Here is a 57,671-nt window from a genome sequence, read left to right on the forward strand (position 1 = left end):
TCGCAAGGCGGAGGAGCGTCCTCATACTGGGCGTATTCGGGCGTTCCGACAACGCAGCGAGGTGCCGTAGCCGGCGTCGTGCGCCCGCCAGGGATTACGGGACAGCCCTTGGGGCCTCTCTTCGAGGCATGCCCGGGCGGTGTCCGGCCCGATCCGACGGACACCCCTGGCGCGAGCCCGTCGACTAACCGGTGGCGAGCAGCACCGTTCCCACCAGAGCCAGTCCGGCCCCCGCCGCCTGCACTCCGCGCAGCCGCTCGCCCAGCACCCCGCGCGCGGCCAGGGCCGTGACCACGGGATAGAGCGAGGCGAGTACGGCGGCCACGGTGACAGGGCCGTGCTGCGCGGCGATCGAGTAGGTGCCGTTGGCCGCGACATCGGCGAGGCCGACGAACGCCAGGGCGGGCAGCGAGGCCCGGATCACGGCCGCCCCGCCCACCTCGGGCAGCGCACGTCCTCCGCGGCGCACCGACACGAACAGAGCCGTACCGCCGACCGCGATATTGGTGAGGCGCTGCACGAAGAGCGCCAGGAACAGCCCGGTGACCGTCGTGGAAGCCTCCGCGATCAGCGACATCACCGTCCCGAAGCCGAACGCCGCCACCAGGGTCAGTACCACCGCCCGACGCTGGACCGGCGCCCCGCGCAGCTCCGGCCCGCCCGCCAGCACGATGCCCACGACTGCCACGGCGACGCCCGCGAACTGCAGCAGACCGGGACGCTCACCGACGATCAGGCCGACACTCACCGGCACGGCGACGCCCAGCGATCCGAGGGGGGAGACGACCCCCATCGGACCGAGCGCCAGCGCCTTGTAGAAGCTCAGCATCGCGACCGGCCCGACGGCGCCCGCCGCGACGGCGAACCAGAGCTGCGGGCCTGACTCGCTCCAGCCCCCGGTCGCGACCACGACGACGCCCAGCACGAGGGCTGCCACCGTCTGCGAGACGACGACCACGGTGAGCGCGGGCACTCGTCGCGTGAGCAGTCCGCCGCCGAAGTCGGCCAGCCCCCACAGCAGGCTGGTGGCCAGGGCGAACAGTGCTGTCATGACATGCCTCGCAGTACAGTGCGATGAACGATTGGGTGCACCACACCGTAGTGCAGTATTTTCGACTCTGTCATCCAGAATATTGGACGGAATGTGTCTGACCTCGACCAGCTCACGCAGTCGCTCGCGCGTAACCTCAAGCGCTGGCGCAGCGAACGCGGCTTCACCCTGGATGCCCTCGCCGCCCGCGCGGGCGTCAGCCGAGGCATGATCATCCAGATCGAACAGGCGCGCACCAACCCGAGCGTCGGCACCACCGTCAAGCTGGCCGACGCGTTGGGCGTCAGCATCACCACCCTGCTCGACTACGAGCAGGGCTCCCATGTGCGGTTGGTGCCCGAGAGTCAGGCGGTGCGCATGTGGTCCACCGAGGCGGGCAGCTCCACGACTCTCCTCGTCGGCACGGAGGCCAGGGGTCCCCTCGAACTCTGGTCCTGGCGCCTGATGCCCGGCGAGGGCAGCGCCTCCGACCCGCATCCCGAAGGCACCGTCGAACTCCTGCACGTCACCGCGGGTGTGCTCACCCTGGTCGTCGACGGCGAGGAGCACTCCGTACCCGCAGGGACATCCGCCACCTTCGAGGCGCATCACCCGCATGTCTACCGCAACGACGGCGCCGAGCCCGCCGAGGTCACCATGGCGGTCTCCATTCCTCCGGTGCGCTGAGTTCACCGGCTGAGACGGCCAACCGGATCCCGCGCAGGCCTTGTTACGTTGCTCCCATGCGCGCACCCATCGGCTCCTTCGAGAACGCAGGCCCCGCCGTCGACCGACTCGGCCTCCTCACCCCGCCGGTCGCCAAGGCGGTGAGCGAGGGGTGGGGCGACGTCCCCGCCGACCGGATCCTGCACGTCGACACGGACCCGGCGATCGCGGACACGGCCGCCTTCGTCGAACACCACGGCGCCGAGCTGCTCGACAGCTCGGCCAACTGCGTCGTGGTGGCGGGCAAGCGCGGCGGCGATGTCACCCTGGCTGCCTGCGTCGTCCTCTCGCGCACCCGCGTCGACGTGAACGGGGCGGTCCGCAAGCACCTCGGCGCCCGCAAGGCCTCCTTCGCCTCCATGGACACGGCAGTCGGCGAGACCGGCATGGAGTACGGGGGGATCACCCCGATCGGGCTCCCGGGCGAATGGCCCCTGCTGCTCGATCCCGCGGTGGTCGATCAGGAATGGGTCCTGATCGGCAGCGGCAGCCGCCGCGGCAAGCTGATCGTCCCGGGCGAGGCCCTGGCGTCGCTGCCGAACGCGGTGCTTGTCGAGGGGCTCGGCGTGCTGGTGGGCTGAGCCCGAAGGCCTTCGGTGAATTGGTTCAACGTTTTGGCTCAACCGGCTGACCCGGCCCGCTCTCTGCGGGAGGCTTGGTCGAGTCGTGTGTCATGTCCGGGTCCGGGTCCTTGTGGGCTGAACGGTGGCCGACCGCTAGCTCGAAAGGGTGCGATGCGTTCTCGGTCGAAACTCCGGGGTCCAGTGGGGAGTTTGAGTGCCGGAGACATGCCTACACGCACATCAATACGCCATTTGCCTGATTTTAATCATATTTACCCCGCCAATGGGGAATGGAGAACTGCACCCATCGGTGACATGCGTGTCGCCGATGGGCCTCCATCGACATGAGAGGTTTAGATGAACACTACACTCGTCTCGGCGGCCGTCAGGCCGGGACTCACCCCGCGGCTTCCGGCCGCGCCTCGGGTGCCGCTCGCCAAGCGGGCGGCCGTCCAGAGCGGCGGGGCCCTGCCCGCATCGCTCAGTCGGCTGCTGTCGACCGATGCCGGGGCGAGCCCGCTGGTGATCGCAGCCTTTCAGTCGTCGGTCTGAGTAGCCGGGACAGAATTTCGCCATGGACCGGCCGTCGCCCTCGCTGAGCCAATTCGTACTGAAGATGCACAGTCGCTGTGATCTCGCGTGCGACCACTGCTATGTGTACGAACATGCGGACACGAGTTGGCGCGGCCGGCCCAAGGTGGTGTCCGAGGACACTCTGGTCAGGGTGGCGGACCGCATTGCCGAGCACGCCCGGGCCCACCGACTGCCGGCCGTCCACGTGGTGCTGCACGGCGGGGAGCCGCTGCTGGCCGGCCCGGACCGACTCCGCCGCGCGGCCGACGAGCTCTCCCGCGCACTGGACGGCGTCAGCGCACTCGATCTGCGCATCCATACCAACGGTGTGCTGCTCGACGAGAACTTCTTGGAGCTGTTCGCCGAGCTCGGCATCAAGGTCGGCGTGTCGCTGGACGGTGACAAGGCTTCCAACGACCGTCACCGCCGCTACGCCGACGGTCGCAGCAGCCACCCCCAGGTGCTGCGAGCCGTCGAACTGCTCAATCGGCCCGCCCACCGGTGGCTTTTCGCCGGTCTGCTCTGCACCATCGATGTGCGCAACGACCCGATCGCCGTCTACGACGCACTGGTCGCCCTCGACCCGCCACGCATCGACTTCCTTCTGCCGCACGCGACGTGGGACGTGCCGCCGCTCCGCCCCGGGGACTCGGCAACGCCCTACGCGGACTGGCTGTTCACCGTCTACCGGCGCTGGGACGCAGCGGGCCGGCCGGTCCCTGTACGGATCTTCGACTCCGTTCTGCGCACCCTGCGCGGCGAGAGCAGCCTCACCGAATCCCTCGGCCTGGCACCGGCTGATCTTGTCGTCATCGAGACCGACGGCACGTTCGAACAGGCGGACAGCCTGAAGACGGCCTACGATGCCGCGCCCGCCACAGGTATGGATGTCGTCGCCAACACGCTCGACGACGTGCTCCGTCATCCCGGCATGCTCGCCAGGCAACAAGGCCTTGAGCAGCTGAGCAAGGAGTGCCGCGCCTGCCCGGTCGTCAACTCCTGTGGTGGCGGCCTCTATGCCCACCGCTATCGGACCGGCAGCGGCTTCGACAACCCGTCCGTGTTCTGCCCCGATCTGATGGAACTGATCATGAGCATTCGCGACCGGGAGACCTCGGCGCCCACTCCGTCGGCGGGGCATGCCGAGCCCCTCGATGCCGTCCAACTGGACGAACTGGCCTCTGGTTTCGGTAGCGCGGAGACGGTGAGTCGGCTGGCCGCCGCCCAGCTGGAGCTCAACTGGGACCTGCTGGCCGCGGTGAGCGAGCGCGCCCCGCGGACCGACCGGACAGCGACGGCAGCATGGCAGCTGATGGTCGACCTGGACGTCAGGGCGCCCGAGGCGCTGGACGCGGCGGTGGCTCACCCGTACACGCGGCCCTGGGCCCTGCGCATTCTGGAGGGCCGAGCTCCGCAGACCATCGCGTCCGGCCTCGCGGAGATCGCAGCTGTCGGTGCGATGCGGGCGCGCCAGGGCGACACGATCGCGGTGCCCGTGCGGGGCGGGCTGCTTCGGCTGCCGAGCCTCGGTTCGGTGATTCTTCCCGACGAGGCATCCGTCGCCGAGGTGACGGCGGACCCGGAGGGCTTCACGGTCCGGGCGGTCGGCTGCGAGATGCGCGTCGGCTGGGACGAAGGTCTGAACGGCCTCACCCCGCAATGGCATCCCGTCCGGATCGTGGAACGGCCCGGCTGGGCCGTCGCTCTGGAGGACACGGACCCCTTGCGCGACAGCCACCAGTGGCCGGTCACCGATCGGCTCTCCGCGGGCGAGGCGAAGGTGTGGGCGGAGGACCTGGCTGAGGCCTGGTCACTGATCCAGAGCGAACTGCCCGGTTACGCACCGGGCGTGGCAGCAGGACTCCGGGTCCTCACCCCTCTGCACGCGCCGGACGGCAGCGATGTCAGTGCCGCCTCCAGGGAGGCGTTCGGGGCGGTTGCGGCGGCGCGGCCCGAGACGCCCGATCTGCTGGCCCTGCTGATCGTCCACGAGTTCCAGCACGTCAAGCTGGGAGCGATCCTGGACAGCTTCGACCTGTATGAGCCCGTTGGCGACCGTCGGTTGTTCTACGCCCCCTGGCGCGACGATCCTCGACCGCTGGACGGTCTGCTCCAGGGGGCGTACGCGCATATCGCGGTGACGGACTTCTGGCGCGTAAGGAGACTGGCCACGCAGGGGCAGGCGGCGCGCACGGCCGAGGCCCGGTTCGCCCGGTGGCGGGAGCAGACCGCCGGCGCCGTCCAGGTGCTTGCCGGGTCCGGCCTCCTGACACCGCTCGGCGACCGCTTCGTCGCAGGGATGGCCCGCACGGTCGAGAAATGGTCGGCGGAGGACGTCTCTCCCGCCGCGTCGGCTGAGGCGAGACGCTCCGCCGCACGACACCGCGCCGACTGGGAGGCGCGCAATCCGGCACGTGCCACGCACCGCTGACCGCACTTGGCTTCAAAAATGACGGATATGGCGGTAATTGATTGATCGACAGCGAAATTTGCGTGGCAGGATCAACAATTAGGCGCGTTAGTGCTGTTCCGTCGATGATTCCCTCCTTCCTAGACTGAGGCTCCACACGTGGACCGGGGGAGACGTTGGATCTTGAGGCAGCGGGGGTGCGGGGAGCTGAGCCAAGACCGTACTTCTTTCTCAGTTACGCCCATACGCCCAGGAACGATCCAAAGGACAAGGACCCGAATCTCTGGGTCGAGCGGTTCTACCGGGACCTGTGCGCCCATGTTCTGCAACTGACGTCGCTGCCCGCCGGAGTGCCTGCCGGCTTTCTGGATCAACACATGCAGCCGGGCGAAGGATGGCAGGAGCGGCTCGCCGAATCCCTTGCGTACTGCAGGGTCTTCGTGCCGCTCTACTCGCCACGCTATTTTCTGAGTGAACAGTGCGGACGTGAGTGGTACGCATTCTCCAGCCGCGCGATCCATAACCAGGCGGCGCGGAACAATGGCAGCCAGATGTCCGGAATCGTGCCGGCGCTCTGGGTCCCCGTACCGCCGCGTCAGCTCCCGCAACCTGCCGAGCGGCTCCAGTTCAACCATGCGACCTTCGGCGACGACTACGCCGACGAGGGGTTCTACGGACTGATCAAGCTGCGCTATCTGCGCGACCAGTACGAACGCGCCGTCTATCTCCTGGCCAAACGCATAGTCAAGGTGGCGGAACAGACCCGGATGCCCGAGGGCGATCCCCACCAGGACTACGCCTCCGTGCCCAGTGCATTCGGGCCACCGGGGCCGGCGCGACAGATGGAGATCTCGGTCCTTGCCTGCTCCCGTTCCGATCTGCCGGCGGGCCGCGCCCCCGACTGCTACGGACCGGCCCAGCGCGACTGGAACCCTTACCATCCCAAGTCGTCCAGGCCGCTGGTCGACCACGCAGTCGACCTCGTCCGCAATCTCGACTACCAGGTAAGGGTGGGGGATTTCGAGTCCGAGGCGGAACGGCTGCTGGGGAGCGACCGCCCGACGGCTCCCGGGCTGCTCCTCCTGGACCGCTGGGCCCTCGACGTGCCCCACCGCAGGGAGTTGGTGCGGCGGTTGGGCGAGGTGGGACGCCCATGGATCAGCGTCATGGTTCCTTGGAACCGTGACGATCCCGACTCAGGCCGTCGCGAGTCCGAACTGCGCGCCGTGACCGAAGGGATGCTCGAACAGCATTCCGAACAGGAGAGCGGTCACCGGTCGCATGGCGGAGGCGTTCCCACGCTTGAGGCGTTCAGCCAGGAACTGCCCGGCGCGGTGAAGGCCGCCGAACGGCACTACGCGGCCCACGCGGAGACCTTCCCTCCGCCGGGTGAGGGCGGCGGGATCCCCAGACTCCTGCTGGACGGTGTCGGTTACGGCTCGACGAGCGATTCCGTTCCGCCTGTCCACGGCAAGGTCCACGGCAAGGTCCACGACAAGGGCGGCGCCGACGACGGCGAAGCCTCCGAGGGGGAGGATCCAGCGAATGACCGAGAACCGTGACGGGACCGTCGTCACCTTCTACTCGTACAAGGGCGGTACCGGCCGCACCATGGCACTTGCCAATACCGCCTGGATCCTCGCGGCGAACGGCCATCGTGTCCTGGCCGTGGACTGGGATCTCGAAGCACCAGGGCTGCACCGGTTCTTCCACCCCTTTCTCGATCTTTCCGATCTGGCCGCCACGCCCGGGCTGATCAATCTGATCACCGAATACCAGGAAGAGGCCCGCAGGCCCGCTCCGCGTGACCCGGGCTGGCACCGTGAATACGCTCGGGTCAGACCGCATGCGACCTCACTCAACTGGGCATTCCAGCACGGCGGAAGTCTCGACTTCCTTTCCGCGGGCCGTCGCAACCGGGACTATTCGTCGACCGTCGGCAGGATGGACTGGGACGATTTCTACGAGCGTTACGGCGGCGGCCAGTTCTTCGATGCCATGCGCGCCGACATGCAGAAGCACTACGACTTCACCTTGATCGACAGTCGGACCGGACTCAGTGATATCGCCGACATCTGCACCGTTCAGATGCCTCAGGTGCTCGTGGTCTGTTTCACCCTGAGTGACCAGAGCATCGAGGGCGCGTCCGCCGTGGCCCGCGACATCGAGGAACGATTCCACGACAAGCACATCCGCATCCTTCCCGTGCCGATGCGGATCGACGACGGGGAGAAGGAGAAGGCCGACGCCGGGCGGGCACTTGCGAAGGACAGTTTTCCCGGCTTCCCCAGCGGACTCGGCAAAGAGGAACTCGCCAACTACTGGGGAACGGTGGAGATCCCCTATCGGCCCTTCTACGCGTACGAGGAGATCCTGGCCACCTTCGGGGACGCCCCCAACATCACCAGTTCCATGCTCACCGCCTGCGAGCGGCTCACCTCGGTGCTCACGGAGGGGCGGGTGAACACATTGCCGCCCATCGACGAGGCGGAACGGCTGGCCTATGTGTCGGCCTACACCCGCCGCAGGCCGGTGCCGCCGTCGAACATCGTCCTCACCTATGCGGCGGAGGACCAGATGTGGGCGGACTGGCTGGAGGCCGTCCTGCTCCGTGCCGGTTTCAATGTCATGCCCGTCGATGTCCGTACCCCCCATGCGGCGTGGACCGAAGCGGAGTGGGCGTCGCCCGGCGCCTACCGGATCGTCCCGGTCGTCTCGCAGGCGTACCAGAGTTCGAGCCTTGCCCGGAGCCTGTGGGAGTCGGTCCTGGGCTTCGCCCCCTCGGACAGCCGACGCCAGCTCGTCCCGGTCCGGATCAGTGACGTACGGCTGACGCTTCCGCTCAACAGCCGGGGCATCGTCGATGTGGCCCGGCTGGACGAACGCGAAGCGGCCACCGCGGTGCTCACCGCCCTGGACCGGGCCGAATCCGCCGACGGGCCCCCGGTCGCGCCCGGCGGGCCCCGGTTTCCCGGAGCCGTCCCCGGGGTGTGGAACGTGCGGCCCCGGCACGCCTGGTTCACCGGGCGCGGCTCCGTCCTGGAACGGCTGCGCGACCGATTACGCGGCAACGGCCGCTCGAACCAGCATCTGCCCCAGGTCCTGTACGGGCTCGGCGGCGTCGGCAAGACGCAGGTGGCGCGGGAGTACGCGCACCGGTTCCGGGCCGACTACGACCTGGTGTGGTGGGTCGAGGCCGAGCAGCCCGACCGGGTGGTGTCGTCATTGGCGGAACTGGCCGAGCGGATGGACCTGCGGGCCGGTGAAGTGGTCGCCGAAGCGGCCAGGGCGGCGCTGGATGCTCTGCGCAGTGGAGCGCCGTACGCCCGCTGGCTGCTGGTCTTCGACAATGTCGAGGACCTCGACCAGGCGCTTGCACTCTTTCCGGACGAGACCGGTCCGCTCTCCTCGGGTCTCTACGGTCATATTCTCGCCACCTGCCGCAACAAGCCGATATCCAGCCGGGTGGATGCGCTGGAGGTCGAGGTCTTCACTCGCGCCGAGTCCGTGGAACACCTCTGCCGAAGGGTCCGAAAGCTGCCCCCGCGCGACGCGGACCGGGTGGCCGAAGCAGTCGGCGACCTGCCCCTGGCGGTGGAGGTTGCGGCAGCCTGGCTCGCCGAGACAGCGACCCCGGTCGACGCCTACGTCGAACAGCTCAAGGAGCAGAGCACCAAAGTGCTCTCGCTCGGCAGGCCCGAGGACTACGCGCAGAAGATCGGCGCGACCTGGAACATCTCGATCGCCCGGCTGCGCAAGGAGTCCAGAGCGGCGGCCCGCCTGCTGGAACTGTGCTCGTTCTTCTCCGCCGAGCCGATCTCGATGACGCTCATCGGCAGCGACTCGATGTTCCGGTCCTTGCTGCCGTACGACCCCGATCTCCGTGAGCGGTACATGCTCGGCAGGGTCATCCAGGCACTCAACCGCTTCGCCCTGGCCAAGGTCGACCCGGCGGACAGCAGCATCCAGATCCACCGCCTCGTCCAGGCCGCCGTCCGGGCCGGGCTGAGCGCCGAGGAGCGCACCACGGCGGTGCACGAGGTGCACCGCATCCTGGCGGAGGCCCGCCCCGCCCAGGGGGCGGACCAGGACAACCCGGTCAACGATCCGCAGAGCTGGCCGGCCTTCGAGCTGATCTGGCCGCACCTCGGCCCGTCGGGGATCGCCGACTGCGACGAGGCGGAGGCCCGGCAGCTCATGGTCGACCGGATCCGTTACCTCCTCAAGCGAGGGGATCTGGAGAGCGCCCGGGTGCTGGGCACCCAACTCAACGCTGCCTGGACCCAGGAGCTGGGCGAGGACGACCTGCAGACCCTGAATCTCCGCTTCGAACTGGCCAATGCCCTCCGTGCCCAGGGCCGCTACCAGGAAGCGAGGACGATGGACGAGGACACCCTCGCCCGGCAGACCCGGCTGCTGCGCGAGGACCACCCCAGCCTGCTGATCACCACCGGCAGTCTGGCCGCCGACCTCCGGGCACTCGGCCGGTTCGACGAGGCGCTGGCCCGGGACCGGAAGATCCATCACGTCATGGGCGAGACGTTCGGGGACATTCACCCGCGCACCCTCGTCGCCGCCCACAACCTGGCCATCGACTACCGCCTGACCGGCGACAGCGAAGCGGCGCGCAGGCTCGACGAACTCACGGTGGAGCGCCGCAGTACGCTGCTCGGGGTGGACCATCCGTACACCCTGACCACCAAGGGACACCTGGGCCGGGACCTGCGGGAGACCGGGGAGTACGCGTCCTCGGTACAGATCCTGCGCGAGGTCAAAGCCGCATTCGAGCGGGTCCTCAACGCGGATGTGCCGGAGGCGCTGCGTACCGCGAAGAGCCTTGCCGTCTCGCTCCGCAAGGCCGGCCAGCCGCACGAGGCGAAGCGGCTGACGGAGGAGACGTACAACCGCTACCGCGAGCGGTACGGAACGAAGGTTCCGGACGCTCTGGCCTGCGGGCTGAACCTCGCGGCCGACTTCTCCGCCCTCGGTGACAAGCAGGCGGCGCTCGATCTCGCCAACCAGGCGCTCGACGGTTACCGCAACACGCTCGGGGACGAGCACCCGTTCACCCTGGCCTGCCGCAATAACGTCGCCATCTACCTGCGCGGCATGGGCGCGGCCGGGGAGGCGGCGGAATGGGGCGAGGAGGTCCGGGCCGCTCTGGAGGAGAGCCTGGGCGCGCAGCATCCGTTCACCCTCTGCGCCGCGATCAACCTGGCCAACGCCTATGGCGACCTGAACCGGCCCGAAGCGGCCGAGAGGTGGGAACGGGCGGCCCTCGAAGGGCTGTTGGACCGTTACGGACCGAACCACCCGGACGTGCTGGCCTGCCGCTCCAACCTGGCGAATACCCTGCGCGCGCTGGACAGGGAGAGCGAGGCCGAGCAGCTGCGCGCCGAAGTTGTGTCCCTGGCCGTCGAACACCTGGGCGTGGACCATCCCATCGCGGTGGCAGCGCGCACCTGGCGGCGCATCAACCGGGATCTGGAGCCGCAGCCCGTGTGAGCGCGGAACAGGGGGCGGGAGCCGCGAGGACGGCCGGTCCGTGCGGTACGGACCGGATCGTCCCGGGAGCCGGCGCGGCGGGGGTTGTGAGCTGCTGTCGGTTGGCTGAGCGGGAGTGAGTGGTGGTGTGCGGGAGTGAGTTCGGTCGGTGGGTTTGTGGGGGTGGGAACGGGGGTTCTGGGGTCGAATGGGTGACCTTGGCGGCTGTTGCTCGTTGGGCTGGACAGTGGGCGGCTGACCTTTGAGGGAGGGGGTGGTGTGGTGGGTGGTGTGCGGGAGTTGGCCGGGTCCTTCGTGGTGCCCGGTCCTTGCGGGGTGGCGGTCCGGGACCGTCTGGGGCACCTCACTCCCCGGGACGAGGAGGTGCTGCGTGCGGTCGGTGAGCATCAGGGCCGTCTGGCTTCGCGTGATCTCAAGGCGCGCTGTGCGGACGGTCTGGAGCACAGCGCTCAGACGTGGGCGGCGCGTAAGCGGGACCTGACGCCGCTGTCGTCGTCGCGGATCGCGGGTGCGATCACCAAGGCCACGCACGATCAGTGGGCGCTGGCCCGGCGTTGCCAGGCCGCGCACATCCAGACGCTGGAGGCCGGGATCAGGACGCTGCGGCAGCGTCTGTCCCTCCCGATCGGGGAGAAGGGCACCAAGCAGGCGGCGGGTGGCTACCGCTCCCGGAGTGAGTGGTTCCACAAGTCCCGCCGCCTGGCTGCCCTGGAGGCGCGGCATGCGGCCGTTGTCGCCGACCGGCAGGCCGGACGGGTGCGGGTGGTGCGGGGTGGCAAACGTCTCCTGAACACCCGCCACCACCTCGCCGAGGCCGGGCTCGCCGAAGACCAGTGGCGGCAACGGTGGGAGGCGGAGCGCTGGTTCATCGCGGCGGACGGTGAGTCGGGGAAGCGGTTCGGGAACGAGACGATCCGCGTCACCCCGGACGGCGAAGTGTCCATCAGACTCCCTGTCCCGCTCGCGCACCTGGCCAACGCCGGGCACGGCCGGTACACCCTCACCACCCGGATCGCGTTTGCGCACCGGGGCCAGGAGTGGGCCGACCGCATCACCGCCAACCGGGCCGTGGCCTACCGCATCCACCTCGATACGGGGCGTGGCCGTTGGTATCTCACCGCGTCCTGGCAGCGCCCCGTCGTGAAGACCATGACGCTGTCCGCCGCCCGCGCCCGGGGCATGATCGGTGTCGACACCAACGCCGACCACTTCGCCGCCTACCGGCTCGACCGGCACGGCAACCCCATCGGCGACCCGCACCGCTTCTCCTACGACCTGTCCGGCACCGCCGGTCACCGCGACGCACAGATCCGCCACGCCCTGACCCGCCTGATCCACTGGGCGGTGCGTGCCGGGGTCGCCGCGATCGGCATCGAAGACCTCGACTTCACCACCGAGAAGACCCGCGAAAAACACGGCCGCCGCAAACGGTTCCGGCAACTCATCTCCGGCATCCCGACCGGGAAACTCAAGGCCCGGCTGGTATCGATGGCCGCCGAACACGGCCTGAGCATCGTCGCGGTCGACCCCGCCTACACCTCCCAGTGGGGTGCCCAGCACTGGCAGAAGCCACTGGCCACCCCCCGCCGCACCATGTCCCGTCACGATGCCGCCGGTATCGCGATCGGACGACGCGCCCTCGGACACCCGATCCGGCGTCGGACGGCACCACCCCCGCACGACCGGAGCGATCGTGCGGGGCATCGGACCGCCCAGGCCGGACCAGGTGACCGGGGGCGTGAGGGAACCCGCCCACCCGCAACGGACCGGCCCCCCGGAGGACCGTCACCGAACGGGACGCGAACGCGGGAACCCAGCGCATCCAACACCGTTCGGGATGCGCCCAGTACGCAACAGAGGGTCCAGGACTCACTCACGCACACTGGCTAGGAACGGTCACCTGGTGGCCCAGCTGAGCACGCGCGTCAGCACCCGCAACGCGCCGAAGTGCGCCGCACCGCGCTCCACCACCATCTCCGCACCCGGGATGTGCTCCGCCAGCCACCGGGTGTGCTGCACCGGGGCGAAGACATCGTCCTCGCCGTGCCAGAGAAGTACGGGTGAAGTGATGTCCTCAGGACGGAACTCCCAGTCCTTGCTGAACGACATGACATCGTCGACCCAGCCGTCGGCGGAATCGCGCAGACCCTCGGCGAAGTTACGGACCAGCATGGCCCTGATCCCGGTGTCCGACACGATGCCGCGGTCCGAATCGGGCAGCCCGCGGTGCATATCGGCGACCGAACCCATCGGGTCCGCCCGGATCGACGCGGAACGGCGCTCCAGGGCGGCCGTCAGCTGGTGGTGGCCCGCTGCGGCGTTGATGTATTCGCGCACGTTGGATTCGGTCATTCCGTCGAACCAGTCGAGGCCCTGGGCGTCACGCGGCGCCAGGCCCACCAGCGCGGCGGTGCGCGCCGCGCGCTCCGGCAGCAGCGCGGCACACGCGAGCGCGTGCGGTGCCCCACCGGACCGGCCGACCACCGCGAACCGGCCGAGGCCGAGGGCGTCCGCGATTGCGGTGACGTCCGCGGCGACATGAGCCACCGACCGCCGAGGTAATCGGTGCGAGGCACCGTACCCGGGACGGTCGTACGTGATGAGATGGATGCCCAGCCGGTACAGGACGGAGCTGCGCGGGGCCGGACCGAGTCTGCTGCCCGGCGTGCCGTGGAGCAGGAAGACCGGCCTGCCATGCGGATTGCCGTAGTGCTCCACGGCCAAAGCGCGACCGTCCTCCGTGTGGATCAGCTGCTCCATCCGGTGCCTCCCCCTAAGGCCGATACGCGGCAAGTATGAGCGCAGGCTGACGTGTTGGTATAGACGCGCACAGGCCTTCTGCCCAGTGGCGGCTGTGCCGACGCGCCGCTACACCCGCCCCTTCCGCAGCGACGGAAGCCGGCGGGCCGCGAAGTCGACCGCGTCGGTGAGGTCGAAGAGGTGGCCGGTCGCCGAGCCCACCGGGCCGCTGCGTACCGCCGCACCGTTGTCCGTGCGGGCGAACTCCGCCCCGAGAGCGGCGAAGTCGCTGTCGTCCAGCGCCACGTCCTCGTACTCCCACCAGTGGCGTCTGCCCCGGGTGGTCACCACGCAGCGGTAGGTGCGGCGCGGCGGGGTGGGGACGCGGTACTCGCCGAGGTGGAACGCGGTGCAGGAGTCGAAGCCGGTGCCCAGCAGCAGGACGTGAGCCCGCACGTCGTAGAGGCGGGCCAGCGGCGAGTCCTCGCCGAGGTGGCAGTCGGGGCGGTGGTGTGCGAGCAGCTTGCCGGCAAGGGTGCCGAGGGCGGCGAACGAGGTCTGCGGATGGCTGCTGCGTGCCGCCCCCGGGGTCAGCCGTACGGCCTCCGCGAGCCGGCCCATCGACGGTGCGGCCGTGGTGGCGGGGTCGAACGGTGGCATGCTCGCGCGGACCGCATCCCGGGCGTGGTCGGTGAGGCCGCGGACCCGGTTGCGGTACTGGGGGGAGGTGTCGGAGTTCTCCGGTGTGAACGACGGGACGATCAAGGTGCCGTCCTCGCCGAGCGCGTCCCGCAGCGCACCGATCACCGCACCGGCCCCGCCGCTGACCGCCCCCACCGCCCGCATCGACGCATGCACCAGGAGGACACCGCTCCGCTCCACGCCGAGCCGGGACAGCTGACCGGCCAGCCGGCTTCGGCGGTGGGCGACGTTCACGGCACTTGGCGCACTGGTGACACTCACGAGTAGGGATTCTCCCAGCGGGGCGACATGTGTGATACCCCGCACATTCGGCCGAGGAGCGGCACTCGCTTATCGGTCCAGAAGGGGTATTTCGATCGCCGGGCAGTGGTCCATCACCATGTCGAGTCCGGCTGCCCGTGTGCGTTCGTACGCTGCGTCGTCGATCACGCCGAGCTGGAACCAGACCGCCTTCGCGCCGATCGCGACGGCCTCGTCCGCGACGGCTCCCGCCAGTCCGCTGTTGACGAAGACGTCCACGACATCGACCGGGAACGGGATGTCGGCCAGCGACGCGTAACCCTCCTCGCCGTGCACCCGTTCCGCCTTCGGGTGCACCGGGACCACCCGCTTGCCGAAGCGCTGGAGGACCGCGGCGACGCGATAGGCCGCTCGCGACTCGTTGTCGGACAGTCCCACCACGGCCCAGGTGTCGCCCGAGTCCCGGAGAATCCTGCGGATCGTCTCGGTCTCGGTCCCTGCTGCGTCTGCGTACATGATGCGGACAACCGACTGCGGCCGCGGGCCATTCCCGCGGCTGCGCATAGGGTGGACGGATGCAGGAGCAGTACCGGACAGTCGCCCGAGCGGGCGTGCACGAGACCGAGATCAACCGATCGCGCTTCATCTGCGCGCTCGCCCCCGCCGCCACCGAGCAGGAGGCGCAGGACTTCGTCGCACGAGTCCGCAGGGAACACCCGACCGCCACCCACAACTGCTTCGCGTACGTGATCGGCGCCGACGCCTCCGTACAGAAGGCCAGCGACGACGGGGAGCCCGGTGGCACCGCGGGCGTCCCCATGCTGCAGATGCTGATGCGCCGGGAGATGCGTTACGTCGCCGCCGTCGTCACCCGCTACTACGGCGGGGTGAAGCTCGGCGCCGGCGGCCTGATCCGGGCCTACGGAGGAGTGGTCGGCGAGGCGCTCGACGAACTGGGCACGATCACCCGGCAGCGGTTCCGGCTCGCCACGGTCACCGTCGACCACCAGCGGGCGGGCAGGCTCCAGAACGACCTGCGTGCCACCGGACGGGCCGTCAGGGAGGTCCGGTACCAGGAAGCGGTGATCATCGAGATCGGGCTGCCGGATGCGGATGTCGAGGACTTCCGGCGCTGGCTGGCCGATACGACGGCGGGTGAGGCGCTGCTGGAGCTGGGCGGCGAGGCGTACGGGGACACCTGAACGCGCTCGGCGGGGTGGCACGGCTCGGTATCGGAACGCTGATCGATCTTCTTCGCCGAACACGTCGGAGGCGATGCGTGGCGATGGGAGACTGTGAGTTGTGAGGAAGCAGGTTCGTGAGGGATCAGGGGCGCAGCGGCGTTAGCGTGGTCGGTGCCGACCGTGGGCTCCCGCGCCGGTCAGGTGCGGCTCCCGGGCACGACAGGCGCGGACGCTGGGTGCGAAGGAAGAGAAACATGCAGGTCGGAGCCAGGTCTTGAGGATTCTGCACACATCGGACTGGCACCTGGGGCGGTCGTTCCACCGGGTCTCGCTGCTGGAGGCACAGGCCGCCTACCTCGATCATCTGGTGGCGACCGTCGGTGAGTGCGAGGTCGACGCCGTCGTCGTCGCGGGTGATGTCTACGACAGAGCCGTGCCCCCGCTCTCCGCCGTCGAGCTCTTCGACCGGGCCCTGCACCGGCTCGCCGCCGCGGGCGTACCCACGGTGATGATCTCCGGGAACCACGACTCGGCCCGCAGGCTTGGCGTCGGCGCAGGACTGATCGGACGGGCCGGTATCCATCTGCGTACCGACCCGGCGGAGTGCGCCACCCCCGTTGTCCTGCACGACGAGCACGGCGATGTGGCGTTCTACGGGCTGCCCTACCTGGAACCGGCCCTCGTCAAGGACGTGTTGAAGGCTGAGCGGGCCGGACACGAAGCGGTGCTGACCGCCGCCATGGACCGGGTCCGCGCCGACCTCGCCACCCGGCCGGAATCCACCCGCTCCGTGGTCCTCGCCCACGCCTTCGTCGCGGGCGGCGAACCCAGCGACAGCGAGCGCGACATCACCATCGGCGGTGTGGCCGCCGTACCTGCCGGCGTCTTCGACGGCGTCGACTACACGGCGCTCGGCCATTTGCACGGTTCCCAGGCCGTCACCGACCGGGTGCGCTACTCCGGCTCACCCCTCGCGTACTCCTTCTCCGAGGTCGCCCACCGCAAGACCATGTGGCTGATCGACCTCGGGGCCACCGGAACGATCGACGCCGAGCGGATCGACTGCCCGGTGCCCCGACCGCTCGCCCGCCTCCGCGGCCGCCTGGATACCCTGCTCGAAGATCCCGCGCTGGCCCGGCACGAGGAGGCATGGGTGGAGGCGACCCTCACCGACCCGGTCCGTCCGGACGAGCCGATGGCCCGCCTCCTGGACAGGTTTCCGCACACCCTGAGCCTCGTATTCGAACCCGAGCGGGCCCCCGAGGACCCGCTCGCCTCGTACGCACAGCGCCTCAGAGGGCGCGACGACCAGCAGATCGCGGAGGACTTCGTGGCGCATGTCCGGGGCGGGAACGGGGCGGACGAGCAGGAGCGCACGGTGCTCCGCGGCGCCTTCGATCACGTACGGGTGGACGACGGCGTGCGCGAGGTGAACCGTTGAGACTCCACCGGCTCACCCTCACCGCCTTCGGCCCGTTCGGCGCCTCCCAGGAGGTCGACTTCGACGCGCTCTCCGCCGCAGGACTTTTCCTGCTGCACGGGCCCACCGGAGCGGGGAAGACCTCCGTCCTCGACGCCGTCTGCTACGGGCTGTACGGCGCGGTGCCCGGAGCCCGCCAGAGTCCCGGCACCTCACTGCGCAGCGATCACGCCCCGGCCGGCCTCCCCACCGAGGTCCGGCTGGAGCTGACCGTCGGCGGACGGCACCTGGAGATCACCCGGCGCCCGGCCCAGCCCCGCCCCAAGAAGAAGGGTGAGGGCTTCACCACCGAGAAGGCGCAGAGCTGGCTGCGCGAGTACGACCCCGAGCACGGCTGGCGGGCGCTCAGCCGCTCGCACCAGGAGATCGGCGAGGAGATCACCCAGCTCGTCGGGATGAGCCGGGACCAGTTCTGCCAGGTGGTGTTGCTGCCGCAGGGAGACTTCGCGCGCTTCCTGCGCGCCGATGCCGAAGCTCGCGGCAAACTGCTCGGCAGACTCTTCGACACCCGCCGCTTCGCGGCCGTCGAGGAACGGCTCACCGAACTGCGCCGTACCACCGAGACGCAGGTCAAGGCCGGGGACGAGCAGATCCTCGGGATCGCCCAGCGGATCGCCCAGGCCGCCGGACCTGCTGCCGGTGAACTGCCCCTGCCGGACGCCCGGCCCGGCGATCCGGGACTCGCGGACGGTGTACTGGGGTGGGCTGCGGTGGCCCGCAGCAACGCCCGGGAACGGCTCGACATCGCCGAGTCCGTACTCTCCGCCGCCGAGGGCAGGCAGGCCTTCGCCCGCCGCGAGCTCGACACCGCACGCGAACTCGCCAGACTCCAGCAGCGGTACGAGGAGACGCGGCGTCGCGCCCGTGAGCTCGAAGCCCGCCGCCCCGAGCGGGACCGACAGCGCGAGCGGCTCGAACGAGCGCGCAAGGCTCAACTCGTCGCCCCCGCATTGGAGTTGCGCGATGACGCCGAACGCGCCTACCGGACTGCCCGGGTGGCCCATGAGGGCGCCCGCGCCCAGCTGCCCGACACCCTTGTCGACGCGGGTGCCGAGCAGTTGGCAACCCTGGAACGCAGGCTCCGGCAGGAGCTCGGCGGACTCGATGCCGCGCGTCGTGCCGAGCGGCGCAGCGCGGAGATCGGCACCGAGCGAGCCGAACTGGAACGCCAGGCCCGCGCCGACGACGAACTGATCCAGGAAGCGGAAGGCTGGCTGACGGGCTGGGAGTCCACCCGCCACGAGCTGCACGAACGCATCGAGACGGCACAGGAGTTTGCGACCCGGGCCGAACACCTTGCGGGGCGGCTGGAGCCGTCCCGCCGCCGCCTGGACGCGGCCCGTCGCCGCGACGCGCTCGCGGCCGAGGCGACGGATGCGGCCGACCGGCTGGCGGCGGCCCGCGAACGCGCCCTGGGCGCACACGAAAGGTGGCTTGAGCTGCGCGAGCAGCGGCTGCGCGACATCGCCGCCGAGCTCGCGGCGGAACTCGTCGACGGCGAGGCCTGCAAGGTCTGCGGGTCGGGCGACCACCCTCAGCCCGCACGGGCAGCGGACGGGCATGTCGACCGGGCGGCCGAGGAAGCGGCTCTCGCCGTGTACCGGCGGGCCGAGCAGGCGCGTACGGAGGCGGATCGGGAGCTCGGAGTCGTACGGGAGAAGCACGCGATGGCGCGTGCCGCGGCGCTGCCCGTGGTGGGGGCCGCTGCCGATGATGCCTCTGACCGCGGAGCCGCCGGGACTGCCGATGACGGGCCCCATGCTGCTGAACCCGCCGTTGCCGAACTCGAGGCGCTGGTAGCCGAGTTGGCTGCCGAGCACGCCCATGCGCACCGTACTGCTGCCGGAATGCATGCCGCACGCGAGGCCCTCGCGGTCGCCGAACGGGAGCAGGCCGAGAGGCTCGAAGCGCGGCAGCGGGCCGAGCGCCGCTCCGCCGCCCGGATCTCGCGGCGGGAAGGGCTCGATCGGGAACAGGCTGGACTGGAAGCCGAGTTGACGGCGGCTCGCGGCGAATCCGGCAGTGTCGCCGAGCACGCCGCCCTGTTGGAGCGCCGGGTGGTTCTGCTCGCCGACGCCGCCGAGGCGGTGCGCGCCGAGGAGCTCGCGGCGCGGCGCAGCAAGGAGGCCGACGGCCGGCTCGCGGACGTCGCCTTCCGGGCCGGGTTCGACACGCCCGAGGCTGCCGCTGCGACCCTGCTCACGGACGCCGAGCACCGCGATATCCAGCACCGCATCGATGGCTGGCAGGCCGAGGCCGCAGCCGTCGCCGAACGGCTCGCCGAGCCCGAGACCCGCGCCGCCGCCGAGCACCCGGAGGCCGACCCCGACGCCGCACAGGCCGCGTACGACGCGGCCGAGGGGCGGCTGCGGAACGCCGCCGCAACGCTCGCCGCCGCCCGGGAGCGCTGCGCCGAACTCGGTCGGCTGTCCCGCCGCGCGGCGCAGGACGTGCGCGCACTGGGACCGGTGCGCGACGAGTACGACCGGGTGGCCCGACTGGCCGGGCTCACCGCAGGCACCTCCGCGGACAACGAACGCAAGATGCGGCTGGAGTCGTACGTTCTTGCCGCCCGGCTCGAACAGGTCGCCGCCGCCGCCACCGCACGGCTGCAGCGGATGTCATCGGGCCGCTACACGCTCGTCCACTCCGACGCCCGCACCGGAGGCCGCCGGTCCGGCCTCGGGCTGCATGTCGTCGACTCCTGGACCGGCCGTGAGCGCGACACGGCGACGCTTTCGGGCGGCGAGACGTTCTTCGCCTCCCTGGCTCTGGCGCTCGGTCTCGCCGACGTCGTCACCGACGAGGCGGGAGGGGTCCGGCTGGACACACTCTTCATCGACGAGGGGTTCGGCAGCCTCGACGACCAGACCCTGGACGAGGTCCTCGACGTACTGGACTCGCTGCGCGAGCGGGACCGCAGCGTCGGCATCGTCAGCCACGTCGGCGATCTGCGCCGCCGGATCCCGGCCCAGCTCGAAGTGGTCAAGGAGCGGCACGGATCGGCGGTGTTCCACCGCACGGCCGGCGGGGTCAGCGGCTGATCGGCCGTCGGGGGAGGGGCGAGGAGTAGACGACGCTGGTGGTGACGGAACCGAGCGTGCCGATCTTCCCCGTGACCTCCTCCAGGTGGCTCATCGAGCGAGCGGTCACCTTGAGGACGAAGCAGTCGTCGCCGGTGACATGGTGGGCTTCCACGATCTCGGGCGTCGCGTCGAGAAGATCGTGGAACGGCTTGTAGTTGCCGTTCGGATAGCGCAGCCGTACGAGGGCGAGAATCGGCAGTCCGAGCGCGTCCGGGTCCACCACGGCGGCGTACCCACTGATGATTCCCACCTCCTCGAGGCGGCGCACCCGCTCCGTCACCGCGCTCGGGGACATCGCGACGGCGCGGGCCAGCTCGGCGAAGGTCGCCCGTCCCTCGCGCTGCAGGACATCGAGGAGGCGCCAGTCAGTGGCGTCCGGGGAATAGTCGGTCATATCCGAGAGATAACAGGGAAATCCCCGGCAGATCAAGAGTTGTGCCGGGGATCTCGTCTTCCGGCAAAGCGTCACCGGTCGTAGATTTTTGGTCATGACTTCACAGCTCACTGCCTCCGCCGCCAACGCCGTCCTCCGCGTTCCGCCGGCCGCACCGGCCGCGGCCGCCGCGTACTTCGGCGCCTCGCTCGCCTTTCACGCCGACGTCTCCGATGTCGCCGCCGCCCTCGCGGCCGACGGTGACCCCGGCTTCGTCGTCCTCGACTCCCGGTCCACCGCCTCCTGGGACCAGGGACACGTCCCCGGTGCGATTCACCTGCCCACCGCGCTCATCGCCGAGCAGGCCCGGGATCTCCTGGACCCGGCTGTCCCCGTGGTCACGTACTGCTGGGGCCCCGGCTGCAACGGCGCCACCCGAGCCGCGCTGGCACTCGCCGAACTCGGCTACCGGGTCAAGGAGATGCTCGGCGGCTTCGAGTACTGGGTGCGTGAGGGCTTCGAGTTCGAGACCTGGGAGGGACGCGCGCGGCGCGCCGCGGACGCGCTCACCGCGCCGGTCGACTCCGACGACTGCGGCTGCTGAAGGGCGAACGCGGCGGGACCGTCATGGCCGCGTGGCGCGTCGGAAACCCGTCCGGCAAGCCGGGCGGACACCGCAGGAGGGCCGACCACCGGGCAGGACATCGACGTCGAGCGCGGCTTCAGGCGCTGCGACGGGGACCCTCCCCGATCAGGGCGGTGAACAGAGGTGCGGCGTCGGCCCCCGCGGGCAGGCCGCTGACCTGGCCGTCGCCGACCTCCACCACCCGCCACACCCCGTCGTCGCGCAGCGCGAGATCGGTCGTGACCCAGTGGCAGCCGAGCTGTTTCACCGCGGGGCGTACGGGGTCGAGCGCCGGCGACAACAACCGGTCCGGGGTGTCCGGGTGGGCGGTGACCAGCACCGGCTCGCCGTCCACCCACCACACCCGAGCCTCACCGCCCGGTACGAACCGCTCGTACGTGCGCAGCACCAGACCCCCGGCGAGCGAGTCCCCCTGCAGCTCGCAGAACCGTCCGGCGACCGAGGCGAGGTGTGCCCGGTCCGTCAACTCCGGCACATAGCAGGCCTCATGCCACTCGTGCTTGCGGGACTTCACGAAGTCCTTGACGATCCCGGGCCCCGCACCGAGTGGTTCCGCCAACGCCGCCAAGGCCGCCGACGCCGCGAGCGCCACCGGCGCCTCGTTGCCGGAGGCGCTGCCGTTCACCGCCACGGGACGCCACACGCTGCGCGGTGTCAGCCCTGCGAACACCTCGTACCAGCCCGGCAGCTCATGCGCGCGGCGGTACGCGGAGGTATCCGTCACCAGCGAGCAACCACGGGCCCTGAGCGCCCGCTCCAGCTCCCCGTACCGGCTCGCCGGAATCATCCAGCCCCGGTACCAGTACGGTCCGGAGCCGCGCTCCACCCGGGCGAGCGCAGCCTCGACGTCCCCGGCGAGCAGCGCGTCATGGTCGAGCAGCGTGACCCGGCCGCCGCACTCCCGTACCGCTTCGGCTTCCCCGGCGAACTGTGCGTCGGGACGCGTGGAACGCAGCGGGTCGGAGCAGAACAGGAATCTCGTCATGATCGTTGCGCCGCTCTCTTCCGGTGGCGGGGAAGCGGCCGGGCCCACCGTACCGAAACGGGCCCGGCCGCCTTCATGTCGCAAACCGTCCGGATCAGAGCTTCGACAGCTCGTCGACCAGATCGTCCAGACCCAGCGGCCCCTGCGACAGCGCGGCCATGTGCCAGGCCTTCGCGTCGAACGCGTCGCCGTGTGCCTTGCGGGCGTTCTCCCGGCCCAGCAGCCAGGCACGCTCGCCCAGCTTGTAACCGATGGCCTGCCCCGGCATGGACAGGTAGCGGGTCAGCTCGCTCTCCACGAAGTCCGCCGGCCGGCCGCTGTGGTTGCCGAAGAACTCCTGTGCCAGCTCGGGTGTCCACCGCTCACCGGGGTGGAAGGGGGAGTCCGCCGGGATCTCCATCTCCGCGTGCATGCCGATGTCCACGATCACCCGGCAGGCACGCATCATCTGCGCGTCCAGGTAGCCGAGACGGCGCTCCGCGTCGGGCAGGAAGCCCAGCTCGTCCATGAGGCGCTCCGCGTACAGCGCCCAGCCCTCGGCATTGGCGCTGACGATGCCGATCGATGCCTGGTAGCGGGAGAGACTGTCGGCTACATGGGCCCACTGGGCGATCTGCAGGTGGTGGCCCGGGACACCCTCGTGGTACCAGGTGGAGACCAGGTCGTACACCGGGAAGCGGGTCTCGCCCATGGTGGGCAGCCAGGTGCGGCCGGGGCGCGAGAAGTCCTCGGACGGACCCGTGTAGTACGGGGCCGCGGCGCCGCCGGGCGGTGCGATCCGGGACTCCACCTTCCGTACCCGCTCGGCGAGTTCGAAGTGCGTGCCGTCGAGGGCTTCGATCGCCTCGTCCATCAGGCCCTGCAGCCAGGCCTGGACCTCGTCGACACCGTCGATGTGCTTGCCGTGCACATCGAGATGGGCCAGCGCCTCCCAGGGACCGGCCCCGGGCAGCACCTTCTCGGCCTCGGCCTTCATCTCGCCCAGCAGCCGGTGATACTCGGACCAGCCGTACGCGTATGCCTCGTCGAGATCCAGATCGGTACCGTTGAAGTAACGCGACCAGCGGGCGTACCGCTCGCGGCCCACCGTGTCGGGCGCACCCTCGACCGCGGGGGCGTACACATCGCGCATCCAGTCGCGCAGCGCCTGCGTGGCCTCCGTGGCCTGCCGCGCGGCGTCGTCCAGATCCGCGCGCAGCGCGTCCGGGCCTGCGGCGACGAAGCCCTGGTAGAACCCGGTTCCGTCCTGCCCGACCCACTCGGTCAGCTGGCCGATGAAGGTGGCGGTGGCGCGCGGACCGCCGTACAGCTTCCGCTCCAGGCCGAGCGCGAGCGAGGCGCGGTACCCCTCCAGGGCTCCGGGAACCGCGAGCAGCCGCTCCACGATCGCCGCCCAGTCCTCATCGGTCTCGGTCGGCGTCACCGTCAGCACCTCACGGACGCTGTGCGCCGGCGAGTGCAGGTTGGAGACGGCTCGCAGGCCCTCCTCGGCCTCATGGACAGCGATCTCCGCGGTGAGCCGCTCCCGCAGCAGGCGGCCACAGCGGCGCTCTGCGTCGCTGTCAGCGCCCGGGAGCTGCTCGGCGGCGTCGAGCTTCACCAGGGTGGCGCGGGCGAGCTCGGCAAGGGCTTCCTGCCCGGCGGGGGAAAAGTCGGGAAGACGGCGGGAGCTTTCCGCTACACCGAGGTAGGTGCCTGAGATCGGGTCGAGTTCGATGAATGCGTCGACGTAGGCGTCGGCGACCTGGCGGGGCAGCGCGCTGTTCGAAGTGTCTGACATGCGGACATCTTCGTACGGTCAGGGGGCCCGCGTCACTATCAATAGGCCTCAGGGACCTGACACAGTTCATTCCGGTTCGACGTGGTGGACGCGGATCACCGACCGCGGCGGCCGGAACCGGTCATTCGGATTCTTCGGTCCTTCCGGGCGCCGTGGCGGCCGGCGGCAACAGCGGCCCGCACTCCCATTGCTGGAATATCAGCCGCGTCTCCACCCGGGCCACTTCGCGCCGCGAGGTGAACTCGTCGAGCACCAGCCGCTGCAGATCCGCGGTGTCGGCAACAGCCACGTGGACCAGGTAGTCGTCGGGGCCGGTCAGATGGAAGAGCGCGCGGGACTCCGGCAACGCCCTGATCCGCTCGACGAACGGGCCGATGAGCTCCCTGCGGTGCGGGCGGACCTGCACCGAGAGCAGCGCCTCCAGACCACGGCCGATCCTGGCCGGGTCGAGACGCAGCCGGTGGCCGAGAATCACGCCTGAGCGGCGCAGCCGGGCCACCCGGTCCAGGCAGGTCGACGGTGCGACCCCGACCTCGGCGGCGAGCTCGCGGTACGTGGTCCGGGCATCGTTCTGCAGCAGCCGCAGAATGTGCAGGTCCACCGGGTCCAGAACGACGGAATCAGCCATTCGCCGAACGTAGCACGGTGTTTCGACGGCGCGGCCCGGCACCTGTTCAGAGTGGCGTCATGGACACCGAAGCCTCGATGCGGCCCTCGACGACACCCCGGTCCAGGGCGCTGGCCACCGAAGCCGTGCACGCCGGACGCGACGACCTCGCTGCACTCGGCCTGCACGCCCCGCCGATCGATCTGTCCACCACCTACCCCTCGTACGACTCCAGGGGAGAGGCGGAACGGATCGACACCTTCGCCGCCACCGGCGCCAGGCTCGACGGGCCGCCCGTCTACGCCCGGCTCGACAACCCGACCACGGCCCGGTTCGAAACGGCTCTGGCCCGGCTCGAAGGGACCGAGAGCGCTGTGTCGTTCGCCAGCGGCATGGCGGCGCTCACCGCGGTTCTGCTGGCCCGCGCGAGCATGGGACTGCGCCATGTGATCGCTGTCCGACCGCTGTACGGCTGCAGCGACCATCTTCTCGGTGCCGGCCTGCTGGGCACCGAAGTCACCTGGACCGATCCGGCGGGCATCGCGGAGGCGATCCGTCCGGACACCGGTCTGGTCGTGGTCGAGACACCGGCCAACCCGACGCTCGCCGAGGTCGACATCCGGGCGCTCGCGCACTCCTGCGGGTCGGTTCCGCTGCTCGTCGACAACACCTTTGCCACTCCGGTCCTCCAGCGGCCCGTCGAGCACGGCGCGCGGATCGTTCTGCACAGCGCCACCAAGTACCTGGGCGGGCACGGCGATGTGATGGGCGGCGTCGTCGCCTGCGACGAGGAGTTCGCGGCCCGGCTGCGACAGGTGCGCTTCGCCACCGGCGGGGTACTGCATCCGATGGCCGGATATCTGCTGCTGCGGGGTCTGTCCACCCTGCCGGTACGGGTACGTGCCGCTTCCGCGAGCGCCGCCGAACTGTCCCGCAGGCTGGCCGCCGACCCGCGCATCGCCAGGGTCCACTACCCGGCGGTGGGCGGGGCGATGGTCTCCTTCGAGGTGTACGGGGATCCGCACCGGGTGATCTCCGCCGTACGGCTCATCACTCCTGCGGTGAGTCTCGGCAGTGTGGACACCCTGATCCAGCATCCGGCCTCCATCAGCCACCGCATTGTGGATGAGGGAGACCGGCAGGCTGCCGGTGTCGGGGACCGGCTGCTGCGTATGTCGGTCGGCCTGGAGGACGTCGAGGACCTGTGGGCCGATCTCTGTCAGGCGCTCAGCGACCCGCCTGCTCGTACGGCGGCAGGGAGCGTACCGGAGTCGCGTCCAGCCGGGCGGTGATGACGAGCGTGCCCTCCTCGATCTGGTAGTCGAGGGGAAGTTCGAGGGACCGCATGGCGGCGACCATGCCGGTGTTGGAGGCCTGGGTGACGGCGTAGACGCTCTCGCAGCCGGCCTCGACGGCGAGCGTCACCAGGCGGCCGAGGAGCTCCGAGCCGATGCCCCGGCGCTGCCAGTCGTCCTCGACGAGGAGGGCCACCTCGGTCTCGTCACCGTCCCAGAGGAGGTGTCCCAGGGCTACCAGGCGGCCGGAGGCCGCCTGGACGGCCAGGGTGCGGCCGAACCTGGGGCTCAGCAGGTGGTCCAGGTAGCGGTCGGCGTCGCGGACCGGACCGTGGTAGCGCAGCCGCAGCGTCTGCTCGGAGCAGCGGTCGTGCATGGCGCGGGCGGCTGCCAGGTCGCTTTGGTCCGCGCGGCGGACGGTGATCTCGTTGCCCTCGGGGAGCGTGAGCACGTGCTCGCTGCGCGGGACGCGGGGGCCGAGCCGGGCGTCGAACTCCACCAGTGCGCGGGCCCGGGCGAACTCGGTCGGGGTGAACGGCAGATAGGGCCGCTCGATGGTGATCGCACCGCCGGACGGGTCGCGCAGTCGCATCACCGTCTCCTCGAGCATTCCTTCGACCGGTGCGCCATCACCGGTCGCGCGACCGGTGACCGAGACGGCAGGCAGCGAGTGGATGGTGCAGCGCCCGAGCAACTGGCGGAGCGCCAGCGGGAGTTCAGCGGCGTCCAGGGCGGTGCGGGTGGCGAGTCCCAGGATCCGCGTCGGCGCGTCCACCAGGTCGTGCGCGTCGGCCCGCTCGATCCAGGTGGAGATGCCGCCCGCTGCGGAGATCGCCCGGCTCAGCTGCCGGACCTGGAACGAGACGGGGGCGCGCAGCAGGAACTCGTCGACCGTGCCCTGCGCCAGCGGATGCGTCTGCAGAGTGAGGATGTCGATCCGGTGCCGGGCGAGCGCGATGCAGAGCGCGGCGAGACTGCCGGGGGCGTCCCGGACCGTGGTGCGCATCCGCCACAGCACCGTGTCCTCGTCGGACGGGGCCGGACCGGCGGCGGGCGTGGTCACGAGTGCGGCGGCAGGGGTGGCCGCCGCGTTGTCGGTGACCGTGTGGTGGGACAGGCCCACGCTGCGGTCGCCGGCGGTCGGCGGCGGCGCGTGACTGTGCCGCCGTGCCCACCAGGTGTGGAACGCGGCCGTCGCCACGAGGGCCAGGGCCGAGGCGATCAGCAGATACGGTCCGTCGGGCTGGTGCCCGATCATGTTGGCGATCGCGTCGGCCACCGCGACGGCGGTGAAGAGGGCGGCCAGCTCGATCAGGTCCCGCCGCCAGTGGTGCGGGCGGCGGGCGCTCTTCGCGGATGTCACATCAGTCATGGGCTCACTGTGACGGAGCGGTGTTGCCTGATCACGAACGCCTTGTGACTGATGGGTTAAGTGTGGATCTAGTCCCCTATAGCCCGTTTGTGCTGATCGCTGTCGTGGATGATTGCGGCCGCTGTGGGTTTGCGGCGGGCCTGGGCGCTCCGAGGGCGGGACGGGTCACGGTGGGGCGTGACCCGTCGCTGCGGGTTACGACCGGGTGCACGATGGCGAGTGGATCGCCGGGAGCACGCTCGCTGTCGTGCAACGGGTCGTTACGGCACGATGTCGTCGGCCGTCGTCCCTGCCCCCTTTTCCCAGGCCGCCTGCAGCCGTGCCGCGTGACGTACCAACTGCGACGTCCCGCCGCGCGCGGCCAGAGCCGTCAGCCCGGGTATCGGTTCGGCCGCCACCGCACCGCAGCGTTCCGCACATTCGGCGGCCACGGACAGCAGATCGCTCAGCCCGCGCGGGGCCTGGTCGTACGCCAGCAGCGGGGGCAGCGCGGCGGTCAGCACGGTGAGCACCGTCCGGTATGCGCCGGTGGCGGCAGCCGTACGGGCGGACTCCGCCACGCGGTTGGGTTTCACCAGCTCGCGGTCGACGAGAATCGCCAATTCCCGGCCGAGCAGCGCCGTGTCCAGCCTGTCCTCGGCCGCGAGCACCAGCAGGGCGTCGACCGCCGACAACCTGTCCTCCGGATGGCGGGCGCCCAGCCCGTACGCGATGGCCAGATGGATGGCCGCGGCGGCCGGGCCGCCGAGCCCGGCGAGCCGGGGCAGCGGCCAGGCCGCACCCCGTAGCTCCTCGGTCGCGCAGGTGGCGACGGCGGGCAGCATCCAGGCGGCCATCGTCTCGCCGTCCTCGGGCAGGGTGGCGAGCCAGGAGCCGGGCTCCTCGCCCCAGTGGTAGCACCGGTGCCCGTCCGGGAAGTGCGGGCGGCCCAGCCAGTGGAAGGAACGCGGGAACTCCTGCTGGATGACCCGACTTTCCTCGGTGGCCAACAGGACGCGTCGCGTCCTGTCAGTCGATCCCCGCAACCAGCTGCGCGACGGCGGCTGTTCGTTCTCCAGATGCTGCTGCCGCACAGGCGCGACCGGTTCGTCCGCGTGGAGCCAGGCAGCCAGTCGGTCACCCTGCGCGGTGCCGAGCAGGGTGGCCGCCTCCGCAGCCTCCGCCGCCTCGCGCCGACCGCTGCGCCGCACGCGCAGCAGCGCCTGGGCGAAATCGGCTTCCCCGGGTTCGACCCCGAGCTGCTGATACGTACGCAGCCGCTCGACCAGCACCGCCGGGTCCAACGAGCCGGTGTGCCATGTCGGAGTGGCCAGCAGGAACGGCGACCTGCCGATCAGTACCGAGTGGGCGGCCTCCCACAGCCGCGCCCGGAGGATTCCGTCGAGCGCGGCATGGACACAGGTGCCGGTCCCGGTCCAGCCGGCACGCCCGTCGTGAACGGCTCGCACCGAGACCCGTTCGAGCAGTACGGCCACGACGAGTTCGATGCCCGTGTCCGAGCTGAGCGTCCGCTCGACGTGGGACGATGTGTCGTCGAGCCACCACCGGTCCGCCAGAGCGTCGCGCAGCGCATCCGCCAGCGCCGGACGGTCGGTGTGGGCATGGCGGACCAGTCCGTCCAGCGCCCGCTCGAAGGCGACCGTCTCGCGTGATCCGGATCGCACCAGTGCCACCACCTCCTCGACGAGCTCGGCGGTCGTCTCCGGCGCAGGTTCGAGCCGACGCGGAGCAGGAACCGGCGGCAGTATCTCCTCGTACGGCTCGGCCGGTGGCCGGGCGTCCAGCAGATCCCCGAACACCTCCGCCGCCGCTGCCCGGTGCACCGGCCCCAACAGCTCCGCGGACATGGCGAGTTCCTCGCGCATGGGGTCGCCGACAGGGGGTGCGTACCGAGCCACCAGCTTCAGCGCCCGCTCCTGGATGCCGATGTCCTCGTGACCGAATGCCTCGGCGACGACCGGCAGCAGTTCCTCGGCCGCCGACGGGTCGCGGCGCAGCGCCTTGCCGAGCAGCACGAGCTGGGCCCGGACCAGCTTTTTCTCGGTCCGGAACAGCACCGAACCCGAGACGTCCGCCAGCTCGCGCACGGACAGGCCACCGCGCTGGTCCAGCCGGGCCAGCACATCCTGCGCATGGCCCGCGACGGTCGAGATGCCGTCCGCGGCCATCCCGATCCAGTCGGCGACCCGCTCGGCCTCCTCCTGCTCCGTCAGCGCGAGCCGACGCAGCACGGTCAGGAAGAACCGCAGATCGCCGGGCTTTCCGCCACGGAGCAACCGGGTCACGCAGCAGTTGACGAGCACGGACCGCTCCAGCAGCCCCTCATCCGCCGAAGTGGCCAGTACTGAGGGCCAGTTGTCCGCGGATTCGGGTTCCCGATCGCCGTACCAGATGACCTGCGGGGGCAGCTCCGTCGTCTCGAAGAGCCGTGGCACCATCACCGCGAGATGCGGCTCCGCACGCAGGACATCGATCAGCGGCGGCGCGCCCTTCCGCCGCCACTGCAGGGTGGAGACCGTCTCCGCCCAGCCGACGACGAACCCCTCCGTGGTGGGCACGGTGCACTGTGCCCTCTTCACCAGTTCGGAGACGAACTCGTAGTCGATCCGGGTGGCGGTGGGCCGCGCGGCCAGCCGGTGGGCGAGGTCGCCGAGCCAGGCAGGATCACGGTCCGCGAGCACGTCGAGGACCAGCGGGTACGGGGAGCGGGTCCAGTCGCGCAGCTCCCGGCCACCGATCCAGGTGGCGCAGCCGGCGGCTCCGGAGTGACAGCCCGCTCCGGCGATCAGCAGGGCCTTCTGGATCCTGTCCCGTTCGCGCCATTCCCAGCTCCGCGACTCCTTGCGCATCGTCTTCAACTCCGCCAGCGCAGACCGGCGTTCCGCCCGGTCCAGCGGCAGGAGAAGTGCGGGCACGTCTTCCTTGCGTCCCTCACGTACCGCGGTGAGCAGCTCCTTCATCGCACACCCCCGGCGACCGGTGCGCCCCGACGGACCATCCGGACGGCGAGAGCGTGCTTGCAGGGGCCCCGCCGCCCCCGGTAGTCCGCCCACCACTGGCAGGTACAGCTCAGCACTCCGTCCTTCTCCCTCACCTGGTAGCGGCGGTCCCCCGAGGCGACGGCAGCCAGCTCCCCGTCCAGCGCTACCGCGCCCGAGCCGGCCAGCTGACGGGCGGCGACCAGACGCGGATTGTGCCGCTCGGCCCGGTCGGCGTCGTACGGCAGCTCGCGGTGGAAGTACGCCGCGTCCGCGAGGTCGTACCCCACCCGGCCCGCCGTGCCCAGCCGGGTGAGGGCAGCCCGTACCCGCTCCACCGACAGCCCCGACTGCTCGGCGAGGTCAGTCGGTTCGATCCTCGGCTCCCAGGCGAGGAGTACGGACACCAGCTCGGCGTCGGCCGCGGCATCGTCGGTGGCCAGCGCGTCGAGCACGCCGCCCTCACCGGAGAAACCGCGCGAGGCGTCGGGCGACAGTGTCAGCGTCAGACGCATCCCCGGCAGTACCACCTCCCAGGCGCTCGCGGCCGCGGCGCCGTCGGCCACCGGCCCGTACACCCGCAATGCCGTCGCGTGACGCAGTACCCGCTGGAGCGTCACCAGCCGCTCCGGCCCGGGCAGGCACACTGCGCCGGCCACCGGCCTCGTGGTCGGTCGCAGGGTCTTCCCGGTGGGGACGACCCACTGAGCGCCGCGCGACGCGTTTCCCGACGAGCGCGGCAGCGCGCGCAGGAACCGGACCGCCTCCGGCGCGGTCAGCTCCGCCCGCAGATCGAAACCGGCGGAGACCACCTGCGCCTCGGCGAACCCGCGCAGCCAACGGTCGGGCAGCGGCACCTTCTTCTCGACGACCGGGCCGTCCAGCGTGGTGACCGCCATCTCCTCCGGACCGACCCGGAGATGCAGCGGATCGTCTCCCGCTATCCGCGAAAGCGCCTCCCGCAGGGGGTTGTTGACATCCACATTCGTTGTGCCATGCCCTGTCTGTGCGCCGTCCAGACCGTCCTGCAGCACATCGAGGCGCGCATACACCCCGCAGCAGCCGGAGAACGACTCGAAGCGCAGCCGGTCGCCGTTCCCCGTCACCACCGGGTCGAGGGAGGAGGGCAGGGCCCGCTGGTAGTAGCGCGCGGACGCCACGTCGGCCACGGCCAGCAGCCCGCGGGCGGCGATCCGCGGCGAGGCGAGAAAGCCGGCGAAGAACCGGGGATGGGGCTCGGCACCCCGCGGCGTCAGACCGCCCGCGGTCTCCAGGCCGAGCAACTGTCCGGCCTGGGAGGACTCGAGAACGGAAGGACGGGAGTAGGCCAGGGCCTGTACGGATCGGGTCATGCAAAAACCGTAGAACCCGCCACTGACAATCGGCCCCGGACGACTGTCCGGGGCCTCGTCAGACGTCGGTCACGGGCGTCCGCTCACTGTCCGACACGCCCCGGCTGCAGCACCGTCGTGAACAGCACCGAACCGCCCTGCGCCCGCAGCCGCACCGTCAACTCGCCGCTGTCCCCGTCGATGTCGACCTCGCCGAAGAACTGCGGCGACTCCATCGGCGACACGTTCGCCCGGTCGGGTGCCCGCAGGAAGACCTGGTCGGGGCCGAAGGTGTTGTCGAGTGCGTTGGCGGGGAATCCTCCGGCGGCCAACGGCCCCGACACGAACTCCCAGAACGGCGCGAAGTCCTTGAACGCCGCGCGCTCGGGGGCGTAGTGCTGTGCCGATGTGTAGTGAACGTCGGCGGTCAGCCAGACCGTGCCGGTGATCCGGCGGTGCTTGATGAACCGCAGCAGCTCGGCGATCTGCAGCTCACGACCGAGCGGGGCACCGGGGTCGCCCTGCGCCACCGCCTCGAAGTTCGTCGCACCGTCCGTGACAACCAGTCCCAGTGGCATGTCTGCGGCGATCACCTTCCACACCGCGCGGGACCGCGACAGCTCGTGCTTGAGCCAGCGGAGCTGCTCGGCGCCGAGGATGCCCGTGGTGTCGTCGGGCTGCCGTCCGGGGGAGTTGGCGTTCCGGAACGACCGCATGTCGAGGACGAACACATCGAGCAGCGGCCCGTGGCGCACCACCCGGTGCACCCGGCCGTCGCCGGACGATGCGTGCAGCGTGGACACCGGGAAGTACTCGCGGAATGCCTGCATCGAGCGCGCGGCCAGCACATTCACGTTCTTCTCGGTGTATCGGGCGTCGTCCAGGATCTGCCCGGGATACCAGTTGTTGCGTACCTCGTGGTCGTCCCACTGGATGATCGACGGCACCTGCGCGTTGAACTTCTTCAGGTTGTCGTCAAGGAGGTTGTAGCGGAAGTTCCCGCGGTACTCGGCGAGCGTCTCGGCGACCTTCGCCTTCTCCTCGGTGGTGATGTTCCGCCAGACCCTGCCGTCGGGCAGCGTCACACTCGGCTCGATCACACCGTCCGCGTAGATGTTGTCGCCGCTGCAGAGGAAGAAGTCCGGGTCGAGGCGGCGCATCTCGTCATAGACCAAGTACCCGCCGATGTCCGGGTTGATGCCCCAGCCCTGTCCCGCGATGTCGCCGGACCACAGGAAGCGCACCCCGTCCCGGCGCCGGGCAGGCGCGGTACGGAACGTTCCGTACACCGGCTCACCGGTCCGGCGCGGATCGTCCGGGTCCGCGAGCGTCACCCGGTAGTGCACCTGCTCGCCCGCCGGAAGCCCGTACAGCGGTGTCGTCCCGGTGAAGTCCGTACCCGGACCGACGAGCGGCCCGTACCAGGTACGGGCCCGCCGGAACGACTCCGTCGCCGACGTCTCCACGATCATCCGGGCCGGCCGGTCCGCCCGCACCCACACCAGGGCGGACGACGCCGTGACATCACCCACCTGAACGCCCCAGCCCGCACGCGGACGGCCGGACAGGGCGAAGGCGGGGGCCGCCGCTCCCGCCAGGGGAAGGGTGAGCGCGGCCGAAGCGGCGAGCGAACCGCGCAGCACGGTGCGGCGGTCGGGCGAAGGGATGCGCGGACGGTACGACATCGAGGTGCCTCCGGGGGCAGCGGGACAGCGGTACGGGTGGCCGGTCGATCGGCCCCACCTTTGTGCCCGTCGACGGCGGGCACACCAACCTCAGATGAACACCGGGCCCCGGCTCCCGTCGATGTCCCGTCCGAGCGTGTCCCGTTGGGCCTGCGCGAGCAGCCGCACGCCGCGCGCGATGTCCGGGGGCGCCAGATGCGCATAACCGAGAACCAGGTTCACCGTACGGTCCGCACGGCGCGTGGTGGTGCAGTCACTGAGCGGCCGCAGCGCAATGCCGCGACCGGCGGCGCGCCGAAGGAACACCGGCTCGGGACCGTACCGTTCGGGCAGGCGGGCGATGACATGAAGACCGGCGGCGATCCCGCTGACCTCGGTGTCGGGGAAGTGTTTCGCCAGCGCCGCGGTCAGAGCGTCGCGCCGCTCGCGGTAGGCGCGTTGGCAGCGGCGCAGCTGCCGGTCGTACCCGCCCCGGGTGACGAAGTCGGCCAGCACCGCCTGGTCGACGGCCGGATTGCCCAGATCCATCGTGCGTTTACGGGCCACGATGTCGTCCGTCATCGTCGTCGGCGCAAGCAGCCAGCCCAGCCGCAGCCCCGGTGCCAGCGACTTGCTCACCGAGCCGGTGTAGGCGACATGCTCAGGGTCCAGACCCTGCAGCGCACCGACCGGCGCCCGGTCGTAGCGGAAGTCACCGTCGTAGTCGTCCTCGACGATCAGCGCGTCCGTGGTTCGCGCCCAGTCGAGCAGCGCGCGGCGACGCGTGGCGGAGTAGGCGATTCCGGTGGGGAACTGGTGCGCGGGCGTGGTCACCACGGCGCGCACGCCGGAGTGCGTGAGCGACGCGGGCGCCAGACCTTCCTCGTCCAGCGGCAGCGGGACGGTTGTCAGCCCCGTCGAAGCGAACAGAGAGGCATGCTCCGGGCTTCCGGGATCCTCGACGCCGACGGTCCGCAAGCCGCGCCCGTGCAGAACAAACCCGAGCAGCGTTGTCGCCTGGGCCACTCCGGAGCACACCACCAGGCGCTCCGGATCGGCGACCACGCCGCGTCGCCTGGCCAGCAGGGAGGCCAACGCCTCCCGCAGCTCGGGCAGTCCGCGCGGATCGGGGTAGCCGAGGGAGCTGTGCGGCAGCCGGCCCAGCACCGTGCGATGGGCGGTGGCCCAGGCGCTGCGCGGAAACAGCGAGAGATCCGGCGTACCGGGCCGGAAGTCCACCGAGGAACCAGGAGCGCGCGGAGCGAGATCGTGCGCCTCGCGCACAGCGCCGCGGACGGCACCGCTCACCCAGGTGCCCGCGCCCCGACCGCTGCGCACATAGCCCTCCGCGGTGAGCTGCTCGTACGCCTCGGTCACCAGACCGCGGGACACCCGCAGATCCGCGGCCAGTTCGCGGCTGGACGGCAGCCGGGTCCCCGGAACCAGGCGCCCGGAGCGGATCGCCTCGCGCAGCGCCTCCTGCAGCGCACGCCCGCGCCCCCGGGCCGGGGCGGCCGCGGCCGGAATCAGCAACTCCCAGGCAGCGGATACGGACGCACTCCCCTGCGCACCGTCCCACGGCGGATTGGTCCCCGAAGACGTCATGAAAGTGGACCTTAAACCGGACCGCCCCGCTGCCTAGCGTCGGCTCCATGAACGTGACTTCCTTACGCGGGGCGCTGCTCGCGGCCTTCGCCTGCGTCCTCGTGGGCGCCTCCTTCACCGCCAACAGTGTTCTCGGCGACTATCCGTACGCGGGCGGCCAGGCGCTGCGCTACAGCCTTGCCGCGCTGTTGCTCCTGCCGCTCCTCCGCGGCGGGGTGCACTCCGGCCTCGCTCCCCTCCGCACACTCACCCCCCGCCGGTGGGCCCGGCTCGCGCTGCTCGCAGCCGTCGGCATGGTCGGCTTCAACCTGGCGGTCCTGGCCGCCGAACGGTCTGCGGAACCCGCTGTTCCGGGCGTGTTCGTCGGCTGCGCCCCGATCCTTGTCGCCGTCCTCGTCCCGCTGCTGGCCGGCCGTCGTCCGACCCGCACCGTCCTGTGCGCGGCCGCGCTGGTCGCCGCCGGGGCCTTCACGGTCCAGGGCTGGGGCCGGACCGACGTGGCGGGCTTCCTCTGCTCGGTCGGCGCGCTCGCGGGTGAGGTCGGCTTCGCCGTCCTGGCCGTACCGGTGCTGAGCCCGCTCGGGCCCAAACTGCTGTCGGCCGTTGTCTGCGCCATAGCTGCTGTGGAGTCGGCACTGCTCGGTGTCCTGCTCGACGGCAGCGGATTTCTGCCGATGCCCACACCCGCGGAGACGGCGGCGCTCCTGTGGCAGGCAGCCGTGGTCACGGTCGTCGGGTTCGTCTGCTGGTACATGGGCATGCAGCGCATCGGCGCCGAACGCGCCACGCTCTTCTCCGGGCTGATCCCGGTCTCAGCGGCACTCACCGCGCCGCTCGTCGGCACCGGTTCGTACGGGATCGCGCAGGCCGGCGGGAGTCTGCTGGTGGGTTGCGGAGTGGCGCTCGGTTCAGGTGTACTGCGGCGCAGCAGGCCGAGAGGTTCCTCCGGTTCGAGGACCGGCGTCGACTCCGCGACCGGTACCCGTTCAGCGACTGGTGTCGAGGATGACGCGCGCCACGAGCGCGGGATCGTCGTTCATCGGTACATGACCGCAGTCGGGCAGGCGCACCAGCCTGGCACCGGGAATGGCGTGCTTGGCCCTGACCCCCTGTCGGCGCAGCAGCAGCCGGTCGCGGCTGCCCCAGGCGATGGTCACGGGCAGCCCCGGCACATCCTCGGTGAAGGCGACATGGCGTCCGACGGCGAGAGTCTCGTGGAAACCGGTCGCTTCGCGCAGGGCGACAGTCTCCGAGACGACGGCCTCGGGTGAACGGCGCCCGGGCCTCGCGTAGATGGTGCTCGTCAGCGCCGCACGCCCGGCAGCGCTGCGCGAGAGCCGTTCGATCAACGGCATCGGCAGAGCCAGTGCTCCCCGCCGCATCGCCCGCAGAGTGCCGAAGGCATAGAGCCGCTCGCTCTCCGTCCAGAAGCCGGCGGGCGACAGCGCCGTCACCGACCGTACGAGCCTCTCGCGTCCCAGCTCCAGGGCCAGCAGTCCACCGAGCGAATTCCCTGCGACATGGGGCCGGTCCAGGCCGAGCGCCTCACAGAAGGAGCCGAGCACCGGGACCACGCTCGCCAGGTCGTACGGAACGCCGTCCGGGAGCGCCGCGGAGACGCCGAAACCGGGCAGATCGACGGCTATGACATCCCGCTCCGATGCCAGCACCGGCAGCACCGGATCCCATGCCTGACGATGGTGGCCGATGCCGTGGAGCAGCAACAGCGGCTCCCCGGAACCGGTGCGCTCGTACGCCACGGAGACGGTCCGCGGTCCTCCGGGCGAGTCGACGGTGAACGAGACCGAGGTGGCCATGCTGGTGCTCCCGGGGTGTCCGGCACGAATGCGCCTTGCTGAAGCAGCTCAGCGCCAAGGGACTTAGACGTCCCGTCAATAACAATTACCGTTCAGTAGTCCACAGTTCAAGGGGGCGGATGATTTGTGCTGGACACGGCCCGGGGCGTCGGCTGGGATGGGACGGTGACAGCCGACACCGCGACCGACGTCTTCGAGGAACACCGCCCCGTACTGACCGGGGTCGCCTACCGCATGCTCGGCCGGATCGCCGACGCCGAAGACGTGGTGCAGGAGGCGTGGCTGCGCTGGTCGGCCGCGCCACGCGACGACGTACGGGAGCCGCGTGCGTTTCTCGTGCGGACCACCACCCGCCTCGCCATCGACCGGCTGCGGCAGCTGCAGATCCGTCGCGAGGCCTACGTCGGACCATGGCTGCCCGAACCGCTTGTCACCGACTTCGGCCCTGCCGTGCCCGACACTGCCGAGCAGGCCGTCCTCGCAGACTCCGTTTCCGTCGCCGTTCTGGTCGTCCTCGAATCACTCTCCCCGCTGGAGCGCGCCGTCTTCGTCCTGCGAGAGGCCTTCGGCTTCCCGTACGGGGAGATCGCCACGACGCTCGACAGGACCGAGGCCGCGGTGCGCCAGCTCGCCGGGCGTGCGCGGCGACACGTGGAGGAGCGCAAGCCGCGTTACGACGTCGACCCGGCCCAGCGCCGTGACCTCACCGAACGGTTTCTCGCCGCGGCGGCGGGCGGCAACATCGAGGAGCTGCTGATGCTCCTCGCCCCCGATGTGCGTCTGGTCGGCGACAGCGGCGGAAAGTCCAAGGCGCCGCTGCGGATCATCGAGAGCCAGGACAAGGTCGGTCGTTTCCTCCTGGCCGTCGCAAAGGATCAGCCTGCCGCCTTCGAGATCCGGGTCATGGAGCTCAACGGTGGCCCCGCCCTGGTGGTGCTTTCCGGCGGTAAGCCTGATTCCGTCTTCCAGATCGATGTAAGGGACGGTGTCATCCAATGCGTATATATCGTCCGCAACCCTGACAAGCTCGTCAATCTGGCCGTCGAATAGCCGCCCGTCAGGCGCCCTGTCTGAGCTCCTCCAAGCCCCACGGACCCTCCGGACGTGGGGCTTTGTGCTGCGCGCGCCGGACGGCACCACGAACGTCCCGTGAACGCTCTGCGGCAGGGACCCGATTCGCAGCGTGACGGAACGAGGATTGGTCTTGACCAAGGTGGTGTGCCGCCCTATGGTCTCAACGTTAAGACAGGAACCTTTAATAAATAACGTCGCGGAATAAGACGCTGGGTGATTGCGGAGGACAGGGTGGGGACCACGCAGCTGGAATCGGTGCAGGAGCCGAAGTACTGGCACCTCAAGACCGTCCTCAGTGAGGCACTCGACTCGGACTTTGCGGTGGGAGAGATCCTGCCCAACGAGCGCGAGCTCGCAGCCAGGTTCGGCGTCGCCCGGGCAACGCTCCGACAGGCTCTGGAGCAGCTCGAGCTCGAAGGCAGGCTGCAGCGCCGCCGCGGCGTGGGTACCACCGTCGCCCCGCCGCGGGTGGGCGTCGCCGTCTCGACCGCGCAGCACGACTGGACGGGCGGCGACGACGAGGCCTGGCAGCCGATCGGCTGCACGACCGCGACGGCGCCCGCCCCGGTCCTCGCCATGCTCGACGTGGAGAGCGACGAGCCGGTGCACATCGTTCGCCGGATCCGGGTCACTCAGGGGCAGCCGGTCGCTGCGGAATTGCTGTACGTGCCGTCGCCGTCCGTGCCCGAACTGTCCGCGATCGAGAGCTCGTCGAGTGCCGCCCGTGCCCGCAGCGTCGTGCGGGAACTGCACCGTCTCGGCCTCGACGGCCAGGACCGCTCGGTGGAGCTCGGCTCCGCGCGAGCGGACGACGCCAAGGAACTCGACCGGCTCCCCGGCGCACCGGTCCTCGTCGTCACCACCCGTTACCTCGCGGCAGGCGGCACAGCTGCGGTCTCCGTCGCCACCTACCGCGCCGACACGTGCCGACTCACCTTCGGTGACTCCGGCGATCTGGAGATCAGCCACCCCGGCCAGGAGCGCCACGCGTCCTGAGCCCGGCCGGCCCGCCGGCTTCGAACGAAACGCACGGCCCGTCGCGCTCAGCGGCGGGCCGTCACCGATCCCTCCACGGCGAAGAGCTGCTCCTCGACATGGTCGAGCGCCAGCCGCAGCGCGCCCGTGGCCACGGCCGCCTCGCCCAGCAGCGACAACGCGACCCGCGGCGGCCGGAGACAATACCGGGCCAGCTCACCGCGGAGCGGATCCAGCACTCCGTCCAGTCCGGCGGCCCAGCCGCCGATGACCACCAGCTCCGGGTCGAGTGCCAGCACCAGCGCCGCCACATCGTGCACCAGCCGCTGGATGAACCGCTCCACCGCAGCCTGAGCCCGCACATCGCCGTGCCGGGCCTCCGCGAACACCGCGGCGACCGCCTGCTCGTCCAGCGGATCCAGCGGGGTGTCCGTCGTCGACAGCAGTTTCTCCGGTGTGACCTCGCGGCCGAGCAGATGGAGTGCGCCGATCTCGCCCGCTGCACCGCCGTAACCACGATGCAGCCGTCCGCCGATCAGTGAACCGGCCCCCGGGCTCAGCCCCGCCAGGACGAACACGATGTCGTCCGACTCGGTTGCGGCACCCTTCCAGTGCTCGGCCACGGCTGCGGCGTTGGCGTCGTTCTCCACGAGCACCGGACAGCGGAAGGAGCGCCGCAGGCGCTCACCGAGCGCGAGACCGGTCCAGTCCGGCAGCGCGGTGCCCAGGCGTACGGTCCCGTCGGCCTCCACGATCCCCGGACTTCCCACCCCGACCGCACGCAGACTGCTCCGGGCCACTCCTGAGCGCCGCAGCAGATCGGCGACAACGGCCCGCACCCGGTCGAGCCGGTCGTCCGCGGAAGCCGTCTCCGACACCTCGCGGGAACCGGCGCCGATGATCCTGCCGTCCAGCCCCGACAGAAGTGCGGAGACGCGGTGCGGCCCGATCTCGATGCCGAGCAGATGTCCCGCCTCGGCGCGGAATCGGAACCTGCGGGCCGGCCTGCCCTGACGTCGGGCCTCGCCCTCGTCGGGCGCGGATTCGACGACCAGACCGGCCTCGAAAAGCCCCTCGACGACGCCCTCGACCGTTGGCCGGGACAGACCCGTGATACGAGTCAGGTCCGTGAGCGTGGGGGAGTGGGCGCCCCTGAGGGCATGAAGTACCACCGCGGAATTGATCCGACGCAACAGCGACGGGTCCCCACCGGTCAACCGGCCCACGGTGTGTCCTCCCAGCTCGCGAGCATGTCAGGCGGATCGTACTCGCTGCCCGGAGGCGGAGCGACCGTGACCCGGAACAGGGACCCGGGCGCCGTCGGCGTCAGCCCGGAGCCACGAACCCCGACTCGTACGCGGCGATCACCGCCTGCGTCCGGTCCCTGGCCCCCAGCTTGGCCAGTACGGCGCTGACATGGGTCTTCACCGTCTCGACACCGACCACCAGCTTGGCGGCGATCTCCGCATTGGACAGTCCCCGGGCCATCAAACGGAGCACCGCCCCCTCCCGTTCGGTGAGCGCCGCGCTCTCCATGGCCGCCTTCGCCTTGCTCGTCCCGTACTCGGCGGCGAGCTGCCGGACCGCGGCCGGGAAGAGCAACGACTCGCCCTCGGCGACCAGACGCACCGCATGCACGATCTCCGAGGGCCTGGCCCGCTTGAGCAGAAAACCGTCCGCCCCGGCGCGCAGCGCCTCGTACACGTACTCGTCGTTCTCGAACGTCGTCACCACCAGGATCTTCGGCGGATCCGGCACCGTGCGCAGCACCACCCGGGTTGCCTCGATGCCGTCCATCAAGGGCATGCGCACGTCCATCGCCACCACATCGGGGCGCAGTCGGCGCAGCAGCGGGATCACTGCGGCACCGTCGGCGGCTTCGCCCACCACCTCGATGTCGGGCTGGGCCTCGAGCACCGCGCGCAGTCCTGCGCGCACGAGGGGTTCGTCGTCGACCAGAAGAACGGTAACCGGCATCCGGTCAGCGTAGGCCGTCCAGCGGGAGGCTCGCGTGCACCCTCCACTCGCCGTCGTACGGACCGGTCTTGGCCTTTCCGCCCAGGAGCGCGGCCCGCTCACGTATGCCCCGCAGTCCGCTGCCGCCGCCCGGCGTACCTATCGACCCGGTGAGCGGATTGGTCACCTCAAGCTCCAGCCAGCCGTCCGCGACTGTGATCCTCACCCGCACGGGGACGGACCCGGAGTGACGCAGCACATTGGTGAGGGACTCCTGCAGGATCCGGTACCCCTCGCGGGACACCGGTCCCGGTACCAACTCCACCGGACCGGAGACATCGGCGTCGACCTTCGCCCCAGAACCGCGCGCCGAGTCCAGCAGCCGGTCCGCCTCGGCGAGTGTCGGCCGCTGTCCCACCGGTGCTTCCGACTCCCGCAGGACCCGGAGCACCCGCTCCAGATCGTCCAGTGCAGCCCGGCCCGTTTCCTCGATAGCGGCCAGTGCCCGCTCGGTGAACGCCGGATCGTTCGCCGCCCGCGCCGCACCCGCCTGGACGACCGACACGGTCAGGGCGTGCCCGATCGAGTCATGCAGCTCGCGGGCAATCCGATTGCGCTCCAGCAACTGCTCGGTGCGCTCCTCCAGCGCGGTCAGCCGCTCCACTGGTGACGGACCGAGCAGCCGTCGAGCAGCCGCCGTGATCACCTTGCCGCATATCACGACAACTGCGAGCAGCAGGAGAAGAGGCACGGGTGCAATCAATGCGTACCACCAGTGCGGCTCCACCCCGCGGATCAGCCAGTCGTCGCTCGGGCCCGAACCCGACGCGGTGAGGACGAGGTCGACTGCCGTGGCGGACAGCCACACCGTCGCGAACCCGGCCACCGCCGAGAGCAGCAGCCGCACCTCCAGCCAGAGCACGGTCCGCCAGCGGGCCGCCCAGCTTTCCGCCGGAGCCGCGGAGATCGCTGCGTCGGGTCTGCCGCGCTCCGACGGCATCAGCAACAGCTGGGCCTGAACCCCCTCGGCGAGCCGCATTCCGGGGACCAGCCCCACGGGCACGGCAAAGATCATGAGGGCCCAGGGGGTGTCCATGGAGATGAACAGCCACACGCTGGCGACCGCGCACGGAACGAGCATGTGCAGCCAGCGGGTGTAGGTGACCGGCTCGGTAAGCGGACGGAGAAGGCGGCGCATGCCGCCATCGTGCCAGCCGTCGCGAATGTGACGGCTCCCCCGAGCGAGGGAGATGATCCCCTCCGGCGGGGGAGGGCGGGAGCGTGCGCGGCGGCCAGGCTGAGGACATGACCAGCATCGACGTCCATGAGCTCACCAAGGAATACGGCGCGACCCGCGCCGTGGACCACCTCACGTTCAGTGTGCGACCCGGCCGGGTCACCGGCTTCCTCGGTCCTAACGGCGCCGGTAAGTCCACCACCATGCGACTCGTCCTCGGCCTGGACCGCCCGACCAGCGGCTCCGCGACGATCGGCGGGAAGAACTACGCCGCACTCGACCATCCGCTGCGCCGGGTCGGCGCGCTGCTCGATGCGCAGGCCGCCCACGGTTCCCGGACCGCGCGCAATCATCTGCTGGCTCTCGCGACGAGCAACGGCCTTGCTGCCGGCAGGGTCGAGGCGGTTCTGGAGGAGGCGGGTCTCGGCCGGGTCGGCGGCGACCGGATCAAGACGTTCTCGCTGGGTATGCGACAGCGCCTCGGCATAGCGGCTGCTCTGCTCGGCGACCCGGACGTCGTCATGCTGGACGAACCGTCGAACGGGCTGGATCCGGAAGGCATCATCTGGATCCGGGAGCTGATGAAACGGCTGGCCCGCGAGGGCCGCACAGTTCTCGTCTCCAGTCACCTGATGAACGAGACGTCGTCGTTCGCCGACCACCTCGTGGTCCTCGGACGGGGCAGGCTCCTTGTCGACCTGCCGATGCAGGAATTCCTCGACTCCCGCAGCCGCCCGCGCGTGCGCGTGCGCACGACGGAGTCGGGGCGGCTCCGCGATGTGCTGACCGGCAAGGGACTCGAGCTCGTACAGAGCGACGACGGGCGCTGGATCGTCGAGGGCGCCAGGGCGGAGGAGGTAGGTGCCATCGCCGCCTTCGAGGGCATCCCCATTCTTGAACTCATCGACGAACAGGCCACTTTGGAGCAGGCCTATCTCGATCTCACAGCCGATGCGACGGAATTCGCGTCCGCAGCAGCGTCACCCGCTACCCGTCAGGAGGCCTGACCATGTCGACCACCGACGTGCTCCGTTCCGAGTGGATCAAGATCAGATCAGTACGGTCCGTGTCCGGCTCGTTGACGGCGATCTTCCTGGTGACACTCGCCGTCACCCTGCTTGCCTTCGCCACCGTCGGTCAGGCCGAGGCGGAGAACGGGGACACGGACCTGGTTTTCGGCGCCTTCTACGCGCTGAACTTCGGCCAGATCGCTGCGATCAGCTTCGGCGCCACAGCGCTCTCCTCCGAGTATCTGAATGGCGCTCTGCGGATATCGCTCGCGGCGGTGCCGCGCCGTGACCTCTTCTACGCGGCGAAGATGACCCTCATCGGCGTGCTCGCCCTGGTGGTCGGGCTCGCCACCAGCTTCACCGCGTTCCTGGTGGGGCAGCTGTTCATGGGGAAGTACGCGATCGGTCTGGGCGAACCCGGAGCTCTCCGAGCCGCCTTCGGCGGCGGCATATATCTCGCCCTCATGGCCCTGTTCGCCGCCGGCCTGACGGTGCTGCTGCGCAGCGCGGTCGCCGTGCTCAGCCTGCTCATCCCGTTCGTCCTGATCGTTTCCTTCGTGGTCGGGGACATCGCGAGCGGCGTGGCGCTCTATCTGCCCGACCGGGCCGGACAGTTGGTACTGCACCAGAATCCGGAAGGCAGTGTGGGGCCATGGGCGGGGCTGGCTGTCACGGCCGGCTGGGCAGGCCTCGCGCTGCTCGCCGGCTGGTGGGCGATGAGGCGCAGGGACGCCTGAGGACCGGTCTCCCCTGGGTCGATGGTCGTGGGGCACGTCGGGAGGTGATCGCGGAAGGCGCCGGGAACGGCGCCGGACGTGGGCGAGAGAAGCCGAAAGCCCCTCAAGGCTCATGCCGGAACCTGTCGCCAGTGCCGTGCGGTTGACCGGCGGCATGACCAGGGGCCCTCACCTCCGCCGCATCGACGGGGTGCGCAGCGAGCCTCGGACGTGAGGACGCGGGGGCCGCCGGCCCTGCAGTCCCTGCCTCCTGACCGCAAATCCCCCGAGCTCTCGCAGACCTCTGGTGCTCGCTTCCGCAGAGCGACTCAGTCCGAATGGCTGGGAGCGGTGAAGTCGGCTGCCGCGCGGAGGCGCCCGTACTCCTCGGCCATGCTCTGAGCGGTCCAGTGGGCGTTGAGGCCGCTGGGGTTGGGCAGGGCCCAGACCCGGGCACCGCCGATCGTCCGGTCCTGCGGGCCGATCTGTGCGTGACGCTCGCCGAAGGCGGTGCGGTAGGCGGTGACCCCCACCACCGCCAGCCACTGCGGGCGCAGTTGCTCGACCTTGGCCGTGAGGATCAGTCCGCCCTCGCGGAACTCCTCGGCGGCCAGTTCGTCGGCTCTCGCCGTGGCCCGGGCGACCACATTGGTGATGCCCAGACCGTAGGTCAGCAGCTCGCGCTGTTCCGAGGGCTTCAACTGGCGGGGAGTGAAGCCGGACAGGTGGAGCACCGGCCAGAAGCGGTTGCCGGGGCGGGCGAAATGGTGGCCCGTGGCGCCCGTCATCAGGCTCGGGTTGATTCCGCAGAACAGCACGCGCAAGCCGCCGGCGACCACATCGGGAACGATGCGGTCGCGGGCGGCCTGGAGCTCTTCGGGGGTCATCCGGCGCTGGTTCCGACTGTCAGAGGATCGACCCCGGCGTGTATCCCGCAGCCTCGGGGTGCTGCTTGGTGATCGCCTCGATCCGGGCGACGAGCGCGGTGACCTGGTCGCCGGCCGCTCCCGTGAAGGAGAGCTTGTCGGCCATCAGCGCGTCCAGCTGCTCCCGGTCCAGCGGGATGCGGTCGTCGGCGGCGAGCTTGTCGAGCAGTTCGTTGCGCTCCGTGCCCTGCTCGCGCATGGCCAGAGCGGCGGCGACGGCGTTCTCCTTGATGGCCTCGTGGGCGACCTCGCGGCCGACACCGGCGCGTACCGCACCCATCAGTACCTTGGTCGTGGCGAGGAACGGCAGGTACCGGTCCAGTTCGCGGGCCACGACCGCCGGGAACGCCCCGAACTCGTCGAGCACCGTGAGGAAGGTCTCCAGCAGACCGTCGAACGCGAAGAACGCGTCCGGCAGCGCCACCCGGCGGACCACGGAGCAGGACACGTCGCCCTCGTTCCACTGGTCGCCCGCCAGCTCGCCCGTCATCGAGGCGTAGCCGCGCAGGATCACCATCAGTCCGTTGACGCGTTCGCAGGACCGGGTGTTCATCTTGTGCGGCATCGCGGACGAGCCGACCTGACCCGGCTTGAATCCCTCGGTCACCAGCTCGTGCCCGGCCATCAGCCGGATCGTCTTCGCGACCGACGAGGGTGCGGCGGCCAGCTGCACCAGTGCGGTCACGACGTCGTAGTCGAGCGAACGGGGGTAGACCTGGCCGACCGAGGTGAACGCCTGTCCGAAGCCGAGGTGGCCGGCGATGCGCTGCTCCAGGTCGGCGAGCTTGGCGGCGTCACCGCCCAGCAGGTCGAGCATGTCCTGCGCCGTGCCTACGGGTCCCTTGATGCCCCGCAGCGGGTAGCGGCCCAGCAGGTCCTCCAGTCGGCCGTACGCCACCAGCAGTTCGTCCGCCGCGGTCGCGAAGCGCTTGCCGAGCGTGGTCGCCTGGGCGGCGACATTGTGGGAGCGGCCGGCGATGACCAGCTCGCCGTATTCGCCCGCAAGCCTGCCGAGCCGGGCCAGGACGGCCACGGTGCGGTCGCGCACGAGTTCCAGCGAGAGCCGGATCTGCAGCTGCTCGACGTTCTCGGTGAGGTCCCGGGAGGTCATGCCCTTGTGGACCTGCTCGTGCCCGGCGAGAGCGTTGAACTCTTCGATCCGTGCCTTGACGTCGTGCCGGGTGACCTTCTCGCGTTCCGCGATGGAGGCGAGGTCGACCTGGTCGAGGACACGCTCGTAATCGGCGAGGGCGGCGTCGGGTACCTCGATCCCGAGGTCCTTCTGAGCGCGCAGCACCGCCAGCCAGAGCTGGCGCTCCAGCTTCACCTTCTGCTCGGGGGACCAGAGGACAGCCAGCTCCGTGGAGGCATAGCGGCCGGCCAGGACATTGGGGATGCGAGGCTTCGCAGACACAGCAGTCACGTGTCCAGATTCTACTGGTGGTTTCTGCAGGCCAGCGCCGTGGTCGGGTTTGTGGCTTACGACAAACGCGGCCGTTCGTGCGCCAGGGGCGCCCCGCGGCGGTCGGGTCGAGGGACCGGGGCGGTCGCCCTTCAGCGACTCGGACGGTGCGGGCGCCTGCCCCTGCGTACGCCATAGGCGGCCGCGCCGACCAGCACCACGCATGCGCCCGACAGAACCGAATGCAGGGGAAGCGTGAATGCCAGGACCAGGCAGCCCACCATGCCGAGGGCCGGAACGGCACGTGGAGGGCGGCCCTCGGACGGCGTGAGGGTCCAGGCGGCCGCGTTGGCGACGGCGTAATAGAGCAGGACGCCGAACGAGGAGAACCCGATCGCGCCCCGGACATCGCCGGTGGCGGCCACGAGTGCGGCGACCGCGCCTACGGCCAGTTCTGCGTGGTGCGGGACGGCGAACCGGGGGTGGACGGTGGCCAGGGCACGCGGCAGGTGGCGGTCGCGGGCCATTGCCAGCGTCGTACGGGAGACGCCGAGGAGGAGGGCGAGCAGGGAACCCAGTGCGGCGAGTGCCGCACCGATGCGGACCACCGGTGCCAGGCCGGGCGCGCCTGCCGCGCCGACCGCGTCCGCCAGCGGAGCCGTGGCGTCGGCGAGCCGGGCAGACCCGAGCACCGACAGCAGCGCCACCGCCACCCCCGTGTACACGATCAAGGTGATGCCGAGAGCAAGAGGGATGGCACGGGGGATCGTGCGGGCCGGATCGCGGACCTCCTCACCCAGCGTGGCGACGCGGGCGTATCCGGCGAAGGCGAAGAACAGCAGCCCCGCCGCCTGCAGCACCCCGCCCACCGTGGCGTCGCCCCCGGGCACCAGTCGGGACGGCTCGACCGTGTCGCCGGTCAGACACGTGGTGACGGCGACGGCCAGGACCGCGAGGACCGCCGCCACGATCACCCTGGTCAGCCCTGCGGATTTCTGCACGCCCCGGTAGTTCACGGCGGTGAGAGCCACCACGGCGCCGACCGCCACAGCATGGGCCTGGCCCGGCCAGGCATAGGCGCCGACCGTCAGGGCCATGGCTGCGCAGGAGGCGGTTTTGCCGACGACGAAACTCCAGCCGGCCAGGTAGCCCCAGAAATCTCCCAGGCGCTCACGCCCGTAGACGTACGTACCGCCGGAGGCCGGATAGCGGGCGGCGAGCCGAGCCGAGGACGTGGCATTGCAGTACGCCACGACCGCAGCCACACCCAGTCCGATCAGGAGCCCCGACCCGGCCGCCGCCGCGGCGGGTGCCGGCGCGGCGAAGACACCGGCCCCGATCATCGACCCCAGCCCGATGACCACCGCGTCGAACACACCCAGTCGCCGTCCGAGTCCGCCGGACCCGTCAGCGCCGACCGCACCACCGCCGGGCACACCTGCCACGCCACTCACCCTTTGCCCTTTGCCTTCACTCGCAGCCGCTTTCCGTAGGGGCGCACCGTACTGACCGAAGGTGACGAGGCGGTGGCCGCGCCCACGCACGACCGGAGCCCCTCGGGTGAGGCCGAGGGGCTCCGGGGTCCCTGTGCGGGGGAGGACGGCAGTTACGGGGCCAGGTTCAGCCCGATCCGGATACCGGTGGAGGAACCGAGCGCCGACACCCCGTAATAGAGGCCGCTGCCGGTGTCGATGCCCGAGGTGCTGGTGTTGTCCATCTGCAGGATCGTGCCGTTGTCGGTGTCCTCGCCGTCCGCGCCGATCGCGATGTCCGCCCGGGAGTAGCCGGAGAGATCGGTGAGCGACACGGACGAGCCGAGCCGGTCGTTCGGCTCGGTGGAGCCGGGGATGCCGGTGGTGTCCTGGCTGTATCCGACCGCCCCGGTGCCGGTGGGACCGGTGGCGGAGCCGCGGATCAGGAAGACCTGTCCGGCGTTGCTCCGGTTGACACCGCCGCGGGTGATGTCCTCGCCCGGGGCACCGGTGAGGATGTCGCCGTACCCGTCGAGGTCGACGTCGCCGATGGAGACGGACGCCCCCATGTCGTCTCCGGTCTCGCCGCCGCCCGGTACGCCGGTGGTGTCCTGGTGGATCGTCTTGCGGCCGGTCGAGGTCAGGCCGGTCGCCGAACCGAAGACCGCAGTGACGGCGCCGCCCTTGGCGGTGTGCCCGGACTCGGTGGCGGAGGGCTGGCCGACCGCGAGGTCGGTCGCACCGTCGCCGTTGATGTCACCGGCGGCCAGCGAACGTCCGCCGCGCGCGTCGAGGATGCCGACCCGCTGGAGACCGGTGGTGGAACCCTTCAGCCACAGCAGGCGCCCGATGCCGCTCGGGTCACGGTAGTTGACGGCAGCGTCCGCGTAGCCGTCCTTGTTGAAGTCGCCGGTGACCGAGGCCGCGTTTCCGACCGCGGAGGTGTAGGCGGTGGTGTTCAGATATTCGGACTTTGCTGCGCCGGTCCTGCCGTCCCAGGCCCACCAGCGGCCGGGCTTGCCCGGCGCGACGGAGAAGATGTCGGCCTTGCCGTCGGCGTTGAAGTCACCGGTGGTGACGGTCGTACCGAGCTTCTCGCCGCCGATCCGCCCGGACGACGTGACCGAGTAGCCCTTGCCGGTCGTGAGGCCGGGACCGTACATCACGACGACCGTGCCGTTGTCGGCCTGGGTGATGTCCTCGCCGGGCCCGCCGACGACCAGATCGGCGTACCCGTCGCCGTTGACGTCGCCCCAGGCGTTGGACGATCCGAACTGGTCGCCCGCCTCGGAGCTGCCGGGCACGCCCGCGCTGTTCTGGTTCAGCGTCCGCTTCGCCGCCGGGTTCGGGCCGTCCTCGGTGCCGGGCAGCACGGTGACGCTTCCGTCGCTGCTCGCCGCCTTCGGGAGGCCGACGATCAGGTCGGTGATGCCGTCCCGGTTGAAGTCGGTGGTCGGGATCGCGGCGTTGCGGGTGCCGTTGATGGCGTACGTCCGGATGGCACTGAGCCTGGAGTACAGGTACGTGCCGGGGCACGTGGTGGCGTACCCGTCGCGGTGTCCGGCGACGGTGTTGAACGTGACGTCACCGTCGGGCGCGGTGTTGCCGTCGGCATCGGTGACGAGGCGGGTCAGCGTCACCTCGGCGGTGGGGCTGACGCCGTACTGACCGAGCTTCCAGGCGGCGATGCGGGCCGCGGACTGCAGCGCGGCCGGAGTCGGCTTGCCCGTCTCGAAGTTGCCGAGCAGCGAAATGCCCGTCGAGTAGGAGTTGAAGCCGTACGTGTGGGCGCCCTTGACCGGCAGGTCGGCGCCGCCGGCACGGCCCTCGAAGATCTGACCGCACTTGTCGACCAGGAAGTTGTAGCCGATGTCGTTCCAGCCGTCGGTCTTCACGTGGTACGTCATGATCGCGCGGACCATGGCGGCCGAGTCGCCGCAGCTGTAGTTGTTCGTGTCGACGGTGTGGTGGATGAAGACCGCCTGCACCTTGTCGATGTACTCGGGCGGATCCTCGACCAGCGACTCGTCGGCGCCCCACTGGGCACGGCTGATGATCGGCGGCCGGTTGACCGTCGACGGCGGTGCTGTGGGTACGGGAGTCGGGGTGCCCGTGTCCGTGGGCTTCGCGGTGATGGACTCCGTCGGGGTGACGGTGGCCGTCTGCGTCGGGGTGACGGCAGTGGTCTCCGTCGGAGAGGCGGCGTCCGTGGCCGACGGCGTTCCGGGACCGGTCGGCGTGGCGGTGTCGGTGGGAGCACCGGTGGTGTCCGACGCCGTGGGCGTCGAGGTCCCCTCCAGCGCGAACGCCGCATTCTCAGGACCGGCGGGGGCGAGGGTCGCCCCCGCAGGGTTCTTGGACTCCGCCTTGCTGACGCCGGGGTCGACCATGTGCAGTTCGAGGCCCTTCGGCAGCGCCTTGCCCTGCCGCCCCGACCCCACCTTCACCTGTACGGCGTCCGACGCTCCGACCCACAGCGGCTCGGTGACGCGGTGCGCGGCAGCCTGCTCCCGCCCGTCCGGTCCGTCGGGGGACACCTCCAGCTCACGCCAGGACGACCACGTGCCCTTGTCGGCCGACCGCGTACGGACCTGAGCGGTGGCGTCCACCTTCGCCGCTCCGTCCCAGCCGATGCCGACCAGTGAGAACGGCGCCGTGCTGGTGGTCGGCAACTGCCGCTCCGTGGCGGTGCCACCGCTGATCGCGAGCGACCGCAGCGTCGCCGGACGCGCCTTTGGGCCCTTGGGACCGGCCGCGCCGTCGGACGGATTCGCGATGGCGACCGTCACCACACCGGCCCCGCCGAGAACGACGGCGCCGACGGTCAGCCAGGCGCGGCGTTTCAGGCTCATCGGTCTGTACGCATGCGACGTGCGCGGGCTCAAATGCCCCACCCTTCAGAGAAGTTTGTCTGCGGCACACCCGTCACACAGGCGGCCTGGGTTACCCAGCGCATGGAGGTGTCGAAACGTCACACAGCTCGACCTCGTGTGGCGTACATCACGGTTTGGGTGGTGACGGCGGGGGTGGCGATGGGATGGCTGGACCGCCCGTGGTCGAGCCGGTGACGATTCGTCTGAAATGTTCGCGAGCTCGCGTGTTGATGACGAGCTGATATATAACCGCGTCGCTCTCGCCGTCCCGCCTTCTCCCCGCCTCTCTCGCCGGCGGCCGGGACGCCCACTTCACCTGTTCCCGGAGGAATGCGCCGTGCTGCCCTTTTCCCGAAAGATGCCCTCCATCATGGCCGTTGCCGGCGTCATGCTCCTGGCGTCGGCCTGCGGCCGGCAGGATCACGGCGCCGCTGCCGCAGACGTCGTGCCGAGTTCCCGTAGCGAGGCTGCGAAGGTGCCGAACGCGGCCCACTCTCCCAGCGGTTCCGCCTCGGCCTCGGCCTCCGCGTCCCCTTCCCGGTCGGCCTCCGCCTCTGCGTCCGCCTCCGTATCCGTGAAGCCGTCCGGTAGCCGTTCGCCGTCCGCCGGTGGGACGGGGACGCATGCGGACGGCGGTACGGGGGGCGCCCAGGCGCCGGTATCGGCGCCCTCGTTCCCCGTGCCCGCTTCCGTGGGTGACGCCACGCAGCTCATCACTGTGAAGGCGAGCGGTTCGTACGCCACCGTCACGGCGTGGGCCAAGGGTTCGGGCGGCTGGAAATCAGTCCTCTCCGCGAGCGGCCGGGTCGGGTCGAACGGTGTCGTGGACGGTGCCACCCGCAAGCAGAGCACGTACACCACGCCCTCGGGGACGTACACCATCACCGAAGGCTTCGGTGTCGAGGCCGGGGGCACGGCCATGCCGTACACCCGGGTCGACTCCAGCCACTGGTGGGTGGAGGACCCGGAGTCGAAGTACTACAACTCGATGCACTCCTCCGTCGGTGCGGACTTCCCTCTTGTCGAGACCGGTGAACGGGGGAGCGAACATCTTGTCAACTATCCGACGCAGTACGCCAAGGCGCTGGTGATCAACTTCAACCGCTGGCCGGCCACCCCCGGTCGCGGGGCCGGAATCTTCCTTCACGTCAACGGGAGTGGGGCGACCGCGGGGTGCGTCTCGGTGCCACGCGCCACCATGGACAGCATCATGGCGTGGATCAAGCCCTCCGCCCATCCGCGTATCGCCATTGGCTGATGCGGTGAGGCCCGTCGACGCGTGACAGGATCGGTGGGTTGTACAACTGGCTGGAACTCGCCGTATGAGAACAGACACGTCCGATACCTGTGATGCTCTGCGGCCGTCCGTCGCTGGGGCAGGCATGGATAGTGATCTTGAGAAGCTTCCTGCGGTGTCGGAGATGCGTGCCTATGTCACGCGCTTCGTCGCGCAGCTGACCGAGCGGAACCGACTGCCGCTCGACTACTCCGTGGTCAGCCTGCGGCTCGTCGACCTGATCGTCGACGGGCTGCGGCACAGCCGACCGGAGCGGGCACAGGTCGAGCCGTTTCTGCGGGGGCTGGGCGCGTACACCGGCGAAGTCATGGTGCGCCGGGCCGGCGGCCGGTGGGTGGACCTCGACGACGGCCAGCGGGAACTGTTCGGACAGGCGGCGGGTGTCCGCATGCCCGACGGGCGGGTCTGGAACCCGATCGGGAAGGTGGCGAACCGATTCGAGTCGGCGTCGGAGGAGTCGCTCCAGCGCTTCTACCTGTTGCTGCACGGGCGCGCCCGCCGTCCCGTCGCCGCCCTGTGACCTGGGTGGATCCGGACTCGCGCAGCAGATTGCCCTCGCATCGCGAACGCCCTGGCTGTGACATTTCTGTGCGCCGTCACGCAGAGGAAGTAGAGGGGTGGACGGGCCGGGGGACGAGGGCCCGGTGAGTCGTTTCGGGGCGGTATACGTCGGACGCAGTCGGTACGAAGAGGAAAGTGTGGCCAAAGGCGGGGAACAGCGCCGCGGGCAGATGGACGACGCCGAGCTCGGCGCTGCGGTGGAGCGGGCTCAGCAAGGTGACGAGGAAGCCTTCGCCGTGGCGTACCGGCTGGTTCATCCCGGGCTGCTCGGCTACGTACGGGGACTGGTCGGCGAGGACGGCGAGGACGTGGCGTCCGACGCCTGGCTGGAGATATCCCGTGACCTCGGACGGTTCCGTGGGGACGGGGCGGGGTTTCGCGGCTGGACCGCGACGATCGCCCGGCACCGGGCGCTGGATCACTTGCGCAAGCAGCGGCGGCGGCCGCGAACAGCACTTCTGGAGCAGGACATCCTCGAACTGCCGGACAGTCAGGACACCGCCGGATCCGCCCTGGAGACGCTCTCCACCCAGCAGGCGCTCGCACTCATCCGCGAGTTGCCGCGGGAGCAGGCGGAAGCCGTTCTGCTCCGTGTCGTCGTCGGCCTCGACGGTCCCGCGACTGCGCGGGTACTCGGCAAGCGTGCGGGGGCCGTACGCACGTCCGCCTACCGCGGGCTGAAGAGACTGGCCGAACATCTGGGATCAGGAGGGTCGGGCAGTGTGACGTCTGCGTCACGCCGCACGCTGAGAGATGAGACATGAGAGATGAATCGCCAAAGGCGACCGATGCGCCGGTATCCCCCGAAGTGGCCGCTCTGCTGGCAGCCGTGCAACGTTCCGGTGAGGCCGGCCCCGTAGCCGAGCAACGAGCGCTCGATGCCTTCCGGGCGGCGCGCGACGAGGGGGCAATCGCACCCGTGTCGCTGCTGCGGCGTCGCAGACGCGATGACTGGCGACCGGTCGAGTGGCTGAGCTTCGTCCGGTCGGCGCGGGCGATGATCGTCGGCTTTGCGGCCGCGGCGACGCTCGGCGGGGTCGCGGCGGCCGCGGGGTCGGGCGCGATGCCGACGCCGTTCGATGACGACGGGCGCGACCGGACGCGTCCCGCACACCCCGCGAGGAGTGCCTCCACCGCATCCGATGCGCCCGGCAGCCCCCGGTCAGGTGCGCCGGATCCCGCCGCAGGCCGTACACAACCGGGGCCGACGGAGCTGCCGGGCGTCGGTCGATCCGCCGGCCACCCGGACCAGGCACAGGACGACGAGGCGCACTGTCGTGCGTACCGCCCGGATCAGGGGAAGGGAAAGGCCGCGGACGCTACGGCCTTCGACCGCCTGGAGGCTGCGGCCGGTGGCGCATCGGCTGTGCCTGGCTACTGCGACGGGCTTCTCGGTCCCCAGACATCGAAGGAGAAGGACCGGACGGGCAAGGGGAAGTCGGAGGTACAGGACCCTGGGCAGACCTCGGAATCGGTGAAGGGCAACCGGAACGGCGCCCAGAGCGACTCCACCGCACGCTGAGACAGGCCCTGCACGGGGAGTTCACCCCGGTGGGGCACAACCACGCTGTCATGGCTGGGGCCGGTCAGGACCGCTTCGGACCGGACGGAACCCGGGCCCGGTCCGACGACCCCCTCGGACTGTGCTGAGGCGGTCCCTGGACGGTGGGACAGATCGCCGAATCATCCTTCTGAGGGGCGGGAGCCGGTGTGGAGGAGGACCCGATCGACCTGGTTCGTCCGGTCGGCAGCGGCAAAGGCGTGACGGGCCGCGATGCCATGGGAGACCCGTGCGATTGTGACCCCGGTGCCCCGACTCCGGCGTGCCGCCACCACCTTCCCGGGTGGTTTCCCTAAGGTCTCTCGGACCTACTTGCCGGGGATTGGTGTTGCCATGAAGCCGTCCATCTGCCTGTGCATGATCGTCAAGAACGAGGCGCGCGTCATCGAGCGCTGCCTCGCTTCCGTCCGCGGTCTGGTGGACACCTGGGTGATCTCCGATACCGGCTCGACCGATGGAACCCAACGGCTGATCCGTGCCGCACTCGACGGCATCCCGGGGGAACTCCACGAGGATCCCTGGGTGGACTTCGGCCACAACCGGAGCCTGAACATCCGGCGTGCGCACGCCAAAGCCGACTACCTGCTTCTCCTGGACGCCGACCTGGTGGTCCGCAGGACCGGTCCACTGCCCCTGCTGACCGCCGACTCGTACGTGCTGCGGCACGAGGGCGCGACCGAGTGCCGCAGCAAGCGCCTGGTCCGCGGTGACATCGCCTGGCGGTACGAAGGCGTCGCCCACGAGTTCCTCACCTCCGACCAGCGCGACGACCAGGAGCTGCTGGACGCTCTCGTCATCGAGGACCACGACGACGGAGGATCGCGGCACGACAAATTCGAACGCGACGCACGGCTGCTCGGTGCCGAGCTCGAACGCGACCCCGCCAATAGCCGCACCGTCTTCTATCTGGCCCAGACCATGCGCGACCTCGGCGAGAGGGAGAAGGCGATCGCGCTGTACGAGCGCCGTGCGCAGATGGGGGGCTGGAGCGAAGAGGTGTACTGCTCGCTGCTGCAGGCCGGGATCCTCAGAGCCGACTCCGACGACTGGCCGTCCGCCATGGATACCTTCTCGCGCGCCTGGGAGGCCCGCCCGGAACGGCTCGAAGCCTGCTACGAACTCTCCTCGCGGCTGCGCGGCCTCGGCCGCCATCACGCCGCACACGCCTTCGTCTGCGCGGGACTCGACCGGGAGGCGCCGGACGACCTGCTGTTCGTCCAGCCCTGGGTGTACCGCTGGGGGCTGCTCTTCGAGTACTCGGTCACCGCCTGTTGGGTCGGTGACATCGACGGATCGCTCCGGGCCTGCGACCGGCTGCTGTCGATGCCGGATCTCCCCGACGCCTATCGCCGACAGACGCTCACCAACCGGGAGTTCGCGGAGCGGCGGCAGGCCGCGCGGACCGCCTCGTGGGCGTCGCCCCCGGACTGGCGGAGGGGCCCGCACCCCACGGCCGGCAGCTGCAGCAGCTGTCACGCCTGACGCATCGCCCATTCGAGTACGTGGCAGCCCGCGAGGCCCGGTTGTCAGTGCCGGACGTTCGACTGTCTTTCATGAGCCGGCAAGAGCTGCTCACGGCGACCCAGGCCCTCGTCCGGCCGGACACCGAGCACCTCGAGTGCGCGGAGGACGGGCGTGCCGGGCGCTGCGACGGGGGAAACCTTGCCGGTCGCAGTACTAGGGCGTGTGTCGGAAGTCCCGCCTGCCCCGCGACGCCCGGCACGCACGCTCGCTGCGTTGTCGGGGTCGTCCACGTACGTCCAGTACGAGGGTGACCCTCCGCCTTGCGATCGCACGCACCGGACGCCGCCGGGCCCACCCTTCGGGCGGACGGCGGCACTTCCGGCACCCGCCCTAGCGGGTGCCGTCCACTCGGCGCCAGGTAGCCACCGGGCCCGGGGCGAGGGGGTCCTCGGGGGTGACCCAGAATGCCTTCCCCAGCTCGGCGTTGAACTGGGCGCCGGTCCGTCCGTCCCCGGACGACCGGCCGGTCAGACGCCGCCCTATCCATGGCGCCAGATGCTGCCGAGCGAAGCGGAGGTCGTCGACGCGCCGTATCGCCCACCGCGGGGGCACCGCGGTGGGGAGTGGCGTCTGCCAGTCGTGCTCCGGTGGCAGTCCGAGCGCCTGCCAGACCGCCTCGGCGACCCTGCGGTGTCCCTCGGCCGTCAGATGCAGCCGGTCGACGTCCCACAGCCGGGGATCGCCGAGTGCCGGTGCCCCGTACAGATCGACGACCAGCGCACCGTGGCGATCCGCCAACTCGTCGACCAGGGAGAACAGCTCCTCCATGCGGGGGCGGAAGCGCTCCATGACCGGTCCGTTGCGGCCCGGGCTGCGCATCAGCACGAGCTTCTTGCACGACGGCGCGAGGCGTTCCACGGCTTCTTCCAGCCGGCCGCGCACCATTCCCATGTCGCACTTGGGCCGCAGGGTGTCGTTGAGACCGCCGACCAGTGTGACGACGTCCGCCTGCATGGCGGCGGCCGCATCGACCTGCTCGGTCACGATCTGGCGGATCAGCTTCCCGCGCACGGCGAGATTCGCGTACCGGAACCCGGGGGTGCGGGCGGCGAGCCGGCCTGCGAGGACATCGGCCCAGCCGCGGTACGAGCCGTCGGGCAGCAGGTCCGACATGCCCTCGGTGAAGGAGTCGCCGACCGCGACAAGACTGGTGTAGGAGGCATTCATTTCCATGGCCATGGGATCGTATCGCGGTGGCGTCCGGCCCCTTCCGGGCGGAGCCGCGCCCCGCGTCCGGTGGCGAGGGCAGTCGCTGAGGGCCGGCCGCAGCCCGAACCCCGCGACGACCTTCCCCGAGCTCCGGGCCGGCCACCGCGCCCGCGGCAGCCGGCCGCACAGGACCTGCGCGAAGGCGATCGGCAGGACCGGCCGGACGAGGCCGGGCGCGGTGGCCGGCCCGGTCGGCAACGGGCCGGGAGTGAGTATGAGGAGCCCTGCGACCTGGGCACATGAGTCGGAGTGCGGTGGAGACCGCCATGGTCCCGCCGGCCTGTCCCGGTCCTCCGGCCGGCCACGTGGCGCGTCCCCCGCCACGTGGCCCCGCCGCTCGCGCCCCGGCGCGGGGCCACGCCCGTGAGCGCTGTCGCGTAACCCCGGTCCGTCCGTCAGCGTGCCTGCGGCCGTCCGACCAGCTCGCGCAGCACATCCTCCATCGTGACCATGCCGGCGAGCCGGTCGCCCTCGTCGAGCACCACCGCCAGGTGCGTACGGCTCCGGCGCATCGCGGTCAGCACGTCGTCGAGGGGCGTCGCAGCCCGCACCCGGGCGATCGGCCGCATCGCCGTGACCGGGAACGGCACATCGCGTGGCGCGACGTCCAGGGCGTCCTTCACATGGAGGTACCCCAGGATCCGCTGCTCGCTGTTCATCACCGGGAAGCGTGAGAATCCGGTCTCGGCCGAGAGCCGTTCCAGCTCCTCGGGTGTCGTCCCGACCCTGGTGTAGACCACCTGCTCGACCGGTAGCACGACGTCCCGTACCGGGCGACGGCCCAGCTCCAGTGCGTGGTGCAGCCGCTCGGCGGCGCGGTCGTCGACCAGCCCGGCGTCACCGGCGTCCTGCACCAGCCGGGCCAGCTCGTCGTCGGAGAACGTCGAGGACACCTCGTCCTTCGCCTCCACCCGCAGCAGCTTCAGCAGCGTGTTGGCGAAGGTGTTGACCGTGAAGATCACCGGACGCAGCGCCCTGGCGAGGGTGACCAGGGGCGGACCGAGCAGCAGCACGGTCCGTACCGGCTCGGCCAGTGCGACGTTCTTCGGGACCATCTCGCCGAGCAGCATGTGGAGATACGTCGCCAGGGACAGGGCGATCACGAACGAGATCGGATGCACCAGTCCGTGCGGCACACCCACCACGTCGAAGACCGGCTCCAGCAGATGCGCGATGGCCGGTTCGGC

General features: G+C 70.5%; 45 protein-coding genes and 1 pseudogene (1 of these 46 running past the window's edge). 22 read left to right on the top strand and 24 right to left on the bottom strand.

The genetic code is table 11. The features are described from left to right. Positions 1-184: 184 nt before the first annotated feature. Positions 185-1,051 (bottom strand): EamA family transporter, encoded by an 867-nt coding sequence (locus ACFU6I_RS16840; protein WP_384366734.1) that lies wholly within the window; start codon positions 1,049-1,051, stop codon positions 185-187. A gap of 93 nt (positions 1,052-1,144) precedes the next feature. Between ACFU6I_RS16840 and ACFU6I_RS16845 the strand changes: the two genes are divergently transcribed. The 7 genes from ACFU6I_RS16845 to ACFU6I_RS16875 all read left to right on the top strand — a co-directional run bounded on the left by ACFU6I_RS16845 (position 1,145) and on the right by ACFU6I_RS16875 (position 12,697). After that, positions 1,145-1,717: a helix-turn-helix domain-containing protein gene (locus ACFU6I_RS16845; protein WP_384366737.1), complete on the top strand. Its 573-nt coding sequence runs from the start codon at positions 1,145-1,147 to the stop codon at positions 1,715-1,717. A gap of 56 nt (positions 1,718-1,773) precedes the next feature. Continuing rightward, on the top strand, positions 1,774-2,337 hold the full coding sequence (locus ACFU6I_RS16850; protein ID WP_384366740.1) for a YbaK/EbsC family protein: 564 nt from the start codon (positions 1,774-1,776) through the stop codon (positions 2,335-2,337). Positions 2,338-2,676: 339 nt separating this feature from the next. After that, positions 2,677-2,871 (top strand): hypothetical protein, encoded by a 195-nt coding sequence (locus tag ACFU6I_RS16855; protein WP_037690465.1) that lies wholly within the window; start codon positions 2,677-2,679, stop codon positions 2,869-2,871. Between the two features lie 22 nt (positions 2,872-2,893). Next, the gene (locus ACFU6I_RS16860; RefSeq protein WP_384366743.1) at positions 2,894-5,323 is read left to right on the top strand and encodes an FxsB family cyclophane-forming radical SAM/SPASM peptide maturase; all 2,430 of its coding nucleotides are present in this window, start codon (positions 2,894-2,896) and stop codon (positions 5,321-5,323) included. A gap of 176 nt (positions 5,324-5,499) precedes the next feature. Further along, positions 5,500-6,864, top strand: coding sequence for a TIR-like protein FxsC (locus ACFU6I_RS16865; RefSeq protein WP_384366746.1), 1,365 nt, complete (start codon positions 5,500-5,502; stop codon positions 6,862-6,864). Continuing rightward, the gene (gene fxsT, locus ACFU6I_RS16870) at positions 6,848-10,807 is read left to right on the top strand and encodes an FxSxx-COOH system tetratricopeptide repeat protein (RefSeq protein WP_384366749.1); all 3,960 of its coding nucleotides are present in this window, start codon (positions 6,848-6,850) and stop codon (positions 10,805-10,807) included. The genes ACFU6I_RS16865 and fxsT overlap by 17 nt, the downstream gene beginning before the upstream one ends. Positions 10,808-11,068: 261 nt before the next feature. After that, positions 11,069-12,697: an IS200/IS605 family accessory protein TnpB-related protein gene (locus ACFU6I_RS16875; protein ID WP_384366929.1), complete on the top strand. Its 1,629-nt coding sequence runs from the start codon at positions 11,069-11,071 to the stop codon at positions 12,695-12,697. Between the two features lie 6 nt (positions 12,698-12,703). Here ACFU6I_RS16875 and ACFU6I_RS16880 read toward each other — a convergent pair whose 3' ends face one another. The 3 genes from ACFU6I_RS16880 to ACFU6I_RS16890 form a co-directional block, all read right to left on the bottom strand. Then, positions 12,704-13,567 (bottom strand): alpha/beta fold hydrolase, encoded by an 864-nt coding sequence (locus ACFU6I_RS16880; protein ID WP_384366752.1) that lies wholly within the window; start codon positions 13,565-13,567, stop codon positions 12,704-12,706. Positions 13,568-13,675: 108 nt separating this feature from the next. Continuing rightward, positions 13,676-14,509 carry an aminoglycoside N(3)-acetyltransferase gene (locus ACFU6I_RS16885; protein ID WP_384366755.1) on the bottom strand — a complete coding sequence of 278 codons (834 nt, stop codon included), beginning with the start codon at positions 14,507-14,509 and terminating at the stop codon, positions 13,676-13,678. A 69-nt stretch (positions 14,510-14,578) separates the two neighbouring features. After that, positions 14,579-15,004: a CoA-binding protein gene (locus tag ACFU6I_RS16890; protein WP_384366758.1), complete on the bottom strand. Its 426-nt coding sequence runs from the start codon at positions 15,002-15,004 to the stop codon at positions 14,579-14,581. Between the two features lie 59 nt (positions 15,005-15,063). On the opposite strand from ACFU6I_RS16890, the gene ACFU6I_RS16895 reads away from it, so the two are divergent. The 3 genes from ACFU6I_RS16895 to ACFU6I_RS16905 all read left to right on the top strand — a co-directional run bounded on the left by ACFU6I_RS16895 (position 15,064) and on the right by ACFU6I_RS16905 (position 20,196). Further along, complete coding sequence (locus ACFU6I_RS16895) at positions 15,064-15,690, top strand: YigZ family protein (protein WP_384366761.1); 627 nt, start codon at positions 15,064-15,066, stop codon at positions 15,688-15,690. 256 nt (positions 15,691-15,946) lie between these two features. Further along, a complete protein-coding gene (locus ACFU6I_RS16900; protein WP_384366763.1) occupies positions 15,947-17,113 on the top strand; it encodes an exonuclease SbcCD subunit D in 1,167 nt (388 codons plus the stop codon). Then, positions 17,110-20,196 (top strand): AAA family ATPase, encoded by a 3,087-nt coding sequence (locus ACFU6I_RS16905; protein WP_384366766.1) that lies wholly within the window; start codon positions 17,110-17,112, stop codon positions 20,194-20,196. The genes ACFU6I_RS16900 and ACFU6I_RS16905 overlap by 4 nt, the downstream gene beginning before the upstream one ends. Here the strand turns inward: ACFU6I_RS16905 and ACFU6I_RS16910 are convergent. Beyond that, entirely contained in the window at positions 20,186-20,632 is a 447-nt protein-coding gene (locus ACFU6I_RS16910) for an Lrp/AsnC family transcriptional regulator (RefSeq protein ID WP_384366769.1), read from the bottom strand. The genes ACFU6I_RS16905 and ACFU6I_RS16910 overlap by 11 nt on opposite strands. An 88-nt stretch (positions 20,633-20,720) precedes the next feature. On the opposite strand from ACFU6I_RS16910, the gene ACFU6I_RS16915 reads away from it, so the two are divergent. Next, complete coding sequence (locus tag ACFU6I_RS16915) at positions 20,721-21,215, top strand: rhodanese-like domain-containing protein (RefSeq protein ID WP_384366772.1); 495 nt, start codon at positions 20,721-20,723, stop codon at positions 21,213-21,215. Positions 21,216-21,333: 118 nt separating this feature from the next. Here the strand turns inward: ACFU6I_RS16915 and ACFU6I_RS16920 are convergent, their stop codons facing one another. From ACFU6I_RS16920 to ACFU6I_RS16930, 3 genes are all read right to left on the bottom strand, one after another. After that, positions 21,334-22,242, bottom strand: a complete 909-nt coding sequence (locus ACFU6I_RS16920; RefSeq protein WP_384366775.1) for an ATP-grasp domain-containing protein — start codon at positions 22,240-22,242, stop codon at positions 21,334-21,336. A gap of 94 nt (positions 22,243-22,336) precedes the next feature. After that, positions 22,337-24,022 (bottom strand): DUF885 domain-containing protein, encoded by a 1,686-nt coding sequence (locus ACFU6I_RS16925; protein WP_384366778.1) that lies wholly within the window; start codon positions 24,020-24,022, stop codon positions 22,337-22,339. Positions 24,023-24,143: 121 nt separating this feature from the next. Beyond that, entirely contained in the window at positions 24,144-24,650 is a 507-nt protein-coding gene (locus ACFU6I_RS16930; RefSeq protein WP_384047761.1) for an Lrp/AsnC family transcriptional regulator, read from the bottom strand. A gap of 59 nt (positions 24,651-24,709) precedes the next feature. Between ACFU6I_RS16930 and ACFU6I_RS16935 the strand changes: the two genes are divergently transcribed. Next, positions 24,710-25,921, top strand: a complete 1,212-nt coding sequence (locus tag ACFU6I_RS16935; protein WP_384366780.1) for a trans-sulfuration enzyme family protein — start codon at positions 24,710-24,712, stop codon at positions 25,919-25,921. Here ACFU6I_RS16935 and ACFU6I_RS16940 read toward each other — a convergent pair. The 5 genes from ACFU6I_RS16940 to ACFU6I_RS16960 all read right to left on the bottom strand — a co-directional run bounded on the left by ACFU6I_RS16940 (position 25,857) and on the right by ACFU6I_RS16960 (position 34,874). Then, positions 25,857-27,287, bottom strand: a complete 1,431-nt coding sequence (locus tag ACFU6I_RS16940; protein ID WP_384366932.1) for a GNAT family N-acetyltransferase — start codon at positions 27,285-27,287, stop codon at positions 25,857-25,859. The genes ACFU6I_RS16935 and ACFU6I_RS16940 overlap by 65 nt on opposite strands. A gap of 269 nt (positions 27,288-27,556) precedes the next feature. Beyond that, positions 27,557-30,256, bottom strand: a complete 2,700-nt coding sequence (locus tag ACFU6I_RS16945; RefSeq protein ID WP_384366783.1) for a DUF6493 family protein — start codon at positions 30,254-30,256, stop codon at positions 27,557-27,559. Then, the gene (locus tag ACFU6I_RS16950) at positions 30,253-31,626 is read right to left on the bottom strand and encodes an SWIM zinc finger family protein (protein WP_384366786.1); all 1,374 of its coding nucleotides are present in this window, start codon (positions 31,624-31,626) and stop codon (positions 30,253-30,255) included. Before ACFU6I_RS16950 ends, ACFU6I_RS16945 begins: the two co-directional genes overlap by 4 nt. 83 nt (positions 31,627-31,709) lie before the next feature. Beyond that, positions 31,710-33,290, bottom strand: coding sequence for an alkaline phosphatase D family protein (locus tag ACFU6I_RS16955; protein WP_384366789.1), 1,581 nt, complete (start codon positions 33,288-33,290; stop codon positions 31,710-31,712). 90 nt (positions 33,291-33,380) lie between these two features. Beyond that, the gene (locus ACFU6I_RS16960) at positions 33,381-34,874 is read right to left on the bottom strand and encodes a PLP-dependent aminotransferase family protein (RefSeq protein ID WP_384366792.1); all 1,494 of its coding nucleotides are present in this window, start codon (positions 34,872-34,874) and stop codon (positions 33,381-33,383) included. A gap of 47 nt (positions 34,875-34,921) precedes the next feature. On the opposite strand from ACFU6I_RS16960, the pseudogene ACFU6I_RS16965 reads away from it, so the two are divergent. Next, positions 34,922-35,767 (top strand): annotated as a pseudogene (locus tag ACFU6I_RS16965) (DMT family transporter); the annotation flags it as partial. A 93-nt stretch (positions 35,768-35,860) separates the two neighbouring features. Here ACFU6I_RS16965 and ACFU6I_RS16970 read toward each other — a convergent pair. Continuing rightward, positions 35,861-36,691: an alpha/beta fold hydrolase gene (locus ACFU6I_RS16970; protein WP_384366795.1), complete on the bottom strand. Its 831-nt coding sequence runs from the start codon at positions 36,689-36,691 to the stop codon at positions 35,861-35,863. A gap of 165 nt (positions 36,692-36,856) precedes the next feature. Here ACFU6I_RS16970 and ACFU6I_RS16975 point away from each other — a divergent pair, with 165 nt between their 5' ends. After that, positions 36,857-37,741 carry an RNA polymerase sigma-70 factor gene (locus ACFU6I_RS16975; RefSeq protein ID WP_384366798.1) on the top strand — a complete coding sequence of 295 codons (885 nt, stop codon included), beginning with the start codon at positions 36,857-36,859 and terminating at the stop codon, positions 37,739-37,741. A 255-nt stretch (positions 37,742-37,996) separates the two neighbouring features. Continuing rightward, on the top strand, positions 37,997-38,761 hold the full coding sequence (locus ACFU6I_RS16980; RefSeq protein ID WP_384366801.1) for a GntR family transcriptional regulator: 765 nt from the start codon (positions 37,997-37,999) through the stop codon (positions 38,759-38,761). Between the two features lie 47 nt (positions 38,762-38,808). On the opposite strand, the gene ACFU6I_RS16985 is transcribed toward ACFU6I_RS16980, so the two are convergent. The 3 genes from ACFU6I_RS16985 to ACFU6I_RS16995 all read right to left on the bottom strand — a co-directional run bounded on the left by ACFU6I_RS16985 (position 38,809) and on the right by ACFU6I_RS16995 (position 41,894). Next, positions 38,809-39,966, bottom strand: coding sequence for an ROK family protein (locus ACFU6I_RS16985; RefSeq protein ID WP_384366804.1), 1,158 nt, complete (start codon positions 39,964-39,966; stop codon positions 38,809-38,811). Between the two features lie 100 nt (positions 39,967-40,066). Further along, positions 40,067-40,717, bottom strand: coding sequence for a response regulator transcription factor (locus ACFU6I_RS16990; RefSeq protein ID WP_266988374.1), 651 nt, complete (start codon positions 40,715-40,717; stop codon positions 40,067-40,069). A gap of 4 nt (positions 40,718-40,721) precedes the next feature. Further along, positions 40,722-41,894, bottom strand: coding sequence for a sensor histidine kinase (locus ACFU6I_RS16995; RefSeq protein WP_384366807.1), 1,173 nt, complete (start codon positions 41,892-41,894; stop codon positions 40,722-40,724). 107 nt (positions 41,895-42,001) lie between these two features. Between ACFU6I_RS16995 and ACFU6I_RS17000 the strand changes: the two genes are divergently transcribed. Both ACFU6I_RS17000 and ACFU6I_RS17005 read left to right on the top strand, forming a co-directional pair. After that, positions 42,002-42,940, top strand: a complete 939-nt coding sequence (locus ACFU6I_RS17000) for an ABC transporter ATP-binding protein (protein ID WP_384366810.1) — start codon at positions 42,002-42,004, stop codon at positions 42,938-42,940. A gap of 2 nt (positions 42,941-42,942) precedes the next feature. Next, positions 42,943-43,680 carry an ABC transporter permease gene (locus tag ACFU6I_RS17005; protein WP_384366813.1) on the top strand — a complete coding sequence of 246 codons (738 nt, stop codon included), beginning with the start codon at positions 42,943-42,945 and terminating at the stop codon, positions 43,678-43,680. A 308-nt stretch (positions 43,681-43,988) separates the two neighbouring features. Here ACFU6I_RS17005 and mug read toward each other — a convergent pair whose 3' ends face one another. From mug to ACFU6I_RS17030, 5 genes are all read right to left on the bottom strand, one after another. Beyond that, positions 43,989-44,546 carry a G/U mismatch-specific DNA glycosylase gene (gene mug, locus ACFU6I_RS17010; protein WP_384366816.1) on the bottom strand — a complete coding sequence of 186 codons (558 nt, stop codon included), beginning with the start codon at positions 44,544-44,546 and terminating at the stop codon, positions 43,989-43,991. Between the two features lie 19 nt (positions 44,547-44,565). Further along, entirely contained in the window at positions 44,566-46,008 is a 1,443-nt protein-coding gene (gene purB / locus ACFU6I_RS17015) for an adenylosuccinate lyase (protein ID WP_384366819.1), read from the bottom strand. Positions 46,009-46,139: 131 nt separating this feature from the next. Beyond that, on the bottom strand, positions 46,140-47,432 hold the full coding sequence (locus tag ACFU6I_RS17020) for an APC family permease (protein WP_384366822.1): 1,293 nt from the start codon (positions 47,430-47,432) through the stop codon (positions 46,140-46,142). 161 nt (positions 47,433-47,593) lie between these two features. Beyond that, entirely contained in the window at positions 47,594-50,311 is a 2,718-nt protein-coding gene (locus ACFU6I_RS17025; protein ID WP_384366825.1) for an FG-GAP-like repeat-containing protein, read from the bottom strand. A gap of 441 nt (positions 50,312-50,752) precedes the next feature. Then, a complete protein-coding gene (locus ACFU6I_RS17030) occupies positions 50,753-51,037 on the bottom strand; it encodes a hypothetical protein (protein ID WP_384366828.1) in 285 nt (94 codons plus the stop codon). On the opposite strand from ACFU6I_RS17030, the gene ACFU6I_RS17035 reads away from it, so the two are divergent. From ACFU6I_RS17035 to ACFU6I_RS17055, 5 genes are all read left to right on the top strand, one after another. Further along, positions 51,024-51,590, top strand: coding sequence for a L,D-transpeptidase (locus tag ACFU6I_RS17035; RefSeq protein ID WP_384366831.1), 567 nt, complete (start codon positions 51,024-51,026; stop codon positions 51,588-51,590). The genes ACFU6I_RS17030 and ACFU6I_RS17035 overlap by 14 nt on opposite strands. A 124-nt stretch (positions 51,591-51,714) precedes the next feature. Beyond that, positions 51,715-52,149: a hypothetical protein gene (locus ACFU6I_RS17040; RefSeq protein ID WP_384366834.1), complete on the top strand. Its 435-nt coding sequence runs from the start codon at positions 51,715-51,717 to the stop codon at positions 52,147-52,149. Between the two features lie 178 nt (positions 52,150-52,327). Continuing rightward, positions 52,328-52,954 (top strand): RNA polymerase sigma factor, encoded by a 627-nt coding sequence (locus ACFU6I_RS17045; protein ID WP_266988394.1) that lies wholly within the window; start codon positions 52,328-52,330, stop codon positions 52,952-52,954. Beyond that, positions 52,951-53,712, top strand: a complete 762-nt coding sequence (locus tag ACFU6I_RS17050) for a hypothetical protein (RefSeq protein ID WP_384366838.1) — start codon at positions 52,951-52,953, stop codon at positions 53,710-53,712. The genes ACFU6I_RS17045 and ACFU6I_RS17050 overlap by 4 nt, the downstream gene beginning before the upstream one ends. Before the next feature lie 372 nt (positions 53,713-54,084). Then, positions 54,085-55,233: a glycosyltransferase gene (locus tag ACFU6I_RS17055; protein ID WP_384366841.1), complete on the top strand. Its 1,149-nt coding sequence runs from the start codon at positions 54,085-54,087 to the stop codon at positions 55,231-55,233. 372 nt (positions 55,234-55,605) lie between these two features. Here ACFU6I_RS17055 and ACFU6I_RS17060 read toward each other — a convergent pair whose 3' ends face one another. Then, on the bottom strand, positions 55,606-56,448 hold the full coding sequence (locus ACFU6I_RS17060) for an SGNH/GDSL hydrolase family protein (protein ID WP_384366844.1): 843 nt from the start codon (positions 56,446-56,448) through the stop codon (positions 55,606-55,608). A gap of 431 nt (positions 56,449-56,879) precedes the next feature. Beyond that, positions 56,880-57,671, bottom strand: the 3' portion of a protein-coding gene (locus ACFU6I_RS17065; RefSeq protein WP_384366847.1) for a hemolysin family protein. It continues 228 nt past the right edge of the window; only the last 792 of its 1,020 coding nucleotides appear in the window; its start codon lies off the right edge, out of view — the gene reads right to left on this strand; it ends in the stop codon at positions 56,880-56,882.

This window comes from Streptomyces sp. NPDC057486 (assembly GCF_042802415.1).
GTDB classification, from domain to species: Bacteria; Actinomycetota; Actinomycetes; order Streptomycetales; family Streptomycetaceae; genus Streptomyces; species Streptomyces yanii.

What these genes read in the sequence shown, in the direction of transcription:
- ACFU6I_RS16840 (WP_384366734.1), bottom strand. Translation starts at nt 1,051, where the DNA reads ATGACAGCACTGTTCGCCCTGGCCACCAGCCTGCTGTGGGGGCTGGCC.
- ACFU6I_RS16850 (WP_384366740.1), top strand. Translation starts at nt 1,774, where the DNA reads ATGCGCGCACCCATCGGCTCCTTCGAGAACGCAGGCCCCGCCGTCGAC.
- ACFU6I_RS16855 (WP_037690465.1), top strand. Translation starts at nt 2,677, where the DNA reads ATGAACACTACACTCGTCTCGGCGGCCGTCAGGCCGGGACTCACCCCG.
- ACFU6I_RS16860 (WP_384366743.1), top strand. Translation starts at nt 2,894, where the DNA reads ATGGACCGGCCGTCGCCCTCGCTGAGCCAATTCGTACTGAAGATGCAC.
- fxsT (WP_384366749.1), top strand. Translation starts at nt 6,848, where the DNA reads ATGACCGAGAACCGTGACGGGACCGTCGTCACCTTCTACTCGTACAAG.
- ACFU6I_RS16880 (WP_384366752.1), bottom strand. Translation starts at nt 13,567, where the DNA reads ATGGAGCAGCTGATCCACACGGAGGACGGTCGCGCTTTGGCCGTGGAG.
- ACFU6I_RS16890 (WP_384366758.1), bottom strand. Translation starts at nt 15,004, where the DNA reads ATGTACGCAGACGCAGCAGGGACCGAGACCGAGACGATCCGCAGGATT.
- ACFU6I_RS16895 (WP_384366761.1), top strand. Translation starts at nt 15,064, where the DNA reads ATGCAGGAGCAGTACCGGACAGTCGCCCGAGCGGGCGTGCACGAGACC.
- ACFU6I_RS16910 (WP_384366769.1), bottom strand. Translation starts at nt 20,632, where the DNA reads ATGACCGACTATTCCCCGGACGCCACTGACTGGCGCCTCCTCGATGTC.
- ACFU6I_RS16920 (WP_384366775.1), bottom strand. Translation starts at nt 22,242, where the DNA reads ATGACGAGATTCCTGTTCTGCTCCGACCCGCTGCGTTCCACGCGTCCC.
- ACFU6I_RS16925 (WP_384366778.1), bottom strand. Translation starts at nt 24,022, where the DNA reads ATGTCAGACACTTCGAACAGCGCGCTGCCCCGCCAGGTCGCCGACGCC.
- ACFU6I_RS16930 (WP_384047761.1), bottom strand. Translation starts at nt 24,650, where the DNA reads ATGGCTGATTCCGTCGTTCTGGACCCGGTGGACCTGCACATTCTGCGG.
- ACFU6I_RS16935 (WP_384366780.1), top strand. Translation starts at nt 24,710, where the DNA reads ATGGACACCGAAGCCTCGATGCGGCCCTCGACGACACCCCGGTCCAGG.
- ACFU6I_RS16945 (WP_384366783.1), bottom strand. Translation starts at nt 30,256, where the DNA reads ATGAAGGAGCTGCTCACCGCGGTACGTGAGGGACGCAAGGAAGACGTG.
- ACFU6I_RS16950 (WP_384366786.1), bottom strand. Translation starts at nt 31,626, where the DNA reads ATGACCCGATCCGTACAGGCCCTGGCCTACTCCCGTCCTTCCGTTCTC.
- ACFU6I_RS16955 (WP_384366789.1), bottom strand. Translation starts at nt 33,290, where the DNA reads ATGTCGTACCGTCCGCGCATCCCTTCGCCCGACCGCCGCACCGTGCTG.
- ACFU6I_RS16960 (WP_384366792.1), bottom strand. Translation starts at nt 34,874, where the DNA reads ATGACGTCTTCGGGGACCAATCCGCCGTGGGACGGTGCGCAGGGGAGT.
- ACFU6I_RS16970 (WP_384366795.1), bottom strand. Translation starts at nt 36,691, where the DNA reads ATGGCCACCTCGGTCTCGTTCACCGTCGACTCGCCCGGAGGACCGCGG.
- ACFU6I_RS16990 (WP_266988374.1), bottom strand. Translation starts at nt 40,717, where the DNA reads ATGCCGGTTACCGTTCTTCTGGTCGACGACGAACCCCTCGTGCGCGCA.
- ACFU6I_RS16995 (WP_384366807.1), bottom strand. Translation starts at nt 41,894, where the DNA reads ATGCGCCGCCTTCTCCGTCCGCTTACCGAGCCGGTCACCTACACCCGC.
- ACFU6I_RS17000 (WP_384366810.1), top strand. Translation starts at nt 42,002, where the DNA reads ATGACCAGCATCGACGTCCATGAGCTCACCAAGGAATACGGCGCGACC.
- ACFU6I_RS17005 (WP_384366813.1), top strand. Translation starts at nt 42,943, where the DNA reads ATGTCGACCACCGACGTGCTCCGTTCCGAGTGGATCAAGATCAGATCA.
- mug (WP_384366816.1), bottom strand. Translation starts at nt 44,546, where the DNA reads ATGACCCCCGAAGAGCTCCAGGCCGCCCGCGACCGCATCGTTCCCGAT.
- ACFU6I_RS17025 (WP_384366825.1), bottom strand. Translation starts at nt 50,311, where the DNA reads ATGAGCCTGAAACGCCGCGCCTGGCTGACCGTCGGCGCCGTCGTTCTC.
- ACFU6I_RS17040 (WP_384366834.1), top strand. Translation starts at nt 51,715, where the DNA reads ATGGATAGTGATCTTGAGAAGCTTCCTGCGGTGTCGGAGATGCGTGCC.
- ACFU6I_RS17050 (WP_384366838.1), top strand. Translation starts at nt 52,951, where the DNA reads ATGAGAGATGAATCGCCAAAGGCGACCGATGCGCCGGTATCCCCCGAA.
- ACFU6I_RS17055 (WP_384366841.1), top strand. Translation starts at nt 54,085, where the DNA reads ATGAAGCCGTCCATCTGCCTGTGCATGATCGTCAAGAACGAGGCGCGC.
- ACFU6I_RS17060 (WP_384366844.1), bottom strand. Translation starts at nt 56,448, where the DNA reads ATGGAAATGAATGCCTCCTACACCAGTCTTGTCGCGGTCGGCGACTCC.